Here is a 57,671-nt window from a genome sequence, read left to right as displayed (position 1 = left end):
GACAGCACGTGGCTGGATGACTGACGTCGGCGCGGGACAGCTGGTTCGCCGGGTGCGGTTCGCCCGCTCCGGCGAACCGCCGAGAGGACGGGAGTGGCTTCAGGTAGAGGTCCAGCGTCATGTTGTGCGCAGCCGGTCGACGAGTCGGGTTCCACCGATGACATTTGATTCACACTGAAGATGTAGTGACAATATGACAGACATCGCTGGTTCCGTGCCGCGGGATTGCGCGGACGTCGATTTGGGCAACACACAACCGTGACGATCAGTGAGCTGGACCGGCGGACGGTGGTGACCGCGGAGAAGTTCGCGGTGCGCAGCGCGGTGTCCTTGATCGCCGCGAGCGCGGCCGGGGCCGCGTTCTTCGTGGTGTTGGCCTTGGTGTGGGCGGACTGGGCTCCTGTGCGCGACGCCGACCAGGCGATCTCGGCGGCGTTGAACCGCTGGGTCGCGGGTTCGGACGCCGCGGTGGCCGTGTTGGGCGCGATCACGACCCTCGGTGACACCGCCGTGCTGACCGGGGTGGCGGCACTGGCCGCGGTGTGGTTGCTGGTGCGTCGCCGTCCCTGGGTGGCGGTGCACGTGGTCGTCACCGCGGCGGGCGGCGGTTTGCTCGGCGTGGTGGTCAAGGAGCTGGTCGGTCGGTTGCGGCCACTGGTGGAGGTCGAGGTCGCCGGCGCGACCGGGCCGAGCTTCCCCAGCGGGCACACGTTGGGCTCCACCGTCACCTACGGCGTGCTGTTCCTGGTCTTCGCCTCCGTGCCGCGCGCCCGCGCCGCGTTGACGTGGCTGGTGGTGGCGGTCGTCGTCGCGGTGGGGCTGACGCGGGTGGCGCTGGGCGTGCACTACGCGACCGACGTGCTCGGCGGCTGGTTGCTGGGCCTGCTGTGGCTGGCGCTGACCACCGAGGTGTTCCGCCAGTGGCGGCGCGACCGCGGGATGCCGGACGTGCCCGTGGCGCACGGCCTGGTGCCCGAGGCCGCGGACGACCTCGAACCCGCGCCGGAGCGGGCGCACGCGCCGGGCGGGGCCTGGCGCGCGGCGGCGCGGCTGATGGTGGTGTGGGGCCTGCTGCTGGGCGCGCTGTTCGGCCTGGGCTCGTGGCTCACCGCCGCCGGCCCGGACGTCCCGCCGGCGTGGGACCGCGCCGTGGTCGAGTGGTTCGCCGGCCTCCGGACCCCGGACCGGGACGCGCTCCTGGTGCCGCTGGGCGACGCCACCGGCACCGGGCCGGTGATCGCCGCCGCGGTCGTGGTGTGCGTGCTCGCCCTCGCCGGGACGCGCGACTGGCGACCCGTCCTGCTGGTCGTCCTCGGCCTCGTCGGCGAGGTGGGCCTGTTCCTGATCACCTCGTCGGTCGTCGACCGCGCCCGGCCCGCGTCCCGGATCCCCAGCGACGTGCCGCCCACCTCCGCGTTCCCCTCCGGGCACGTCGCGGCGTCGCTGGTGCTCTGCGCCGCCGTGGTGCTGCTGGTCCGGCGCGCCGAGCGGGGGTGGTGGCGCGCGCCGGTGGCGGTGTTCGCCGCGGTGGTGCCCGTGGTCGTCGCGGCGCAGCGCCTCTACACCGGTCTCCACCACCCGACCGACGTCCTCGGCAGCCTGCTGCTCGCGCTGGTGTGGATCACGGTCGTGCACGCCGCGATCTACGGCCCGAGCGCGCTCCGAACCGCAAAACCGCGGCCCCGGAGCTGACGCCGGCGCGTGACCCGAGTCTCGTGCGATGGCGGTCCCGGTCCCTGTATAGGGTCTCCGAGTTCTCACCACCGCGTCGAGAGGGGGCGATCGGTGCTCGGGCTGCCCGACGAGCGCGACGTGGAGGAGTGGCGGGCCTCGGACCCGACGACCCCGCGCGAAGACCTCGACCGCGCGCCGGGCGCCCGTCCGGGCGAGGGGCGGGCGCCCTCGGACGCCGAGCTGATCGAGGCGGTGCGCGGCGGCGCGGTGCGGTCCTACGGGCAGCTGTACGCGCGCCACGTGACCGCGGCGCGCAGGCTGGCCCGGCAGCTGTCGCGCTCGCCGGTGGAGGCGGACGACCTGGTGTCGGACGCCTTCGCGAAGGTCCTGCTGGCCCTGCGGGGCGGGCGCGGGCCGGCGGAGGCGTTCCGGCCGTACCTGCTCACGACGTTGCGGCACACCGCCTACGACCGGACCAGGCACGAGCGCAGGGTCGAGCTGGCGGGTGACCTGGAGGCCGTCTCCGGCGTCGAGCGCGTGGTCAGCCAGCCGTTCCACGACACGGCGGTGGCCCGGTTGGAGCGGTCGCTGGCGGCGCGGGCGTTCGCCAGCCTGCCGGAGCGGTGGCGGGTGGTGCTGTGGCACACCGAGGTCGAGGGGCAGTCGCACGCCGAGGTCGCGCCGCTGCTCGGGCTGACCACCAACGGCGTGTCCGCGATCGCCTACCGGGCCCGCGAGGGGCTGCGGAAGGCCTACGTGCAGGCGCACGTCGAGCAGAACCCCGGCGGGCGCTGCCGCGCGGCGGCGTCGCGGCTGGGCGCGTGGACGCGGCGCGGGCTCTCCACGCGGGAGACCGCGCAGGTCGAGTCGCACCTGGACGAGTGCGTGGCCTGCCGGGCGCTGGCCGCCGAGCTGACCGACGTCAGCGGCGCGCTTCGCGCGGTCGTCGCGCCCCTGGTGCTCGGGATCGGCGCGTCCGGCTACCTGGCCGCCGCCGGTGGCGAGCACGCTGCCGGTGCCGCGGCGGCGGTGGGCGGCGCTTCGGGCGGCGGCACGTCAGGCACCGGCACAGGGGCCGGCACCGGCGCGGCGGGCGGTGGCTCCGAGATGGCGGGCAGCGGCTCCGGCGCCGCGGGTGGCGGCGCGACGACACCCACCCAGTGGCTCGGAGCCGCCGCTTCGGCCGTGGCGGTGCTGGTCGCCGTGCTGACCGGGGCCGACGTCACCCGGCAGGCGATCGTGCCCGACCTCGACCCGACGTCAGCCCCCGGCGAGGTCGGCGTTTCCCCCACCTCGTCGGCGGAGCAGCCGCCCGCGCCCGGCGCCACGACGGCCCCCACCACGACCACCGGCGCCGCCGCGCCGCGGACCACCGGCTCCACGACGATCGCGCCGTCGACCACCATCGCCACGACCACCACTGCCAACGCGGTGACCCCGCCGGGCAGCGAGCTGACCCCGGACGTGCCGACCGCGTTCGCCACCGGCATCGGCGGACCGCCCACCGACCTGCCGGTGACCGTCCACAACACCGGCGTGCACCCGCTGCCGCCACCGGTGCTCACCCTGTCCCTGCCCGACGACCTGCGCGTGGTCGGCCAGGGCAACAACCTGCTGGGCAGGCGGCTGGTGGCGTTCGACGGCGCGACCGGCCGGCCCCGGGCGGGGTGCCCGGCGGGCCGCGGCGCGGTGACGTGCGTGGCGGGGCGCGAGCTGGCGCCCGGCGAGTCGGTGACGTTCGTGGTGCGGCTGCTGGCCGGACCCCGGGCGGTGAGCGGCACGATCACCGGCACGGTGTCGGCGGGTTCGCTGCCGGCCACGCCGGTGGTGGTGCCCGTCACCATCACGTCGGGGTAGCGGGCGCTAGCCGGCGTCCCGGTGGATGCGGTGGTGGAGCAGCGCCTCGCGGAACCCGCCCCGCTCGTGCGCGGCCACCAGGTCGGCGGCGATGTCGCGCAGCTTGCCGTTGGTGTGCTGGGAGGCCCGGCGCAGCAGGGTGAACCCGCCCTCGGTGTCGCAGGAGAAGTGGCGCATCAGCAGGCCCTGCGCGAGGCCGATGGTGTGCCGGGTGCCCAGGGCCGTGGTCAGGTTCTCCACCAGGCGGCGGCTGTCGTGGAAGAGCTGGGCGTTGTCGAACGCCACCCCGGCGTGCAGGGTGACCAGCAGGATGATGTCGTAGGCGTGGTCGTCGAACAGGTGCGGCTCGCGGCCGAGCAGCGTCACCGCGGCGTTGGGCGAGCGCTCCGCGGGCACGGGCAGGACCAGGCAGCTGCGGAAGCCGCGGAGCGCGAGGCGCGCCGAGAACAGCGGCCACCGGTCCTCGTCCCGGGCGTCCTCGACGCGCCGCGGCTCGCGGTACCGCAGCACGTCCAGGAGCGGACCGCCGTCGGTCGCGGGGTCGGACTGGCTCACCGGTGGTTCGCCGGTGGTCGCGACGACCTCGAACCCGCCGTCCTCGCGGCGGACCGAGATGAACGCGATGTCGCACCCCGGCACGGACGCGACCAGGTGGTCGACGAAGTGGCGGGCGGTCGCCTCGTAGGCCTCGTCCTCGTTGAGCCGGGACATCTCGGTCAGGGCGGCGGCGAGCGCCAGGTCGTCGCGTGTCATTCGGTGCATCCCTCGGAAGGCTGTCCACCGCCTCCCGGTCGCGGTGGACCGGGACGACGGGAGCGGTCGGGCGGGATGCTGCGCTGCTGAACACCCCCGTCGGGGGCTGGACAGTAGCGCATGGACCGGCCGGCCGGACCGGTAGGACCGGGAAGAGGACCGGGCGGCGCGGGCGCTGGTTGGTTCAACGGCTCCGCGCCGCCCGGCCCCGGTCCGCCGGAGCGGACCTGCCGTGCAGGAACGCGCGCGCACGGGTGAAGCTGAGTTACCCGACTCGCGCGGCGATAAACGGCCGCCTCGGCCGAAAGTACGAGACCGGTTCCCGCAGGGGTGCATGGGCCGACGGGCCGCCCTACGTTTCCGATCATGACTACGACACAGGGCACCACGGCACCCCCGGTCACGCTCGTCGCCGCGTTCTTCGGCTTCCTCGTCTCCGCGGTCTCGGCGTTGGCGGGCGGTCTGGTCGTGCTGGGCATGGAGGAGGAACTGGCCGACGCGGTGCGCCGGTCCAGCCCCGGTTCCACCGAGGAGCAGGTGGGCGCGGCGGTCACGCTGGGCCAGGCCACGGTGCTCGGCACGGCCGTGCTGATCGCGCTGGTCTACCTCTGGCTGTCGTTCAAGCTGAAGGCCGGGCGGAACTGGGCGCGGGTGACGTTGACCGTGTTCACGGTGCTCCAGGTGGCGTCGGTGGTCGCCACCGACGGCAACACCTGGGTGGGCTACGCGAGTGCCGCCGTCGCGGTGGCGGCGCTGGTGCTGTCCTACCTGCCGGCGTCCAACGCGCACTTCCGGCGGGCCCGCTAGCCGGCCGGGCGGGCCGGGTTGGATGATCCGGGCATGACCGCGACCGGACCGCAGGCCAGGCGCGGCGTGCTCGTCGCCGAGCTCGCCGTCCTGGTCGCGGCCGTCGCGGTGGACGTGGCGTGGCAGGTGCGGCAGCCCGGTTCGCCGGGCGCGCTCGCGACGGCGGTGGGCTCGTTCGCGTCGCCCTCCGGGTCGGCGGTGGCGGTCCTGGCGGTGCTGCGGCGGCGGTTCCCCCGGCACGTGCTGTGGCTGGGCCTCGCGGTCGTGGCGTTGTCGCTGGTGGACACGGCGGTGGTGGCGTTCAGCGACGGCGCGCTGGGCCGCCGGCCGCCGGTCGCGGAGGTGTGCGCGGCGGCGCTGCTGGTCGGCGCGGGCTGCCGCAGGCTGCCGCCGGTCCGGGCGGCGGCGCTGACGGCGGCGCTGGGCGCGGCGATGGTCGCCGCTCCCCTGGTCCGCTTCGGGCTCGGCTCGACCGAGGCGCTGCTGGGCGTGCCCGCCGCCGTGCTGTGGGGCGCGGCGCTGGCCGTGGGGCTGGTGCTGCGGGACGCCGACCGCCGCCACCGGGTCGCGCTGGACCGGGTGCGCACCGACGAGCGCCTGGAGCTGGCGCGCGAGCTGCACGACCTGGTCGCCCACCACGTCAGCGGCATCGTGGTGCGGGCCCAGGCGGCCCGGGTCGTGGCCGGGCGCGGGCGACCGGGCGAGCACGACCCGGACGAGGTGTACCGGGAGATCGAGGAGGCGGGCGTGGAGGCGCTGACCGCGACGCGGCGGCTGGTGGGGATGCTCCGCAGCCGCGAGCACGCGCCACCGCCGCGCGGGGCGGGTTTCGGCGAGGCCGTGCGCGACGCGGCCGACGGTAAGTCCACTGTGGACATAGCGGAGGAGCTGGAGGCGATGCCGGTGCCACCCGAGCTGGCCGGCACGGTGCACCGCGTGGTGCTGGAGGCGCTGACCAACGCGCGGCGGCACGCGCCCGACGCCACCGAGGTCCGGGTCAGCGCGTTCACCGACGGCGACGACCTGGTGCTGGAGGTCCGCAACGACCGCGTGCCCGCGCAGCCCGCCGACCGGTCCGGCAGCGGGTACGGCGTCATCGGCATGGCGGAGCGGGTCACCGCGCTCGGCGGCAGCCTGCACGCGGGCCCCGAGCCGGGCGGTCGCTGGCGCGTCACCGCCCGGCTGCCCCTCGGCCCCGAGGAAGCGCCGTTCGGCCACCTCCCGAGGGCCGTCTGATGGCCACGCGGGTGCTCATCGCCGACGACCAGGTGATGGTGCGCACCGGTTTCCGGCTCATCCTCGACGCCGACCCCGGCATCGAGGTGATCGCGGAGGCGGCCGACGGGGAGTCCGCGGTCCGGCTGGCCAGGAAGCTGCGGCCGGACGTGACCCTGATGGACGTGCGGATGCCCCGGCTGGACGGCATCCGCGCCACCGGGCTGCTGGCCGGGCCGGAGGTCGACGACCCGCTGCGGGTCGTGGTGGTCACCACCTACGACATCGACGAGAACGTCTACGCGGCCCTGCTCGCCGGCGCGTGCGGGTTCCTGGTCAAGGACGCCGGGCCGCGGCTGCTGGTGGAGGCGGTGCACGCGGCCGCCAAGGGCGAGGCGATGGTGTCCCCCTCGGTGACCGTGCGGCTGCTCGCCCACTTCACCAACGGCGCGCGGGCGCGGACCGGGCGGCGGCGCGACCCGGACCTGCCGCTGACGGCGCGGGAGCTGGACGTGGTGCTCGCCGCGGCGCGGGGCCGGACCAACGCGGAGATCGCGACCGAGCTGGGCGTCTCGCTGTCGACGGTCAAGACGCACCTGGCGAGCGCGCAGGGCAAGCTGGGCGCCCGCAACCGCACCGAGATCGCCATCTGGGCTTGGGAGCGACGGCTGGTCAGGTAGGCCGCTCCGCGAGGGGTTCCGCGGTGGGGGGTTTCGCGGTGCGGACCACCACCGTCCGGGCCACGAGGTCGCCCAACCGCTGGTGCCGCGGCGTGACCACGATGAGCACCGCGCCGACCAGGCCGAAGAACAGGGCGTCGACCTGGAGCAGCAGCCAGCGCAGCAGGTAGGCCCGCAGGGTGGGCGGCCCGCCGCGCAGGGTCGTGACGCGCAGCCCCAGCCACCGCATCGCGGGCGTCGTGCCGCCGAGCCGGTGCGGGCACCACACCTCGACCCACAGGCTGCCGGCCAGCGACGACACCACGAGCGCGACGAGCGGCAGGAACAGCACCTGCCACGGCGGGCGCGCCACCTGCACCAGCAGCACCACCACCGCGAGGCTGAAGATCGCCGCGGACAGTGCGCCGACCACGATCAGCAGGGTGTCCAGGCCGTACTGCGCCAGGCGCCGCAACGCCAGCCCGGCCCCCGCCCGAAACCTCGCCACGGTGGGTCATCATGCCAACACGGGTCGTCTCAACAGGCCCGGGGCGGTGGCCATGCCCGAGAACCGCCACGCCCGGCGGCCTGCCTCTTGCGGCCTACCTCTTTCGGCCTACCTCTCGCGGCGTCCACCCAGCGGCATTCACCCAGCGGCATTCACCCGAGGCCCCTCACACCCTGGCGGCCACCCGTGCTCGGCGGGCCGCGCCGCGCAGCAGCGCCGATCGGCCCCGGTTGGGGACGGTCCACAGGTCGTGGCCGCGCACGCCCCACCTCGCCAGCAGGGCGTTCGCGGCGAGGAAACCGGTGGTGGCGGCGCGTTCCATGAGCGCGACCGGGAGGTCGACCCGGGTCAGGTCGCCCGCCAGCACCAGCGCCGGGTCCGGGGTGGCGACGGTCGGGCGGGCGGTGAACGAGCCCGGCGCGAACAGCGGGCAGTCGTCGGACAGGACGTGCTCGGCCTGGAGCACCCGCGCCCCGGTCAGCTCCGGGTAGACGGTCTCCGCCTCCGCCACCAGCCCGGCGACCACCTCGTCCCGGTCCGCGCCCTCGGCCAGGGCGTAGGCGTGCAGCTCCACCACGGACCCGCCGGTGCGGTCGCGGTAGGCGCGGGCCTCGTCCTCGAAGTGGTCGAGCACGCTGATGTTGTCCAGCAGCCCGAACCCGCTGGTCCCCAGGAACGGCGGCCGGTCGCGCCGGGCCGGCCGGTCCAGCCACAACCTGCTCACCAGGAACGGCGGCGCGGTGCGCAGGTCCGCGACCCGCGCCCGCCACGCCGGGTCGCCGAGGTCGGGCGAGGCCGCCACGACGGCGCGCAGGCCGCGGACGTCGGTCGCCAGCACGACCCCGTCCACCTCCTCGCCGTCGACCCGGTGAATGCCGTCGTGGCGGGAGACCCGGTCGACCGCGCTGCCCGTGCGCACCTCCACGCCCAGCGACTCCAGGTAGCGGCGCAGCGGTCCCCAGATCGTCTTCGGGTAGGGGTCGCGCGGCACGTCGAACAGCAGTCCCTCGCTGGAGCCCAGGAAGTAGATGTGGAACATGGTCGCCAGCTCGGCCGCCGACAGCGCGGACGGGTGCGCGAAGAAGCTGCGGGAGAACACCTCGAACGCCAGGTGCCGCGCGGTGTCCGGGAAGCGGATCGCCCTCAGGAACGCGTCGGCGTCCGAGGTGTCCAGCTCGGCGTAGGTGCGCGGCAGCGACACGTCGAACAGGGCGGTGGCCGCGCGCGTGTCCATCCGGGTCAGGTCCCGCAGGGTGAAGGTGTCGCTGCGCAGCACGAAACCGGCCACGTTCCACGGCGGGGTCAGCGGCAGCCCGGCGAAGCTCTCCCGCGTGCCGTCCGCGTGGACCAGCGGGTAGTCGGCCACCGGCCGCAACAGCGCCAGGTCCGGGTCGACGCGGCGCAACAGCGCGCGCAGGTTGTAGTACTGGCGGAAGAACGCGTGGAAACCGCGGGTCATCGTCTCGCCCGTGCCGGTCTCCCAGCCGCGCACCCGCCCGCCCAACTGGTCCTCGCGCTCGTGCAGCACCACGCGCACGCCGCGCTCGGCCAGGCCGACCGCGGCGGCCACCCCGGCGATGCCGCCGCCGACCACCGCGACACGGGGCGGCGCGCCGCCGACGTCCGCGCGGCGCCGGCCGACCGGTCCGGGCAGCAGGCGGGCGTGCCTGTCGCGCCCCGGCGCGGAGCGGCTGTCACCCGCCGCCGACGACACGCCGCCACCCGCACGCGGCTCACCCAGCGACTCCGGCGCCGAACGACCGACACCGGCCACCGACGGCACCCCACCCCCACCCGGCTCACCGAGCGGTTCCGGCGCGGAACGGCCGGCGCCCGCCGGCGGTGTGGTGGTCATGCGGCCGATCCTGGCACCGCGACCGCGGTCCCGCTGGACGAGTCGCCAGGCGATCCGTGGCGCGCCTCCCCCGCTCATCAAGCCCGTCCGGGTGAGGGCCCTTACTGTCTTGGACATGTCGACCGGTGTGGCTTCCCGCGCCCCCGCACGCGTCCTCCCGGCCGTGGCGTGGGTCTGCGGCGCGGGCGTCGTCCTCGCCCAGATCGTGTACTCGATGGCCGACCCCGCCGACCGCCTGCCGACCACGGTGCTGTCCGTGGTGCTGTTCTGCGTGGCCTCCACCCTGGACGCGGCGGCGCGGCGCGGGTGGCGGGCGGCGGGTGCGCTGGTGGCCGTCGCGGGTGGTGGCGGTTTGCTGGCCGAGGCGGTCGGGGTGCGCACCGGCTTCCCGTTCGGGGACTACGACTACACCGGCACCCTCGGCGCGGAGGTGCTGGGCGTGCCGGTGCTGGTGCCGATGGCCTGGGTCATGATGGCGTGGCCGGCGGTGCTGGTCGGCCGGGCGCTCGGCAGGGGCTGGGCGGTGGTGCCGCTGGCGGCGTGGGCGTTGGCGTCGTGGGACGTCTTCCTGGACCCGCAGATGGTCGACGCCGGCCACTGGGCGTGGGCGCACCCGGCGCCGGGGCTGCCCGGTGTGGACGGCATCCCGCTGACGAACTTCGCGGGCTGGCTGCTGGTCGCGGTGCTGATCACCGGCGCCCTGCACGCGCGGCTCGGGCCGCGCGCCGACCGCGAGACCGACCTGCGCGCCGGTCCCGCGCCGGTGCTGTACCTGTGGACCTACGGGTCGTCGGTGTGGGCGCACGCGGCGTTCTTCGGCAGGCCCTGGGTGTCGCTGGTCGCCGGTCTGCTGATGGGCGCGGTCGCCGTGCCGTTCGCGGTCGCGCTGTGGCGGGCCCACCGGTGAGGCGGGCCGGCCGCCTGCTGCGCGGGGTGGTGGCGGGCGGTTCGGCGGTGGCCGCGCTCGGCGCCGCGCACGCCCTGGTCAACTCGCGCCTGGTGCGCACGCCGGCCGCGGACCCGCCGCCGTGCCGGGAACCGGTGTCGCTGCTGGTGCCCGCCCGGGACGAGGCGCACCGGATCACGCCCACCCTCCGGTCGCTGCTGGCGCAGCGCGGTGTGCCCGACCTGGAGGTGCTGGTGCTGGACGACGGGTCCACCGACGGCACCGCCGACGTGGTCCGGGCCGTCGGCGGCGACCGGGTGCGGGTGATCACCGGCGACCCGCCGCCGCCCGGCCTGCCCGGCAAACCGCACGCCTGCGCCCGCCTGGCCGCCGAGGCCCGCGGCCGGGTGCTGGTGTTCGTGGACGCGGACGTGGTGCTGGCGCCGCACGCGGTGGCCGCCGCCGCGCACCTGCTGCGGTCGGCCGGCCTGGACGCGGTGTCGCCGTTCCCCCGGCAGCTGGCCGACGACGCCGCGACGCGCCTGGTGCAGCCGCTGCTGCCGTGGTCGTGGCTGGTGTTCCTGCCGCTGCGCCTGGCCGAGCGGTCGCCGCGGGAGTCGCTGTGCGCGGCCAACGGCCAGTTCTTCGTCATCGACGCGGCGGCGCTGGAGCGCTGCGGCGGGTTCGGGGCCGTCGCGGACGCCGTGCTGGACGACATCGCGCTGATGCGGGCGGTCAAGCGCGCGGGCGGGCGCGGCGCGGTGGCGGACGGCAGCGGGGTCGCGGAGTGCCGGATGTACCGGGGGTGGCCGGAGGTCGCGGCGGGCTACGAGAAGTCGCTGTGGGCGGCCACGGGCGGCCCGGTCGCGGCCACGGCGCTCGCGGCCGGGCTGGCGTCGGTGTTCGTGCTGCCGCCGCTGGCCGCCCTGGCGGGGTCGCGCGCCGGGCTGCTGGGGTACGCCGCGGCGGTCGCGGGCCGGGTGGTCACCGCGCGCCGCACGGGCGGGCGGGCGTGGCCGGACGCGTTGGCGCACCCGGTCTCCGTCGGCGCGCTGCTGACCCTGCTGGCCCGCTCGTGGCGGGCGCGCCGCTCGGGGTCGCTCACCTGGAAGCACCGACCGCTGCACGGGAGCCGCTGATGGCGCGGGTCGTCGTCGTGGGCGCGGGCATGGGCGGGTTGTCCGCCGCCGCCCGGCTCGCCGCGGGCGGGCACCGGGTGACCGTGCTGGAGCAGTCCGGCGGCCACGGCGGGAAGCTGGGCGAGCTGCGGCGCGACGGGTTCTCCTTCGACACCGGGCCTTCCCTGCTGACGCTGCCGCAGGTCTACCGCGACCTGTTCACCGACACCGGCGGGCCGCTGGACGACGAGGTCGACCTCGTGCCGGTCGACCCCACCTGCCACTACCGCTTCGCCGACGGGTCCGAAGTGGACCTGCCGCACGACGCGGCCGCCGTGCCCGCCGCGCTGGAGGCGTGGAGCCCCGGCACGGGCGGGCAGTGGGCGGCGCTGATGGCGGACGCGGCCCGCCTGTGGGACCTGGTGGGCGAACCGGTGCTGCAACGGCCGCTGGGCGGGGTGGCCGACCTGGTGCGGCGGTCCGCGAGCGTGCGGGACCTGCTGGCCCTGTCGCCGTGGCGGACGCTGCGCGACGTGGGCCGGCGGCGGCTGTCCGACCCCCGGGCGCGCGTGCTGCTCGACCGGTACGCCACCTACAGCGGCTCGGACCCGCGCCGGCTGCCGGGGCTGATGACCGTGGTGCCGTACGTCGAGCAGCGCTACGGCGGCTGGTACGTGCGCGGCGGTCTGCGCCGGCTCGGCGACGCGCTGTTCGAGCGCTGTGAAAAGCTCGGGGTGCGGTTCGAGTTCGACGCGCGCGTGACGGCGGTGGAGACCTCCGGTGACGGGGTGTCCGGGGTGCGGTTGGCCGGCGGCGCGACCGCGCCCGCCGACGTCGTGGTGTCCAACGCGGACGCCACGCGCCTCTACGAGGACCTGGTGACCGACCGGCGCGCCCGCCGGCCGCGCCGGTCCCTGGGCCGCGCCGTGCCGTCGCTGTCGGGTTTCGTGCTGCTGCTGGCGCTGCGCGGCCGGTCACCGCGCCCGTACCACCACCGCGTGCTGTTCCCGGCCGACTACGACGCCGAGTTCGACGCCCTGTTCGGCCGCGCGCCGCGACCGGTGGCCGACCCGGCGGTGTACGTGTGCTCCCCCGACGACCCGGCGGTCCGGCCGGACGGCCACGAGGCGTGGTTCGTGCTGGTGAACGCGCCGCGCCAGGGCCCGGTCGACTGGACCGCGCCGGGTGTGGCGGAGCGGTGCGCCGATCGCGTGCTGGACGTGCTCGCCGAGCGGGGCCACGACGTGCGCGACCGGCTGCTGTGGCGCGAGGTCCGCACGCCCGCCGACTGGGAGCGCGACACCGGCTCCGCGGGCGGCGCGCTGTACGGCTCGTCGTCCAACGGCCCGCGCGCCGCGCTGCTGCGCCCGGCCAACCGCAGTCCCGTGCCGGGCCTCTACCTGGTCGGCGGGTCCGCCCACCCGGGCGGCGGGCTGCCGCTGGTCGCGATGTCGGCGCGCATCGCGACCGACCTCATCGGACCGGCGTGAGCCCGTTCAGCTCGCGCCGGACCGCCACCGCGAGCTGGACGCCGCCGACCACGGCCGCGGCCGCCCACAGGGCGAGGCACACCGCGCCCCAGGACCAGCCCAGCCACGGCGCGCCGGCGGGCCACGCGCCCGCGCCCAGGCACGCCACCGCGGCGATGACCACGCGGGTGGGCCGTTCGGCGACGGTCACCGCGCCCGCGCCGCTCATCCCGACGCCCTGAGCGCGGGCGCGGGCGTACTCGTGCAGGAACAGCGCCGCGCCCACCGCCGCGCCGAGCCACCCCGGGCCGCCCAGCACGACCAGCAGGACCACCAGGGCCAGGTCGCCGAGGCGGTCGGCGACCGCGTCCACCACCGCGCCCAGCGGGCGCGCCCGCCCGGTGCGCAGGGCCACCGCGCCGTCCAGTCCGTCGAGGACACCGGAGACCACGACCAGCAGCGCGGCGAGCAGCACCCACCGGCCGCCCGCCGAGGCCACCCCGACCGCGCCGAGGGCCACCACCACGCCGCACGCCGACAGCGCGTCCGGGGACGCGCCGGGCAGCCGCCGCGCGATCGCGTGCACGAACCGGATCCAGCCGACCGCCAGGCGGCTGCCGGACACGTCCTGGCCGTGCAGCCTCGACCAGCCCTCGACCGGCTCCAGGTTGTCCACCGGCTCACGGTACGCGGACGGCCGGGCCGGGTACGTATGCGGCCATGGGACTCATCCGCGCGACGATCCGCCACGCGCTGTCCGCGTTGCGCGGGCGCGACCTCGCGCTGTGGGCGGCGGGGATCACGTTCTTCGCCGCCTTGGCCGTCGTGCCCGTGCTGCTGCTGGCGCTGCGCGGCGCGGCCGAGCTGTTCGGCGCGGACCTGGTCCTCGGCGGCGCGCGCCTGCTCGCCGGCGCGCTGCCCGACGCGCAGCGGCCCGGCCCGGCGCTGGAGCTGCTGGCGACCTCGGCCCTGGACGCGTCGTGGTGGGTGCTGGCCTCCGCCCTCCTGCCCGCCAGCCTCTACGGCGAAGGGCTGCGCCGGGGCCTGGCGCAGCTCGCGGGTGAGCCGGCCGGCGCGAAGACGGGGTGGCTCGGCCGCCTCGGCTTCCTGCCCGTCATCGTGGTCTCGCCGCTGCTGCTCGCCGCGCCCCTGGCGGCGGCGCCGCTGGTGGCGCCGCAGTACCGGGCGGGCGGCTGGTCGGCGGTGTGGGGCGTGGTGGTGTCCTTCCACGTCGACTGGGTCGCGCTGTCGGTGGCGATCTGCCTGGTGTTCCTGGCCACCGGCCCGTCCGCGCTGACGCGGGCGCACGCGGTGGCGGGCGGTTTCGCGGTGGGCGCCGTGCTCACCGGTTTCCTGCACGGCTTCCTGCTGTTCCTGGCCATCCCGGTGGACTGGGCGTTCCCGTTCGCCGGGCTGCGGGTGGTGGGCGCGGTGGCGGCGCTGGGGCTGTGGGCGTACCTGCTGCACGTGGTCCTGCTCCTCGGCTACCGGGTGCTGCTGAGCTTCCGCGCTGTACGGGACCGGGGCGGCGTGGTCTCCTGATGGCGTGCCAGGTGACGACCCGCACGCCGGACCGCCGACCGGACCACCCACGGGACCATCCACCGGACCACCCACCGGACCGCGCAACGAGATCACCGGCGCGTCGGCCGACGCGATCGTCCAGGCGGGGAACATCCACGGCGACGTCCACCTGCACCCGCGCGGGCCGCTGGTCCGGTCCGCCTACCTGGAGCAGGTCGCCCGGATCGCGCCGGTGGAGCTGCGGGACCGCGACGCCGAGCTGACCGGGCTGGCCGAGTGGGCCGCCCGGGGCGACGAGCCGTACCGGTGGCTGCGGGCGCCGGCGTGGGCGGGCAAGTCGGCGTTGATGTCGTGGTTCGCCCTGCACCCGCCGGCCGGGGTCCGCGTGGTGTCGTTCTTCGTCACCGCGCGCCTGTCCGGCCAGGGCGACAAGACCGCCTTCGCCGAGGTCGTCATCGAGCAGCTGGCGGAACTGCTGCGGGAGCCGCTGCCCCAGCTCCTGACCGACGCCACCCGCGACGCCCACCTCCTGGGCCTGCTGAACCGGGCCGCGGCCGCGTGCCGGGACCGGGGCGAGCGGCTCGTGCTCGTGGTCGACGGCCTGGACGAGGACGTCGGGGTGACCGGCGGCCCGGACGGGCACAGCATCGCCGCGCTGCTGCCCGCCGCACCGGCGGCCGGGCTGGGGGTGGTCGTGTCCGGGCGGCCGGACCCGCCGATCCCCGTCGACGTGCCGGCGCACCACCCGCTGCGCGACCCCCGGGTGGTGCGGGAGCTGTCGCGGTCGGCGCACGCGGAGGTCGTGCGGGCGGACGCCCAGCGCGAGCTGGTGCGCCTGGTGCGCGGCAACGACACCGCGCGGGACCTGCTGGGCCTGCTCGCCGCCGCCGGCGGCGGCCTGACCGCCGCCGACCTCGTCGAGCTGACCGGCCGACCGGCGTGGGAGGTCGAGGAGCAGCTGCACGCGGTGTCCGGGCGCGCGTTCAACCGCCGCGCGGGCCACTGGGGCGTGTCCGCGGACCACGTCTACCTGATGGCGCACGAGCAGCTGCACCGGGACGCGCTGCGGATGCTCGGCGAGGAGCGGCTGGCGGGGTTGCGGCAGCGGCTGCACGACTGGGCCGACGACCACCGCGCCGCCGGGTGGCCCAGCGGCACGCCGGAGTACCTGCTGCTCGGGTACTTCCGCCTGCTGCGGGAGACCGGCGAGGTGGCCCGGCTGACCCGCTGCGCGCTCGACCGGGCCCGGCACGCCCGGATGTCCGACCTGACCGGCGGTGACAGCGCGGCGCTGACCGAGGTGGCCACGGCGCAGGAGGTCCTGTGCTCCGGGGCCGAGCCGGACCCGCTGACCGCGGTCCGGTTGGGGATCTACCGGGGCGAGCTGGTCAACCGGAACTTCCTGGTGCCCGCCGAGCTGCCCGTGGCCTGGGTCCACCTCGGGCACTGGGCGCGGGCCGAGGCGCTGGCCTGGGCCCTGCCCGACGCGGCGCAGCGGACGCGCGTCCTGCTCGCGGTGTCGCGCGCGGTGGCCGCGACCGGCGACCTGGCGCGGGCCGAGGCGATCGCCGGGTCGGCCCACCCGGCCGGGCCCCGGACGAGCCTGACGAGGCGGCGGCTGTCCCGGTCCGGCGACCACCCCGCCGCCCTGGACGCCCCGCCGGGGGCCAAGAGGTCGCGGCGTTCCCGGGGCGGCAACCGCAAGACCCGCTTCGACAAGGTCCTGGCGGCGATCGAGCACGGCGACCTGGCGCTGTCGGAGCGCCTGGCCCGCCGCCTGCGCCGCGGTTCCCACCAGGCCAAGGCGCTGATCGCCCTGGTGCGGGCCCTGGCGCGGGACGGCCGGGTCGCGCAGGCCGAGGCGATCGCCCGCGAGATCACCTACCCGATCCTGCGGGCCGAGGCGCTCACCGCCCTGGTCCTGCCCGTCGCCGACGCGGGCGACCCGGCTCGCGCGGAGGCGCTGGCGTCCGAGGCGGAGCGCACCGCGCGCCTGGTGGACGTGCTCCCCCGGCCCGAGGTGGTGATCACCGTGCTCGGCGCGGCGGCGGCGGCGGGCGACGTGGGCGCGGCCGAGGCGCTGGCGCGCTCGCTGGACGACCCGCGGCTGCGCGCGCGGGCGCTGACCGGCCTGGTCGCCGCCGTCGCGGACACCGGGGACACCGGTCGGGCGGAAGCGCTGGCCTCGACCGTCGACGACCCGCACTGGCGGGCGCGGGCGCTGATCCGCGCGGGCGGCGACGTGGAACGGCGCCTCGACGAGGTGCGCCCGCTGTTCGGCGCGGTGCGGCACGCGCACGAACGGGCCGAGGTGCTGGCCGCCTGGTCCACCGCGCTGGCCGACCGGGGCGAGTCCGACCGCGCCGAGCGGGTGGCGCGGTCGGTCCGGAACGCGGCGTCACGAGGGCGCGCCCTGGCGCACCTGGCCCGCGTGGTCGCCGAGCGGGGCGACCCGGAGCGGGCCGACGCGCTGGCGGGGACGATCGACGACCCCGATCACCGGGCACGGGCCCTGGCCGTGGTCGCGCGGGTGGCGGGGGACCCCGCGCGGGCGCGGCGCGTGCCCGACGCCCGGTGGCGGGTGCACGCGCTGGCCGGGCTGGTCACGGTCGGTGGGGTGGTCACGGCCGAAGGGGTGGCCACGCCCGGCGGGCCGGCCGCCACCGACCGGCAGGTGACCGGTGAGCCGGCTACCACCAGAGGGCCGGCGGCCACCGACACACCGACCACCACCTGCGAGCCGACCACCGGTGCTCCGACCACCACCGGTGAGCCGGTCAGCGCCAGTGAGCCCGTCACCACCGACGAGCTGGTCGAAGCGGTCCGGCAGGTCGACCGCACGTCGCAGCGCGCGCAGGCGTGGTGCGACGTCGTGACGGCGGCGGCGCGGTGCGGCGAACTGGCCCGCGCCGAGCGGCTGGCCGGTGCCATCGCCCTGCCGGCGTGGCGGGCGGAGGCGTTGGCCGCCCTGGTGCCGCTGGTGGCCGAGATCGCCGGCGCCGAGCGGGCGCGGGCGGTCGCCGACCGGGTCGAGGACCCCGACGCGCGGGCGCGGGCGCTGGCGGCGCTCGTGCCGCACGTGCCGGAAGCCGAGGCGGACCGACTGGTCGTCGCCGTCGTCGCGCTGCACCGGTGGGAGCTGGCCCTGCCCGCGCTCGCCCGGTTCAGGCCGGACCTGGTGTCCGCGATCGCCCGCGACTTCCTCGCCGCCATCCGGGTGTGAACGAGACCACACGGCCGACCGCACAGCGCCGGGAACAACAAAGTTGAGTCGACCGTTGTCAGGTTCGAAGGCGGTGAGACCGCCGAGAAGCACTGATGAAGGAGGCGAGCGCCGTGTTGATGCGCACCGACCCGTTCCGGCAAGTGGAGCGGCTCACCCAGCAGGTGTTCGGTTCCGAGGGCACCCGGTTCCGCCCCTCGGCCGTGCCGATGGACGCCTATCGCAGGGGTGACGAGTTCTTCGTCCAGTTCGACCTGCCGGGCGTCTCCCCCGAGACGATCGACCTCAAGGTCGAGCGCAACGTGCTCACCGTCAGGGCCGAGCGCGCCACCGAGTCCGGCGACGAGCGCCAGTGGCAGGTCACCGAGCGCCCGCGGGGCGTGTTCTCCCGCCAGGTGTTCCTGGGCGACGCCCTGGACAGCGAGCGGATCGAGGCGGACTACGAGGCCGGCGTGCTGACCGTCCGCATCCCGGTGGCCGAGCGCGCGCAGCCGCGCAAGATCGCGGTCGTCGAGCGGCGGCCCTCGGTCGAGGCCTGATCGAGGCCTGATCCAAGCCCGGCGGCCCGGTCGACTCCCCCCTCGACCGGGCCGCCCACGTGCCCGTGTCCGTTTCAGGGGTGAACCCCTGAAACGGACACGTCACCCCTCCAGGGGGTGACACGACCAGGTGATCCCTAGTGGAATGGTGTGTCCTCTACCCCGATCAGGGCGGATACACGGCCGGATGAGCACCGCGTTCAAGACCCACGTCCGCCGTGCCCTGAGGGCGACCTGGCAGGGCGTGCTGCTGATGGGGCTCTCCGCGCTGTCACTGGCCTCGTTCATCTTCAGCGTGGTCTCGATGGCCTTCCTCCCGCTGGGCGTCGGCCTGGTCCTGGTGCCGGTCGCGATCGGGGTGCTGCGCTGGACCGCGAACCAGGGCCGCCAGCTGGCCGGCGCCGCGGGCGTCGAGGTGCCCGAGCCCTACCTGTCCCGGCCCCAGCCCGCGAGCGGGCTCGCCGGACTCGCCCAGCGCGTGCAGTGGTTGTTGGTCGAAGCGGCCACGTGGCGCGACCTGCTGTGGTCGTTGACGAACTCGCTCGTCGGCTTCCTCTCGGGCCTGCTGCCGGTCACCATGCTGGGCTACGCCATCCAGGGCGTGGTGCTGCCACCCGTCCTGTTGTTGCTGCGCGGCCCGGATGAGGCCCCGCTGAAGTTCTGGAGCGGCCTCTTCCACCTCAAGGAGAACGCCGGCGCCACGGCGGCGCTGTCCGCGGTCGTCGGCCTGGTGGTGGCCTCGTTGTGGTTGTGGGCCGCGTCGCACCTGGTGCAGGGCCAGGCGGTGTTCACCCGCTCGCTGCTGTCGCCGACGAGGGGTGCGCTCCTGTCGGCCCGGGTCAACCACCTCAACCACCTGCGCTCCGAGATCATCGACATCCAGGAGGCCGAGCTGCGCCGCATCGAGCGCGACCTCCACGACGGCGCGCAGGCCCGGCTGGTCGCGATCGGCATGAAGCTCGGCGCGGTGGACCGGTACCTGGAAACCGACGTGCACAGCGCCCGCACGTTGCTCACCGAGGCGCGCGAGGCGTCGGTGAAGGCGTTGCAGGAGCTGCGGGACCTGGTGCGCGGCATCCACCCGCCCGTGCTGGCCGAGCGCGGCCTCGGCCCGGCCATCGAGGCGCTGGCCCTGGAGAGCCCGCTGGACGTCGAGCTGACCGTGGACCTGCCGCGCAGGCTCTACCCGCCGCTGGAGTCGGCCGCCTACTTCGCGGTGACGGAGCTGCTGACGAACGCGGCCAAGCACGCCGACCCGCGCCAGGTGGAGATCACCGCCACGCTGTCGCACGAGCTGCTGCGCATCACCGTCGCCGACGACGGCCGCGGCGGCGCGGACCTCGACCACGGCACGGGGTTGCGGGGCATCGCCCGCAGGTGCGAGACGTTCGACGGTAGGCTGACCGTACGCAGTCCAGTCGGGGGTCCGACTGCCATCACCCTGGAGTTGCCGTGCGCGTCGTCCTCGCCGAGGACCTCTACCTCCTGAGGCAAGGTCTCGTCCAGCTGCTGGAGTCACACGGCTTCGAGATCGTGGCCGCGGTGGACAACGGGCCGCAGCTGCTGTCCGTGCTGCTCTCCGAGCGACCGGACGTGGCCGTGGTGGACGTGCGGCTGCCGCCGACGTTCACCGACGAGGGCATCCAGGCCGCGCTGGAGGCGCGGCGACAGGTCAAGGGCCTGCCGATCCTGGTGCTGTCCCAGCACGTCGAGAGCCTGTACGCCCGGGAGCTGCTGGCCGACGGCGTGGGCGGCATCGGTTACCTGCTCAAGGACCGGGTGTTCAACAGCGACCAGTTCATCGACGCGGTCCGCCGGGTCGCGGACGGCGGCACCTCGATGGACCCGCAGGTCATCTCCCGCCTGCTGGCGGGCAACGCGCGCCGCGAGCCGCTGGCGACGCTGACCCAGCGGGAGCGCGAGGTCCTGTCGCTGATGGCGGAGGGCTGCTCCAACGCCGCGGTCGCCCAGCGCCTGGTGATCAGCCAGGGCGCGGTCGCGAAGTACACCACGAGCATCTTCACGAAGCTGGACATCATCCAGTCCGACGACCACAACCGGCGCGTGCTGGCCGTCCTGACGTACCTGAACTCCCCCGCCGGCCGCGACGGGCACGCCGCCGAGTAGGCGCGGCGCCCGGTGCGCGGGGTGCCCCTCTGTGGTTGTCAAGCTGCGACCCGGGGCGGGATCGGATTCAGGGCGGCGGTAGCGGGTCTTGGTGCGGAGCATCGGGTCTTGGTGCGGAGCACGGCGAACAGGACGTTGTAGCGGCATCGGGCCAGGTGCCTGGAGGACTTGACCGCCGGGTGGGCGATGCGGGGCCGTTGGCGCGGGATCCGCCGACCACCCGCACAACAGATCGCGCCGCGACCGCCAGGAGGACCCGGCGATCGCGGCGCGCCCCTCGTACGGGGGGTGGGCCCCGGAGCCAGGGGGGGAGGAGGCTCCGGGGCCCGATTGGGGGGTGGTACGAGGGGGGTCAGTCGGCCGCCCTTGCGGCTTCCGCCGAGGGCACCGCGAGGATCTTGCGGGCCGGCAGCAGCGTCGCCGCCAGGGTCAGCGCGAACGCTCCGACCACCACCGCCAGGAAGATCCACACCGGTCCCGCCGGCAGTGGTCGGTCCAGCACCACGATGCTGAAGGGCATCAGCGTGGCTATCGAGGCGAAGGTGCCGAGGACGATGCCGATCGCCGCGACCACCGACGCCTCCAGCGCGAGCATCTGCATCACCTGCCGCGGCGTGGTGCCGATCAGCCGCTGCACGCCCAGTTCCCGCTTGCGCGAGGCGGTCGCCATGACCAGCGTGTTCGCCACCGAGATCAGCGTGTACCCGGTGATCAGGCCGACCAGGAGGTAGTTCACCCAGGTCTGCGTCTCCGTGCCCTTGGCGAAGGTGACGATCGACGAGTTGTCGCCGACGATCGCGCCGGGCACCGAGGCCACCCGTTCGCCCACCGCCGCCATCACCGCCTCGGACGAGGCGCCGGGCGCGCCCTTGACCAGGATCTGCTGCGCCAGGCCCGTGGTGGTGTGCTCGGCCAGCAGGTCCGCGGACACCAGGAGCGTCTCGTAGCCCTCCTTGGCCTCGTACAGCGCCACGACCGTCACCTCGGCCTGCTCCCGGTCGCCCAGGCGCAGCGTCACCTTGTCACCGACGCCCACGCCGATCTCGGTGGCCTGCGCCACCGGCAGCCCGGCGGTCGAGCCGGTCAGGCCGGCGAGGTCGCCCTCGACCGGCGTGATGCCGGTGATCTGCGCCGCGCTCTCGCCGTCCACGCCCTGCATCGGCCACGGGCTGGAGACGTGCGAACCGTCGTAGGGCTTGTCGATCCACCCCGCGCTGGTCACGTACCGGGTGGCGGCTTCGACGCCCTCGACCGACCGCACCTGGTCCACGACCTCCGGCGTGAAACCGCCGGTGGACGAGGACACCACCGCGTCGGTCCGCAGGTCCTCGGCGAACCAGCGGAACGCCGCGGCCTCCTGCGTGGTCGAGATGTAGAAGTTCGACAGCGCGATGCCGACCGCGAGCATGATCGGCGTGACCGCCGCGGCCATGCGCACCGAGCGCAGCCGCATGTTGTTGTTGGCCAGGTACCCGACCACCCCGCCGGCGGCGCGCACCGGTGCGGCGAACAGGCGGCCGATCACCTTGGTCAGGCCGGGGCTGATCAGCGCCAGGCCGATCGCCCACGCCATCACCGCCGGGCCGGCCGTGGCCGAGGCCACCGGGCCCGTCATGAACGCGCCGGTCACGATGAACAGGCCGATGCCGATCAGGAAGAACAGCACCGCGAACAGCACGCGCGGGAACGTGACCCACTTGCGCTGCACCGACGCCTCGGCCATCGCCTCGACCGGGTTCACCTTGGCGGCGCGGGAGCTGGTGATGCGGGCGGCGAGCAGCGCGCTCAGCAGCGCCACCACCGGGCCGATCAGGTAGGCGAAGAAGCCCTGGCGGTACTCCACGACCGGCGAGATGACCCCGGCCTCGGAGATGAGCTCGAACATCAGCGGCCCGATCACGATGCCGGGCAGGCAGCCGAGCACCGCGGCGATGACGCCGACGAAGAACGCCTCGCCGATGATCATCCGGCGCACCTGCGCCGGCGTGCCGCCGATGGCCCGCAGCGACGCGATCTCCTTCTGGCGCTGCTGGATCGACAGGCCGAGCGTGCTGGAGACGACGAACATCGCGATGAACACCGCCATGCCGCCGAACACCGCGGCGAGCGGGATGAGCTGCGCCCGGCCGCCGACGGCCTCCGGGTGCTCCGCGAGACCGCGGTCGTCCTCGATCAGCACCGAGTAGGGCTGCCCGGCGAACCTGTCCTCCAGGGACTCCTGGAACGCCTCGACGTCCACGCCGGGGCGCAGGAACAGGCCGAAGGAGCTGACCTGGCCGCCGTGCTCGCCGAGGTCGGAGATCGCCGAGTCGGCGAAGAACAGCAGCGACTGCGGGTCCTGCTCCGCCGCGGGCACCAGGCCCGTGACGCGGAAGGAGTCCGCGGCGCCGTTGGTCACCACGTCGACCTGGTCGCCGACCTTCACGCCGGCCAGGTTCGCGGTGGCCGCGTCGAGCACCACGTCGCGGTCACGGGTCGGCTCGTCGCCCTCGACCAGGGCGAACGGCCCGAGCTGCGCCGATTCCCAGGCGTGGCCCAGGGATTGCGGCCCGGCCTGCACCGGGCGTCCCTCCCGCAGGACGGTCGCGGCCACGTTGGTCTCGGCGACCACCCGCTCCACACCGTCGACCGAGGCCAGCTCGTCGGCCATCTCCGGGTCGAGCCACTGGCGCTCGGCGAGCGCCACGGTCTTCATGTCCTTGAGGTCGTTGGGGTCCTCTTTGGGCACCAGGTACGACTGCTGCCCGCTGACCACGACGGGGGCCGCGGCCAGCCGTTGCGGCGGCACCGCGACGGTGATGCCGGTTTCCATGAGGCCGGCGCACGCGATCACCAGGCCCGATCCGAGGAACACCGCGATGAACGTCGCGATGAACCCCGCCTTGCGGTACCGGAGCGTGCGGAGAGCGAGCTGCCACATCAGTAGTTGCCCCCTCGATCACGCCGGCCCTGGCCCTGGGCCTGGCTCAGGCTGAACGAGCGCTGCGGGCGCTCGACCATCGCGGTCAGGTGGGTCATCCGCTCGGCGACGGCCTCGGCGGTCGGGTGCTTGAGCTGCCCGATGATCTGGCCGTCGATGAGGAAGATGACGCTGTCCGCGTGCGAGGCGGCCACCGGGTCGTGCGTGACCATCACGATGGTCTGACCGCTGACCAGGACCGACTCTCGCATCAGGTCCAGCACCTCCAGCGCGGTGCGGGTGTCGAGCGCGCCGGTCGGCTCGTCGGCGAACACGACGGCGGGCTCGGACACGAGCGCGCGGGCGATCGCCACGCGCTGCTGCTGACCACCCGAGAGCTCACCGGGCAGGTGCGAGCGGCGCTGGTCGAGGCCGACCCGGCGGATGACGTCCGCGACGCGGTTGCGGTCGATCTTGCGACCGGCCAGCTTCATCGGCAGCGTGACGTTCTGCTCGACGGTCAGCGCGGGCAGCAGGTTGAAGCTCTGGAAGATGAAGCCGACCCGCTCCCGGCGCAGCTCGGTCAGCTGGACCTCGCTCATGCCGGTCAGGTCGATGCCGTCGAGGATGACCGCGCCGGTCGTCGGCTGGTCGAGTCCTGCCGCGCACTGGAGGAACGTGCTCTTGCCCGAACCGGACGGGCCCATGACCGCGGTGAAGCTGCCGTAGTCCAGCGCGATGTCGACGCCGCGCAGCGCCTCCACCGCGCTGTCACCCTTGCCGTAGGTCTTGCGGACAGAGTCCAGGCGCACGGCCGCGGGTGCGCTGCCGTTCCCGCCGTGCTGGTCCCTCCGCCTACCGCCAAACATCGCCACTCACCCGCATTCCTGTTGGTACTCGTCCTCGTGCCTTGCCGCTAACGCTAGGGGGAACGCCGTTCACGTTCCATGGACCTAGGAGCACACCTGAGGTGGGCCCAGGCCCACCCCGGCGGTGGGCCGGGGCGCGAACCGCCCGCGCCTCCTGATCACACCACGGACCCCCGACAAGACCGAGCCGCATCGACACCCGATCGGGTGTCGATGCGGCTCGGCTGGGTGAAACTGGGCGCGGTGCGCGGCGCGGTCAGCGCCGGATCACGCCACCGGACGTCGAGCGTGCGCCCTGGCGCGGGTCTCGCGCCGAGCGCTGCACCGGTGTGTGCCCTGTCGCGTGCCCTGTCGGGTGCCCCGGTGTCGGCTGGGGCGCGGTGACCGTCGGGGCCTCCGCGGCCCACATGTCCAGCGCGCCCATCGGGAGCCCCGTCGGCAGGTCGGTGCGGCGTCGCACCTTCAGCTTCCGGTAGACCCGGGTCAGGTGCTGCTCCACGGTGCTCACCGTGATGTAGAGCTTGCGGCTGATCTCCCGGTTGGTGTGGCCCAGCGCGGCCAGCGCCGCGACCCGCCGCTCGGCGGTGCTCAGCGTGGCCAGGTCGTCGGGCTCGTGCGCCGCGCCGCGGCTGTCGACCTCCGCCGCTTCCTCCTCCTCGCCCTCGGCCTCGTCCAGGACCAGGCCGCGGGGCAGGAACTGGCGGCACAGCGACTCGGCCTGGCAGCCCTCGGCCATCCGCAGCGCGCGCTTGGCCACGACCTTGGCCGCGCCGAACTCGCCCAGCGCGTGGTGGGTGCTGCTGAGCAGGGCCAGCGCGACGGACAGCTCGACCTGGTCGCCGCAGCCCTGGAACAGCGCCGCGGCCTCGCGCAGCATGGGCAGCCGCTGCTTGAGCTCGATCGACGACGACAGCACCCGCAGCGACACGCCGCGAACCCGCGGGTTGTCCGCCGTCGGCCGCTCCAGCTGCGCCAGCACCAGCTCGCCGGCGCGGTCGATCCGGTTCAGCCGCAGGTACGCCTGCGCCAGGTCGGAGCGCCACGGCAGCAGCGCGGGCAGGTCGAGGTCCCAGTGCACGGCAAGCTCGCCGCACGCCTCGAAGTCGGCCAGGGCGGCGTGCGCCCTGCCCGCGGCCAGGTTCGCCTGTCCCCTGGCCCGCAGGTACACCGCCCAGTGCCAGGTGTTCTGCGCGGCCACCGGGACGGCGCGCTTGAGCTGCGCCTCGGCCTCGTCGTGCTTGCCGGTCGCCGAGGTGGCCAGCACCAGCGCCGCGAGCGGCGAGGCGATGGCCGGACCCCAGTTGTGCGAGGACAGCGCGGTGAGCGCGAGGCGGGCCTGGCGCTCGGCGGTGGCCAGGTCGCCCTCCATCAGCGCGATGTGCGCCCGCACGTCGGCCAGCACCGCCTTCCACGTGGCGGCGTTGCCGGTGCCGACGTCGCCGCGCAGCGTGTCGCACCAGTGCTTGGCCCGGCCGACCTCGCCGCACGCCGCCAGCGTCAGCAACGCGTACGAGGCGCCCTCCGGCGCGCTGTCGGGCGCCCAGCAGTTGCGCAGCAGGCGCTCCGCCGTGGCCACCAGGTCCTCCTGGTGGTCGCGGACCAGCGCCGAGCGCCGGTCGCCGGCGCCGACGGGCACGGCGTCGGCCACGGTCGGGTGCAGCCAGCGCACCCAGTCCCGCAGCACCCGGTGCTCGCTGGCGGCCGGCGAGTGGGGGCTCTCCGCGGCGGTCTCCTCCAACCGCCGCAGGGTGTCCCTGGCCTCGGCGGTCCGGCCGAACCACAGCTGGTAGCGCAGCAGCGCCCGGGTCTCGCGCACGCCGAGCAGCCCGCGCTCGGCGGCCTCGCGCAGCTCGGGCAGGTGCCGGGACACCACCGACGGGGTGGCCCGCCACTGCACGGCGGCCAGCGCGGCGGCGAGCGCGGCGCGCCCGGCCGCGTCGTCCTCCGGGCAGCTGGCGCGCGCCAGCTTCAGGAACTCCACCGCCCGCTCCGGCCGGTGCTCGGCCAGCGCGGTGTCGGCGGCGTCCCGCAGCACGGCGACCGCCCACGGCGCGGTGGCGGCGCCGGCGGCGCTCAGGTGCGCGGCGATGTCCGCGCTGGGCAGGCCCTCGGCGTAGAGCAGGCCGGCCGCGCGCTGGTGCGCCGCGGCCAGCTCGTCGACGCCCAGGTCGGCCAGCACCGCCGCCCGGACGGCCGGGTGGCGGAAACGACCGTCGTCGAGCAACCCGGTGTGGTTGAGCGCGGTGAGCACCTCGACGACCGAGGCGGTCTTGCGGCCGAGCAGGCGGCCGAGCAGCTCGGGCGTCGCGTTCTCGCCCAGCACGGCCACCGCGCGCACCACGTCGAGCATCCCCGGCTCCCACCGGTGCAGGCAGGCGAGCACTGCCTGGCGGAACGCCTCCCCGGCGGTCACGCCGTCACCGGGGTCGCCGTCCTCGGTGAACACGGCGGTGCGGTGGTCCTGCACCAGCGCCTTGACCAGTAACGGGTTGCCGCCGGTCATGGCGTGGTAGGCCGGCGCCAGCGCGGTGGCGGTGCGCTGGTCCAGCTCCTCGGCGACGATGCGCGCCACGCCACGCGGCGACAACGGGGACAGGCGGACCGGGGTGAACCACGGCGTCCTGGTCAGCTCGGCCCGGAACAGGGCGTTGACGTGCCGCGAGTGGTCGGACTCGGTCAGCACCAGCATGATCCGCGCACCGCTGAGCCTGCGCTGGAGGTGCAGCAGCGCCTGCAAGGTGCACGAGTCGGCGTACTCCACGTCGTCGGCCACCAGCACGAGGGGCTGGGCCTTCGCCGCGTCGAACAGCACTTCGCGGACCGCTCGGACGGTCTGCGAGTGCTGTTGCGCCCCGGTGTCGGGGGTCGTGCTCTCCTGGGCCGCGGTCGTCGGCGCGCCCACGCGCTCGACGTCCAGCAGCCTCCCCAGTCGTTCGGTGACCTCCACGGGCAGCCCCGCGGCGAACTGCGCCAGCACGCCGCCGTTGACCCCGCGCTCCGCACGGGAGCAGGTCGCGGTCAGCACGAGCGCGCCGCCGGCCGCGGCGCGCTCGCCGAAGGCACGCACGAGAGCGGTCTTGCCGCTCGCGCCGGGGCCGCCGACGTGCACCACGTGGCCGTTGCCCGCCACGCTCCCGGTGAATATCGCGTCTAATTGGTCTAGCAGGTGCTCGCGCTCGACGAGACTCAAAGTTGACTCCCCCAGTTCAGCTGTTGCGGCGTCGGTACAGACACAACGCTGTGCAGTCAAATGATGACTGGATGGGACCCTAACCGCCGGTATACAAACGTACAAGACGAATGTGTACCACAAATAGGTGTAAAAAACGAAAGTTCATCACGTTTGCCCGAACGGTCATTTAACTCGCCGGTAGATACTGGGCCGTGCGGAGCGTTGGGACACTTTTTTCCCTGATGCGTTCCCTCCTGGACACTTCCTCGCAACAGGAGCGCCACGAAGCGCCGGGGACACCCGGCCACGACGACGCCGCCCCGGTCAACCGTTAACTTCGGCTTCCCGGGGCGGCGCGTGTTTCGGGCGGGACTCGGTCAGTCCGAGGCCTCCAGCTCCTCGTCCAGCAGGTCGAACAGCTCGTCGGCGGTCACGGAGTCCAACTCGGCGTCCTGCCCGGACGCCGCGTCGCCCGCCGCGCCGGGCGCCGCCCAGCGGGCCAGCAGGGCGCGGAGCCTGGACTCGACCCGGGCACGCTCCTCCTCGTCGGGCGACGCGGAATCCACGAGCAATTCGAGCCTTGCCAGTTCCGATTCAACGGAGGGTGTGACTTCCACCTCTCCGACCAGCTCGGCGTGGAGCAGCTCCGCGACGGCGGCCGGGGTCGGGTGGTCGTAAACCAACGTCGCCGACAACCGCACCCCGGCGGTTTCACCGACCCGGTTGCGCAGCTCCACGGCGGCCAGCGAGTCGAAGCCCAGCTCCAGGAAGCCGCGGTCCGGGTCCACCGCGTGCGGCCCGTCGTGGCCGAGCACGCCCGCCACCAGGCCGCGGACCAGGTCGAGCAGGTGCTTGCGCCGTTCGGTCGCCGGCAGCGCCGCGAGGCGGTCGGCCAGCGACGCGGCCGGTTGCGCCACGCCCACCTGGGCGGCCCGCCGGGTGGCGCCGCGCACCAGCGCGCGGAACACCGGCGGCACGACCTCGCCCGCCGACCGCACCGCGGCCAGGTCCAGCCGCGCGGGCACGAGGTCCGCCCGGTCCGCCGCCACCGCCGCGTCGAACAGCGCCAGCCCGTCCTCCGGGCTCAGCGGCAGCACGCCGGAGTCGGCCATGCGCTTGAGGTCGCGCTCGTCCAGGTTTCCGGTCATCGCGCTGCCCACGCCGGTCCACAGGCCCCAGGCCAGCGACGTGCCCGGCAGCCCGAGCGACCGGCGGTGCCGGGCCAGGGCGTCGAGGAAGCCGTTGGCCGCGGCGTAGGCCGACTGCCCCGCGCCGCCCGTGACCGAGGCCAGCGAGGAGAACAGCACGAACGCGGTCAGGTCGGCGTCGCGGGTCAGCTCGTGCAGGTGCCACGCCGCCGCGGCCTTGGGCCGCCACGCCGCGTCCACCTGCCCGCGGGTGAGGTTGGCCAGCAGCGCGTCGTCGACCGCGCCCGCCGCGTGCACCACGGCGGACAGCTCGACCCCGTCGAGCAGCCCGGCCACCGCCTCGCGGTCGGCCACGTCGCACGCCGCCACGTCCACCCGCGCGCCGTGCCGGGTCAGCTCGGCCACCAGCTCCGGCACGCCCGGCGCCGCCGCGCCGCGCCTGCTGGTCAGCAGCAGCCGCCGCACGCCGTGGTCGGTGACCAGGTGCCGAGCCACCGCCGCGCCGACGCCGCTCGTGCCGCCGGTCACCAGGACCGTGCCGCGGTCGGTGAACGCGGGCTCGCCCGCGGACCCGCCCGCCCGGACCAGCCTCGGCACGAACACCCGGCCCCGGCGCACCGCCAGCTGCGGCTCGCCCGCGGTCAGCGCCGCGGCCAGCGCCAGGTCGGAGGCCGGCTCGCCGTCGGTGTCCACGATCGTCACCACGCCCGGGTGCTCCACCTGAGCGGAGCGCAGCAGGCCCCACAGCGGCGACTGCGCCAGCCCCGGCACGGTGTCGTCGTCGTCCACCGCGACCGCGCCGGTCGTGACGACCACCAGCCGCGTCCGGCCCAACCGCTCGTCGAGCGCCCAGTGCCGCACGGCCGTCATCACCCGGTCGAGGACCTCGCGGCCCGCGACCACCGGGTCGCCGGCCGGCGACTCCACCGGCAGCAGCACCGCGTCGGGCCCCTGCGGGCCGGTCGCGGCCGACATCGCGGCCAGGTCGGGGTAGGAGGCCTCGGCGGCGAAGCGGGTCGCCGAGCCGATCACCGCCAGCCGCGCCGGGGTGTCCGCCGCGCCGAGCACCGGGGTCCAGTCGAGCTGGAACAGCGCGTCGTGCCGCACGGCCGCGGCGGGCCGCGCGGTCGGCAGCGGCCGCACGGTCAGCGAGCCGACCGTGGCGACCGGGCTGCCGACCGCGTCGGCCAGCGCGAACGCGTAGTCCTCGGGGCCGGTCCGGGTCAGCCGCACGCGGAGCACGGACGCGCCGGTCGCGTGCAGCGCCACGTCCCGCCACGCGAACGGCACGCTCACGCCGTCCTCGGCCTCGTCCAGCAGGATCGCGGTGTGCAGGGCCGCGTCGAGCAGCGCCGGGTGCAGGCCGAACCGGCCCGCGTCCACCGCCGCCTCGTCGGGCAGCACGACCTCGCCGAACACCTCGTCCGCACCTCGCCGCCAGGCCGCGCGCAGGCCCTGGAACACCGGGCCGTAGCGGTAGCCCTGGTCGGCCAAGGTCTCGTAGCGGCCCGCCAGGTCCACCTCGACGGCGTCCGCGGGCGGCCACTCGTCCAGGTCGGGCGCGACGACCGGCGCGCCCGCCGCGAGCACGCCGGAGGCGTGCCGGGTCCACGGCGCGTCCTCCGCGCCGGTCGACGAGTAGTCCGACCGCGAGTGCACGGTCAGCGTGCGGCGACCGCTGTCGTCGGCGTTGCCGACCACCACCTGGAGCACCACGCCGCCGCGCTCGGGCAGCGCCAGCGGCGCCTCCAGGGTCAGCTCCTCGACCCGGTCGCACCCGACCTGGTCGCCCGCGCGCACCGCCAGCTCCACGAACGCCGTGCCCGGGAGGATCACCTCGCCGGAGATGGCGTGGTCGGCCAGCCACGGGTGGGTGCGCAGCGACAGCCTGCCGGTGAACACCGCGCCGTCGCCGTCGGCCAGCCCGACCACCGCGCCCAGCAGCGGGTGCCCGGCGTCGACCTGGCCGAGGCCGGTGACGTCGCCCGCGCCGACGGGCGCGTCGAGCCAGAACCTGCGGCGCTGGAACGGGTAGGTGGGCAGGTCGACGCGGCGAGCGCCGGAACCCGCGAACACCGCGCCCCAGTCGGGGGACGCGCCGCGGGCGAACAGCGCGCCCAGCGCGGCGGCCACCGCCCCGGCCTCCGGGCGGTCGGCCCTCAGGGTGGGCACCAGCAGCGCCTCGGCCGGGTCGAGCAGGCAGTCGCGGCCCATCGCGGTCAGCACCGCGTCCGGCCCGACCTCCAGGAACGTGGTGGCGCCGCGCGCCTCCAGCTCCCGCACGCCGTCGTGGAAGCGCACCGCGCCCCGCACGTGCCGCACCCAGTACCCCGGGTCGGTCAGCTCGCCCGCGCCGGCCACGCTGCCGGTCACGTTGGACACCACCGGCACCCGCGGCTCGGCGTAGGACACCGCCGCGGCGACCGCGCGGAACTCGTCGAGCACCGCCTCGGTGTGCGGCGAGTGGAACGCGTGCGAGACGCGCAGCCGCTTCGTCTTGCGGCCCTCGGCCCGCCAGCGGCTCTCCAGCTCGTCGAGCACCGCCTCGTCGCCGGAGACGACGACCGACGCCGGGCCGTTGACCGCGGCCACGTCGACGCGGTCCTCGCGGCCCGCGATCCACTGGCGCACCTGGTCCTCGGTGGCGATCACCGAGACCATCGCGCCGTCCGGCCTCATCGACTGCATGAGCCGGCCGCGGGCGGCGACCAGCCGGCAGGCGTCGGCCAGGGAGAACACGCCGGCCACGTGGGCGGCGGCCAGCTCGCCGATGGAGTGGCCGGCGACGAGGTCGGGCCGGATTCCCCAGGACTCCAGGAGCCGGAACAGCGCCACCTCGAAGGCGAACAGCGCGGGCTGGCTGAACCGGGTCTGGTCCAGCGCCTCCCGGTCCTCGCCGAAGACCACGTCGGCCAGGGACACGCCCAGCTCGGCGTCCATCAGCGCGCAGGCCTCGTCGAACGCCGCGGCGAACACCGGCGACGCGGCGCGCAGCTCGCGGCCCATGCCGAGGCGCTGCGAGCCCTGGCCGGTGAACAGCAGGGCGAGCTTGCCGCCCGCCCGCTTGCCCCGGACCACGCCCGGCCCCTCGCCGTCGCGCGCCAGCGCCTCCAGCGCCGCGAGCACGTCCTCCCGGTCGCCGGGCACGACGGCCGCGCGGTGCTCCAGCGCCGCCCGCGTGGTCGCCGCGGAGTAGACCACGTCGGCCAGGTTCGCGGAGCCGGCGAGCGCCTCGTGGAGCCCCGCCGCGCGGTCGCGCAGCGCGGACTCGCTGTGCGCCGACAGCACCAGCGGGACCAGCGGCGACGCCTCCGCGGGCGCTTCCGCGACCTCGGTGGCGGGCGCCTGCTCCAGCACGATGTGCGCGTTGGTGCCGCTGATGCCGAACGACGACACGCCGGCCCGGCGCGGGCGGCCGGTCGCCGGCCACTCGCGCGGCTCGGTGAGCAGCTCGACGTTGCCCTCGGACCAGTCGACCTGCGGCGTCCGCTCCCCCACGTGCAGGGTTCGCGGCAGCACGCCCTGGCTCATCGCCATGACCATCTTCATCACGCCCGCCACGCCGGCCGCGGCCTGCGTGTGGCCGATGTTGGACTTGATCGAGCCCAGCCACAGCGGCTCGTCCCGGTCCTGGCCGTACGTGACCATGAGCGCCTGCGCCTCGATCGGGTCACCCAGGCGGGTGCCCGTGCCGTGCGCCTCGACCGCGTCGACCTCGGTGTGCGACAGGCCTGCCGCCGACAGCGCGGCGCGGATCACCCGCTGCTGCGACGGGCCGTTGGGCGCGGTCAGACCGTTGGACGCGCCGTCCTGGTTCACCGCGCTGCCGCGGACGACGGCCAGCACCTTGTGGCCGTTGCGCTGGGCGTCGGACAGGCGCTCCAGCACCAGGATGCCCACGCCCTCGGACATCGCCGTGCCGTCCGCGTCCGCCGAGAAGGACTTGGCCCGGCCGTCCAGCGCCAGGCCGCGCTGGAGGCTGAAGTCCAGGAACGTCTCGGGCGTGGCCATCACGCTCACGCCGCCGGCCAGGGCGAGCGTGCACTCGCCCGACCGCAGCGCCTGCGCCGCGAGGTGGATCGACACCAGCGACGACGAGCACGCCGTGTCCACCGACACCGCCGGGCCCTCCAGGCCCAGCACGTAGGACACGCGGCCGGACGCCACCGACGCCAGCGAACCGTTGCCGACGTAGCCGGCCAGCTCGTCGGGCACCGAGGTCAGGCGGGTCGCGTAGTCGTTGTACATGATGCCCGCGAACACGCCCGTGCGGCTGCCGCGCAGCGAGCTCGGGTCGATGCCCGCCCGCTCCAGCGCCTCCCACGACGTCTCCAGCAGCAACCGCTGCTGCGGGTCCATCGCCTGCGCCTCGCGCGGGCTGATCCCGAAGAACTCGGCGTCGAAGTCCGCCGCGTCGTGCAGGAAGCCGCCCTCCAGCGAGCAGGTCTTGCCGACCTTGCCCGGCTCCGGGTCGAACAGGGCCTCGTGGTCCCAGCCGCGGTCGGAGGGGAACGCGGTGATCCCGTGCTCGCCCTCGGCCAGCAGCCGCCACAGCTGCTCGGGCGTGCGGACCTCGCCGGGGAAGCGGCAGCTCATCGCGACGATCGCGATCGGGTCGTCCCCGGCGGGGCCGCCGGTCGCGACCGCGGCCGTGCCGGCGTCCGCCGCCTCGTCGTCGCCCAGCAGCTCGGACTTCAGCAGCTCGGCCAGCACCTGCGGGTTCGGGTGGTCGAACACCAGCGTCGCGGGCAGCCGCAGGCCGGTGGCCGCGTTGAGCCGGTTGCGCAGCTCGACCGAGGCCAGCGAGTCGAAGCCCAGGTCGCGGAACGCCCGGCGCGGCTCGACGCCGTCGGCGCTGTCGTGGCCCAGCACCGCGGCCACGTGCGAGCGCACCAGGTCCAGCAGCACGCGCTCGCGGTCGGCCTCGGGCAGGGCCGCCAGCTCGCCCGCCAGGCCGGTGCCGCCCTGGTCCTCGACCGGGCCGGACACCCGGCGCACCGGCTGCCGGACCAGGCCGCGCAGCAGCGCCGGCACCGCGCCGCGCTCGCGCAGCGCGGCCGTGTCCAGGTGCATCGGCGCCAGCAGCGGCTCGTCCAGGGAGAGGGCGGCGTCGAACAGCGCCAGGCCCTCCTCGCTGGTGAGGCCCTTGACGCCGGACCGCGCCATCCGCGCGATGTCCACATCGGACAGGTGGCCGGTCATGCCGCTGCGCTCCGCCCAGAAGCCCCACGCGAGCGAGACGCCCGGCAGGCCTTCCGCGCGCCGCGCCCGCACCAGGGCGTCCACGTAGACGTTGGCCGCCGCGTAGTTGCCCTGGCCGCCGCCGTCCACGAGCCCGGCCGCCGAGGAGAAGACCACGAACGCCTTGAGGTCGCGGTCGCGGGTCAACTCGTCCAGGTGACGGGCGCCGTCGGCCTTGGGCCGCCACACCGCGTCCACCTGCTCGACCGACATCGACGACACCAGACCGTCGTCGAGCACACCCGCGGTGTGCACCACGCCGCCGAGGCGCTGGATGCCGCCCAGCACCTCGGCCAGCGAGTCGCGGTCGGCCACGTCGCACGCCACCACGTCCACCGTCGCGCCCAGCCCGGCCAGCTCGTCGCGCAGCTCCACCGCGCCCGGCGCGTCCAGACCGCGGCGCGAGGTCAGCACCAAGCCCCGCACACCGTGCTCCACCACCAGGTGCCGGGCCACCAGCGCGCCCAGACCACCCGTGCCACCGGTGACCAGCACCGCGTCCTCGGCGTCCCAGGTGAACGCCTCCGAACCGGCGGTCGCCCGCGCGAGCCTCGGCGCGAACAGCTCCTCGCCGCGGATCGCCACCTCGGGCTCACCCGAGCCGAGGGCGATCAGCAGCTCCTCCCACGACACCGGCCAGGAGTCGGTGTCGACCAGCACGAACCGGTCCGGGTTCTCGGACTCCGCCGCCCGCACCAGGCCGTGGACCGCGGCCACCGCCTGGTCAACCGGCACGTCGCCGACCGCCGCGCCGCCGCGGGTCAGCACCACCAGGCGCGACGCCGCGAACCGGTCGTCGGCCAGCCACTCGCGGGCCACCGCCAGCACCTCGTCCACCGCCGCGCGCGGCGTCGCCGAGGACTTCACCGGCAGCACGACCCACTCGGGCACGTCGTCGGTGAACGAGCCCAGCCCGTCGACCTTCGGCACGTACTTGCCCAGCGCGTTGCCCAGCACGACCACGCGCCCGGTGGTCGGGTCGGCGGTCACGCCGGTCCAGTCGAGCCTGAACAGCGCGTCCGGCACGCCCGGCGCGACCACCACGACCTCGCGGGACAGCAGGTCGTCGACCGACGCGACGGGCGCGCCCGCCTGGTCGGCGACCCTGATCGCCAGGCCGCCCGCGCCGACCGGGGTCAGCTTGACCCGCAGCGCGGCGGCGCCGGTGGCGAACAGCGAGACGCCGGTCCAGGAGAACGGCAGCTGCGGCGGCCGGTCGCCGTCGGACTCCTGCTCCAGCACCAGCACCGAGTGCAGCGCGGAGTCGAGCAGCGCCGGGTGCAGGCCGTAGCCCGCCGCGTCCTGGCGCAGCTCCTCGGGCAGCGCCACGTCGGCGTAGACGTCGTCGCCGAGCCGCCACGCCGCGCGCAGGCCCCGGAACGCCGGGCCGTACTCGTAGCCGCGACCGGCCAGCGCCTCGTACGCGCCGGCGAGGTCGATCGGCTGCGCGCCGGGCGGCGGCCACGCCACCAGGCTGAAGTCGGGCCGGACGGTCCCCTCGGCGAGGAAGCCGGCGGCGTGCCGGGTCCACGGCGCGTCGGCCGCGGCGCCCTCCGGGCGGGAGTGCACGGTCACCGGCCTGCGACCCGCGTGGTCGGGCGCCCCGACGTGCACCTGCACGCGGACGCCGCCCCGCTCGGGCAGCAGCAGCGGCGCCTCCAGGGTCAGCTCCTCGACCCGGTCGCAGCCGACCTGGTCGCCCGCCCGCACGGCCAGCTCCACCAGCGCGGTGCCGGGCAGCAGCGGCGTGCCGGACAGCGCGTGGTGGGCCAGCCACGGGTGGGTGTCCAGGGCGAGGCGGCCGGTGAGCAGCGCCTCGTCCGAGCCGGCCACCGCGATGGCCGCGCCCAGCAGCGGGTGGTCGGCCGAGCCGAGACCCGCCGAGGACACGTCGCCGGCCGGGCCGGTGGCGTCGAGCCAGAAGCGGCGGCGCTGGAACGCGTAGGTCGGCAGCGGCACGCGGCGCGGCGCGGCGGGCGCGAGCATCCCCGCCCAGTCCACCGCGACGCCGCGCGCCCACGCCTCGCCCAGGGACAGCAGCACCCGCGGCAGGCCGCCGTCGTCGCGGCGCAGCGAGCCCACGGCCGCCACGTCGTGCCCGGCCTCCTCGGCGGTCTCCTGGATGCCCATGGTCAGCACCGGGTGCGGGCTGCACTCCACGAACACCGCGTGCCCGGCGCCGAGCAGGTTGCGCGTGGCGCCGACGAAGTCGACGGTCTCGCGCAGGTTGGTGTACCAGTACTCGGCGCCCAGCCCGGCGGTGTCGACGAAGTCGCCGGTGACGGTGGAGCAGAACGGCACGTCCGAGGTGCGCGGCTCGATGTCGGCCAACACCTCCAGCAGCCGTTCGCGGATCGACTCCACGTGCGCGGAGTGCGAGGCGTAGTCCACGGCGATGCGCTTGACCCGCACGCCCTCCGCGGCCAGCTCCGCGCCGAAGGCGTCCAGGGCGCCCGGGTCGCCGGACACCACCACGGAGCGCGTGCCGTTGACCGTGGCCACGGACACGCCCTCGGGCAGCCGGCCGCGCACGTCGTCGGCGGGCAGCAGGACCGACATCATGCCGCCCTTGCCCGCCAGGTCCTCGGCGATGGCCAGGCTGCGCAGGGCCACCACCGCCGCGCCGTCGCGCAGCGACAGGGCGCCCGCGACGCACGCCGCGGCGATCTCGCCCTGGGAGTGGCCGATGACCGCGTCCGGCCGCACGCCCGAGGCGCGCCACACCTCCGCGAGCGACACCATGACCGCCCACAGCACCGGCTGCACCACGTCCACGCGGTCCAGCGACGGCGCGCCCTCCGCGCCCCGGACCACGTCCAGCAGCCGCCAGTCCACGAAGGGCTCCAGCGCCACCGCGCACTCGCGCATCCGCTCGGCGAACACCGGCGAGGACTCCAGCAGCTCCACGGCCATGCCCGCCCACTGCGAACCCTGGCCGGGGAACACGAACGCCACCCGCGGCTCGCCCAGGACGACGCCCTCGACCGCGCCGGCCGGGGACTCGCCCGCGCCGAGCGCCGCCACGCCGGCGCGCAGCCGGTCGACGTCCTCGCCGACCACGACCGCGCGGTGCTCCAGCGCGGCGCGCGTGCCGACCAGCGAGTCCGCCACGTCCACCGGGCGCAGGCCCGGGTGGAGGTCCAGGTGCGCGGCGAGCTGGGCCGCCTGGTCGCGGACCGCCTGGCGGGTGCGGCCGGACAGCACCCACGCCACCGCCGACGGCTCGACCTCGGGCCCCGCGCCCGGCTCGTCCCCGGTCTCCGCGGGAGGGGCCTGCTCCAGCACGATGTGCGCGTTGGTGCCGCTGATGCCGAACGACGACACGCCGGCCCGGCGCGGGCGGCCGGTCGCCGGCCACGGCGTCGTGTCGACCGACAGCTCGACCTCGCCCTCGGTCCAGTCGACCTGCGGGGTCGGCTCGGCCACGTGCAGGGTCTTCGGGACCTGGCCCTCGCGCATCGCCATGACCATCTTGATGATGCCCGCGACGCCCGCGGCGGCCTGGGTGTGGCCGATGTTGGACTTGATCGACCCGAGCAGCAGCGGCTGCTCGCGGTCCTGCCCGTAGGTGGCCAGCACGGCCTGCGCCTCGATCGGGTCGCCCAGCGGGGTGCCGGTGCCGTGCGCCTCGACCGCGTCCACCTCGGCCGGGGTCAGGCCCGCGTTGGCCAGGGCCGCGCGGATGACCCGCTGCTGCGACGGGCCGTTGGGGGCGGTCAGGCCGTTGGACGCGCCGTCCTGGTTGACCGCCGAGCCCTTGACCAGCGCCAGCACCTGGTGGCCGTTGCGGCGCGCGTCGGACAGCCGCTCCAGCAGCAGCAGGCCGACGCCCTCGCCCCAGGCGGTGCCGTCGGCGTCCGCGGAGAACGACTTGGACCGGCCGTTGCCGGCCAGGCCGCGCTGGAGGCTGAAGTCGACGAACGTGTCGGGCTGCGCCATCACCGTGACGCCGCCCGCCAGGGCGAGCGTGCACTCGCCCGACCGCAGCGCCTGCGCGGCCAGGTGGATCGACACCAGCGACGACGAGCACGCGGTGTCCACCGACATGGCGGGCCCCTCCAGGCCCAGCACGTAGGACACGCGGCCGGACAGGACGCTGGCGATGCTGCCGTTGCCCAGGTACCCGGCGAGGTCGTCCGGGACCTCCTTCAACCGGCTGGCGTAGTCGTGGTACATGACGCCCGCGAACATGCCGGTCGGGCTGCCCTTGAGCGAGGTCGGGTCGATGCCCGCCCGCTCCAGGACCTCCCACGCGGTCTCCAGCAGCAGCCGCTGCTGGGGGTCCATCGCCACGGCCTCGCGCGGGCTGATGCCGAAGAACTCGGCGTCGAAGTCCAGCGCGTCGTAGAGGAAGCCGCCCTCGCGGACGTAGGACTTGCCCGGCTTGCCCGGCTCGGGGTCGTAGATCGACTCCACGTCCCAGCCGCGGTCGCCCGGGAACTCGCCGATGGCGTCCACGCCGTCGGCCACCAGCCGCCACAGCTGCTCCGGCGTGCTGACGCCGCCCGGGTAGCGGCAGCCCATGGCGATGATCGCGATGGGGTCGTCGTCGGCGGGCCGGACCACCGGCGCGGTGGTCGCCACCGCGGGCGCGGAGCCGGTCAGCGTGTTCGCGATGTGGCCGACCAGCGCGGCCGGGTTCGGGTAGTCGAACACCAGCGTCGCGGGCAGCCGCAGGCCGGTGGCCGCGTTGAGCCGGTTGCGCAGCTCCACCGCCGCCAGCGAGTCGAAGCCCAGCTCGTTGAACGCGCGCTTCGGCTCGATCTCGTTGCCGCTCTCGTGGCCGAGCACGGCCGCGACGTGCGAGCGCACCAGGTCCAGCAGCACGCGGTCGCGGTCGGCCTCGGCGAGACCGGCCAGCCTGCGCTGGAGCGAGGACTGGTCGGACTGCTCGACCGCGCCGCCGGCGGTCCGGCGGGCGGGTCGCACCAGGCCGCGGAACAGCGCCGGCAGCTGGTCGCCGCGCGAGCGCAGCGCGACCAGGTCGAGCCGCATCGGCACGAGCAGCGGCTCGTCCAGGGAGAGGGAGGCGTCGAACAGCGCCAGGCCCTCGTCACCGGGCAGGGCGAGGATGCCGGAGCGGGCCATCCGGGCGAGGTCCGCCTCGGTCAGGTGGCCCGCCATGCCGCTGCGCTGCTCCCACAGGCCCCACGCGAGCGAGACGCCCGGCAGGCCTTCCGCGCGCCGCGCCTGCACCAGGGCGTCCAGGTAGACGTTGGCGGCGGCGTAGTTGCCCTGCGCGGTGCTGTCGACCACGCCCGCGGCGGAGGAGAACACCACGAACGCCTTGAGGTCGCGGTCGCGGGTCAACTCGTCCAGGTGACGGGCGCCGTCGGCCTTGGGCCGCCACACCGCGTCCACCTGCTCGACCGACATCGACGACACCAGACCGTCGTCGAGCACACCCGCGGTGTGCACCACGCCCGCCAGGTTCGCGATGTCCGCGATGGTGGCCGGCCAACGAGTCGCGGTCGGACACGTCGCACGCCACCACGTCCACCGTCGCGCCCAGCCCGGCCAGCTCGTCGCGCAGCTCCACCGCGCCCGGCGCGTCCAGACCGCGGCGCGAGGTCAGCACGAGGTGGCGCACGCCGTGCTCCACCACCAGGTGCCGGGCCACCAGCGCGCCCAGGCCACCCGTGCCACCGGTGACCAGCACCGCGTCGTCGGCGTCCCAGGTGGGGGTGTTCCCGTCGGGGTCGGCCTGCGCGGTCACCCGGGCGAGCCTGGGCACCAGCAGCGCGCCGGCGCGCACCGCGACCTCCGGCTCGCCGAGGCCGAGCGCCGGCAGCACGTCCGCCGTGCTCGTCCTGTCCGGGGCGCCGTCGAGGTCCAGCAGCACGAACCGGTCCGGGTTCTCCGCCTGCGCGGCCCGCACCAGGCCCCACACCGGGGCCACGGCCGGGTCGACCGGGCGCCCGGCGGCGGGCACCGCGCCCGTTGTCGTGAGCACCAGGCGCGAGTCGGCGAACCGCTCGTCCGCCAGCCACTCCTGGAGGACCGCCAGCACGTCGTCCACGGTGGACCGGGGGTCGTCGCCGGACACCACCGGCAGCACGACCCACTCGGGGACCTCCGACAGGGACGCCAGGTCGGCGGCCCGGACCACGGCGCCCGTCGCGGCGGGCGCGGTGGCGGGCGTCCAGTCCACGCGGTAGAGCGAGTCGGGCCCGCTGCCCGCGGCCAGCGCCTTGGCCGAGATCGGCCGGGTGACCAGCGCGTCGACCGCGGCGATCGGCGCGCCGGACGGGTCGGCCAGCAGGATCGAGACCGCGTCGCCGCCCGCCGGGGACAGCCGGACGCGGGCCGTGGTGGCGCCGGAGGCGTGCAGGGTCACGCCCGTCCACGCGAACGGCAGGTCGATCAGGCCGTCCTCGGCGCCGTTGTCGCGGCTGCCCGAGGCGTGCAGCGAGGCGTCCAGCAGCGCCGGGTGCAGGCCGAAGCCCTCGGCGTCCGCGTCCTCCGGCAGCGCCACCTCGGCGAAGACCACGTCGCCCGAGCGCCACGCGGCGCGCACGCCCCGGAACACCGGGCCGTAGGCGTACCCGGCCGCGGCCAGGTCGTCGTACAGCGCGTCCACGTCGACCGGGGTCGCGCCGGTGGGCGGCCACTCGGCCAGGTCGGGCACCCGCGCGGCGGGCGCGTGGTCGAGGAAACCGGTGGCGTGCCGGGTCCAGGCGACGTCCGCGTCCTCCGGGCGGGAGTAGACGCCCACGGGGCGTCGTCCGGCGTCGTCCGGCGCGCCCACCGCGACCTGGAGCACCACGGCCGTGCGCTCCGGCAGCACCAGCGGCGCCTCCAGGGTCAGCTCCTCGACCCGGTCGCAGCCGACGTGGTCACCGGCCCGGATGGCCAGTTCGACGAACGCCGTGCCGGGCAGCAGGACCGTGCCGGAGGCGGCGTGGTCGGCCAGCCAGCGGTGGGTGTCCAGCGCGATCCGGCCGGTGAACAGCACGCCGTCCGCCTCGGCCGTGGTCAGGGCCGCGCCCAGCAGCGGGTGCCGGGCCGCGCCGAGGCCGGCCGCGGTGACGTCGCCCGCGCCGGCGGTGGTGGCGTCGAGCCAGAAGCGGCGGCGCTGGAACGCGTAGGTGGGCAGGTCGACCCGGCGCGGCGCGGCCGGGGCCAGCGAGCCGGCCCAGTCCACCGGCACGCCGCGCGCCCACACCTCGCCCAGGGACAGCAGCACCCGGGACATGCCGCCGTCGTCGCGGCGCATCGAGCCCGTGGTGGTCACCTCGCGGCCCGCCACCTCGGCGGTCTCCTGGATGCCCATGGTCAGCACCGGGTGCGGGCTGATCTCCACGAACACCGCGTGCCCGCTGTCCAGCAGCGCCCGGGTCGCGCCGGCGAAGTCGACGGTCTCGCGCAGGTTGGTGTACCAGTACCGCGCGTCCAGCCCGGAGGTGTCGAGCATCCCGCCGGTGACGGTGGAGAAGAACTGCACGTCCGAGCCGCGCGGCGCGATGTCCGCGAGGTCCTCCAGCATCTGGTCGCGGATCCACTCCACGTGCGCGGAGTGCGCCGCGTAGTCCATCGCGATCCGCTTGACCCGCACGCCGTCCGCGGCCAGTTCCGCGCCGAAGGCGTCCAGGGCGTCGGGGTCGCCGGCCACGACGACCGACCGCGCGCCGTTGATGGTGCCGATCGACAGGCCCTCGGGCAGCCGGCCGCGCACGTCGTCGGCGGGCAGCAGGACCGACAGCATCCCGCCCTTGCCGGACATGTGCTCGGCGATGGCGCGGCTGCGCTTGGCCATCATCATGGCGGCGTCCTGGACGGACAGGCCGCCCGCGACGCAGGCCGCGGCGACCTCGCCCTGGGAGTGGCCGACCACCGCGTCCGGGCGGACGCCGTGCGCCCGCCACACCTCGGCCAGCGACACCATGATCGCCCACAGCACCGGCTGGACCACGTCCACGCGCCGCAGCGACGGCGCGCCCTCCGCGCCGCGGACCACGTCCAGCAGCCGCCAGTCCACGTGGGGGTCCAGGGCGGTGGCGCACTCGTTCATGCGCTCGGCGAACACCGGCGAGGACTCCAGCAGCTCCGCCGCCATGCCCGCCCACTGCGAGCCCTGGCCGGGGAACACGAAGACGACGCGCGGCGTGCCCGCGGCCGTGCCGTGGACGGCGGTCGCGGGCGTCTCGCCGGCGGCCAGCGCCTCCAGGTCCGCGCGCAGCCGGTCGGTGGTCCCGCCGACCACGACCGCGCGGTGCTCCAGCAGCGCGCGGGTGGTCACGAGGGAGTGCGCCACGTCCGCCGGGCGCAGGTCGGGCTCGGCGGCCAGGCGCGCGGCGAGCAGGCCCGCCTGGGCGCGGACCGCCTGCTCGGTGCGGCCGGACAGCGCGAGCGGCACGACGGCCGGCTCGTCGGCCGCCGGCTCCTCGGCGCTCGCCGCGCCGGGACCCTGCTCGATGATGACGTGCGCGTTGGTGCCGCTGATGCCGAACGACGACACGCCGGCCCGGCGCGGGCGGCCGGTCGCCGGCCACTCGCGCGGCTCGGTGAGCAGCTCGACGTTGCCCTCGGACCAGTCGACCTGCGGGGTGCGCTCGGCGACGTGCAGCGTCCGCGGCAGCACGCCCTCGTGCATCGCCATGACCATCTTGATCACACCGGCGACGCCCGCGGCGGCCTGGGTGTGACCGATGTTGGACTTGATGGAGCCCAGCCACAGGGGCTCGTCGCGGTCCTGGCCGTAGGTGGCCAGCAGCGCCTGGGCCTCGATCGGGTCGCCCAGTCGGGTGCCCGTGCCGTGCGCCTCGACCGCGTCGACCTCGGTGTGCGACAGGCCGGCCATCGACAGGGCGGAGCGGATGACCCGCTGCTGCGACGGGCCGTTGGGGGCGGTCAGGCCGTTGGACGCGCCGTCCTGGTTCACCGCGCTGCCGCGGACGACGGCCAGCACCTTGTGGCCGTTGCGCTGGGCGTCGGACAGGCGCTCCAGCACCAGGATGCCCACGCCCTCGGACCACGCGGTGCCGTCGGCGTCGGCGGAGAACGACTTCGACCTGCTGTCCATGGCCAGGCCGCGCTGGAGGCTGAAGTCCAGGAACGTGTCGGGCGTGGCCATCACGGTCACGCCGCCCGCCAGCGCCAACCCGCACTCGCCGCCGCGCAGCGCCTGCGCGGCCAGGTGGATCGACACCAGGGAGGAGGAGCACGCCGTGTCGATCGACATCGCCGGGCCCTCCAGGCCCAGCACGTAGGACACGCGGCCGGACGCCACCGACGCCAGCGAACCGTTGCCCAGGTAGCCGGCCAGGTCCTCGGGGATCTCCCTCAGCCGCAACGCGTAGTCGTGGTACATGATGCCCGCGAACACGCCCGTGCGGCTGCCCTTCAGCGACGTCGGGTCGATGCCCGCGCGCTCCAGCGCCTCCCACGAGGTCTCCAGCAGCAGGCGCTGCTGCGGGTCCATCGCCTGGGCCTCGCGCGGGCTGATGCCGAAGAACTCGGCGTCGAAGTCCAGCGCGTCGTGCAGGAAGCCGCCCTCGACCGAGTAGGTCTTGCCCGGCTTGCCGGGCTCCGGGTCGTAGAGGCTGTCGACGTCCCAGCCGCGGTCGTCGGGGAAGCGCGAGATGCCGTCCACCGCGCCGTCCACCAGGCGCCACAGGTCCTCGGGCGTGCTCACGCCGCCCGGGTAGCGGCAGGCCATGCCGACGATCGCGATGGGCTCGTTGTCGGCCACCGCCACCGTGGCCCGGCGGGCGGGCGCGGCCTGCGCGGACGCGTCGCCGAGCGCCTTCTCCCGGATGTGCCCGACCAGCGCGGCCGGGTTCGGGTAGTCGAACACCAGCGTCGCGGGCAGCCGCAGGCCGGTGGCGGAGTTGAGCCGGTTGCGCAGCTCCACCGCGGCCAGCGAGTCGAAGCCGATCTCGCTGAACGCCCGCTTCGGCTCGATCGCCTCGGGGCTGTCGTGGCCCAGCACCGCGGCCACGTGCGTGCGCACCAGGTCCAGCAGCAGCGCGTCGCGGTCGGCCTCGGACAGCTCGGCCAGCCGCGAGGCGAGGGTGGCGCCGCCGGACGCGGCGTTGGCCGTGCCCGCGGCGCGCCTGCCCGCGACCGGCACCAGGCCGCGCAGGAGCGCGGGCACGCCGTCCACGCGGGTGCGCAGCGCGCCCAGGTCCACCCGCACCGGGGCCACCACGGGCTCGTCGGTGGTCAGGGCGGCGTCGAACAGCGCCAGGTTCTCCGCCGGCGTGAGGCCGGGCATCCCGGAGCGCTCGATGCGCTGGAGCGCCGCCGCGTCGAGCACCGAGCCCATGCCGCCGTCGCCGAGCCACAGGCCCCAGGTCAGCGCGGTCGCGGGCAGGCCCTCGGCGCGCCGCCGCTCGGCCAGCGCGTTGAGGAACAGGTTGGCCGCGGCGTAGTTGCCCTGGCCGGGGTTGTCCAGCAGCGCGGCCAGCGACGAGTACAGGACGAAGGCCTTGAGGTCGCGGTCGCGGGTCAGCTCGTGCAGGTGCCAGGCGGCGTCGGTCTTGGGCCGCAGCACCGAGTCCAGGTGCTCGTCGGTGAGCGTGCCCACGGTGCCGTCGGCGACGACGCCCGCCGTGTGCACGACGCCGGTGAGGTCGTCGACGTCGGCCAGCACGGCGGCGAGCGCGTCCCGGTCGGACACGTCGCAGGCCACCACGTCCACCGTCGCGCCCAGCCCGGCCAGCTCGTCGCGCAACTCCACCGCGCCCGGCGCGTCCAGACCGCGGCGCGAGGTCAGCACCAAGCCCCGCACACCGTGCTCCACCACCAGGTGCCGGGCCACCAGCGCGCCCAGACCACCCGTGCCACCGGTGACCAGCACCGTGCCGCCCCAGGGCGACTCGCCGCCCTCGGTCACCGGGACGCGCGCCAGCCTCGGCACGGTCACCTGCCCGCCGCGCACGGCCAGCTCCGGTTCGCCGGAGGCCACGGCGTCGAGCAGCCGCGCCGCCGACCCGGGCGCGTCGTCGAGGTCGACCAGGGTGAAGCGGTCGGGGTTCTCCGCCTGCGCGGCCCGCACCAGGCCCCACACCGGGGTCTGCGCCAGGTCCGCGTCGACCACGTCGCGGGTGATCACGGCCAGCCGCGAGGAGGCGAACCGCTCGTCGGCCAGCCACGCCCGCACCAGCTCCAGCACCGCGCCCAGCGCGACGCGGACGGCCGAGGGCACGTCGCCGTCGACCGCCGGGACGCGGAACAGCACGATCTCGGGCACGGTCGCGCCGCGGGCCAGGGTGTCGCCGAGCCCGGACAGGTCGTCGAACGCGGCCACGCCGGGCAGGTCGAGACCGGCGCCGAGCACCGCCGCGCGGCCGATCCTGGCCGGCGCGACCGACCGGGAGGTCCACTCCAGCCGGAACAGCGACTCGTGGTGCTCGCGCCGGGCCGCCTCCAGCTGCTCGGCGGTGACCGCGCGGGACACGAACGACCCGATCGTGGCGACCGGCGCGCCCAGCGGGTCGGTGACGGTCAGCGACACGGCGTCGGAGCCCGCCGGGGTGATCCGCACCCGGACCGCCGAGGCGCCCGAGGCGTGCAGCGCCACGTCGTTCCAGGCGAACGGGATGCGCACCTCGCCCTCGGGGCCGGGCGCGGCGCCCGCGGCGTCGATGGCGTGCAGCGACGCGTCCAGGATCGCCGGGTGCAGGCCGAAGGACGCGGCGGCGGCCGTGCTGCCCTCGGGCAGCGCGACCTCGGCGTACACCTCGGCGGACGGGCCGGAGCCGCGCCGCCACACCTTGCGCAGGCCCTGGAAGACGGGGCCGTAGCCGTAGCCCTGGGCCGCCAGCTCCTCGTACACGTTCGTCACGTCGACCGCGGTCGCGTCGCGCGGCGGCCACGTCTCCAGCGAGTCGCCCGCGGGCGCGGGCCCGGCGGACAGCACACCGCCCGCGTGCCGCGTCCACACCGCGTCGCCGGCCGCGTTCTCCGGCCGGGTGTAGATGGCGATCGTCCGGCGACCGCCCTCGTCCGGGGCCTCCACGACGACCTGGAGCACCACGCCGCCGCGCTCGGGCAGCACCAGCGGCGCCTCCAGCGCCAGCTCCTCCAGCAGGCCGCAGCCGACCTGGTCGCCCGCGCGCACGGCCAGCTCGACGAACGCGGTGCCGGGCAGCAGGACCGTGCCGGAGATGGTGTGGTCGGCCAGCCACGAGTGGGTGCGCAGCGACACCCGGCCGGTGAGCACGACGCCCTCGCCGCCCGCGAGGCCGACGACCGCGCCGACGAGCGGGTGGTCGGCGGCCAGCTGGCCCAGGTCGGCGGCGTCGGCGGAGCCCGCGTCGCCCTCCAGCCAGTAGCGCTTGCGCTGGAACGCGTACGGCGGCAGGTCGACGCGCTTGCCGCTGCCCGCCGGCAGCAGCGAGGTCCACCGGACCGTGCCACCGCGCACGTGGGCCAGGGCCACGGCCGAGCGGATCTCGGCCACCTCGTCGCGGTCGCGGCGCAGCAGCGCGGCGAACGCCACGTCCTCGGCGTCGCCCTCTTCCGCGCCGACGCAGTCCTGGGCCATGGCGGTGAGCACCGCGTCCGGCCCGATCTCCAGGAACGTGGTGACGCCGCGCGCCGCCAGCTCGCGCACGCCGTCGCGGAACCGCACGGCCTCGCGGACGTGCCGCACCCAGTACTCCGGGGAGCACAGCTGCTCCGCGCCGGCCAGCCGGCCGGTCACGTTCGACACCACCGGCACCCGCGGCGGCGAGTAGGTCATGACCTCGGCGACCCGGCGGAACTCCGCCAGCATCGGCTCCATCAGCGGCGAGTGGAACGCGTGCGACACGCGCAGCCGCTTGGTCTTGAAACCCCGGTCCGCCAACGCGCCGGCGACCTCAAGCACGGCGTCCTCGACACCGGAGATCACCACCGAGGTCGGCCCGTTGACCGCCGCGAGGCCGACCTCGTGCTCCCGGCCGGCCAGCAGCGGCAGCACGTCGTCCTCGCCCGCGCGCACGGACACCATCGCGCCGCCGGTCGGCAGCGCCTGCATCAGCCGGCCCCTGGCGCCGACCAGCAGGGCCGCGTCCTCCAGGGACAGCACGCCGGCGACGTGCGCGGCGGTCAGCTCGCCCAGCGAGTGCCCGGCCAGGTGGTCGGGGCGCAGGCCCCAGGACTCGACCAGCCGGAACAGGGCGGTCTCGACGGCGAACAGCGCGCTCTGCGCGTAGGCGGTCTGGTCGAGCAGCGCCGCGAGCTCGGAGCCCTCCTCGGCGAACAGCACGTCGCCGAGCGGGTGCGGCAGCTGGAGGTCGAGGTAGCCGCACGCGGCGTCGAGCGCACGCGCGAACACCGGGTAGGCGAGGTACAGGTCGCGGCCCATGGCGAGCCGTTGCGAGCCCTGGCCGGTGAACAGGAACGCCAGCTCGCCCGAGCCGGCCGCGCCGCGCACCAGCCCGGTGGCGTCCTGCCCCTCGGCCAGCGCGGTCAAGCCGCGCAGCGCCTCGGCGCGGTCCGGCGCGAACACCACCGCGCGGTGCTCCAGCGCGGCCCGGCGGCCGGCGAGCTCGTGCGCGGTGTCGACGAGGTCCACGCCGGGGGAATCCGCGCCGGGGTCCAGGAACCCGGCGAGGCGGGCGGCCTGGTCGCGCAGCGCCGCCTCGGAGCGCGCGGACACGACCAGCGGCAGCGCGCCCGGCACGGGCGTCTCGTCCGTGCCGCCGCCGAGCAGGGACGGCGAGGGCTCCTCGATGATCACGTGCGCGTTGGTGCCGCTCACGCCGAACGACGACACCGCGCCGCGGCGGGGGCGGTCGAACGCCTCCCACGGGCGCGGTTCGGTCAGCAGCTCGACGCGGCCGGACGACCAGTTGACGTGCGGGGTGGGCGCGTCCACGTGCAGCGTCTTGGGCAGCACGCGGTCGCGCATGGCGTACATGAGCTTGATGACGCCGGCGACGCCGGCGGCGGCCTGCGAGTGGCCGATGTTGGACTTGATCGAGCCGAGCCACAGCGGCCGGTCCTCGGGGCGGTCCTGGCCGTAGGTGGCGAGGATGGCCTGGGCCTCGATCGGGTCGCCCAGGCGGGTGCCGGTGCCGTGCGCCTCGACCGTGTCGACCTCGTGCGGCTCCAGCCCGGCGTTGGCCAGGGCCTGCCGGATGACGCGCTGCTGCGACGGGCCGCTGGGCGCGGTGAGGCCGTTGGACGCGCCGTCCTGGTTGATCGCGGTGCCCTTGACCACGCCGAGCACGCGGTGGCCGTTGCGGATCGCGTCGGACAGCCGCTCCACGACCAGCACGCCGACGCCCTCGGCCCAGCCGGTGCCGTCGGCGGCCGCGGCGAACGGCTTGCACACGCCGTCGGGCGCGAGGCCGCGCTGGGTGCTGAACGCGGTGAACGCGCCGGGGTGCACCATGACCGCGACACCGCCGGCCAGGGCCATCGAGCACTCGCCGTCGCGCAGCGCCTGGGCGGCCAGGTGCAGCGCCACCAGCGAGCCCGAGCACGCCGTGTCGACCGAGAGCGTGGGGCCCTCGAAGCCGAACGAGTAGGCGAGCCGGCCGGACACCACGCTGGGGGCGTTGCCGGTCAGCAGGTAGCCGTCGAGGCCCTCCGGCGCCTGGTGCAGCCGCGGGCCGTACTCCTGGGGCTCGACGCCGATGTAGACGCCGGTCTGGCTGCCGCGCAGCGCCAGCGGGTCGACGCCCGCGTGCTCCAGCGCCTCCCACGCGGTCTCCAGGACGAGCCGCTGCTGCGGGTCCATGGCCAGCGCCTCGCGCGGGCTGATGCCGAAGAAGTCGGCGTCGAACTCGGCGGCCTCGGTGAGGAAGCCGCCCTTGCGGACGTAGGACTTGCCGGGCTTGCCGGGGTCCGGGTCGAACAGCGCCTCCAGGTCCCAGCCGCGGTCGTCGGGGAAGTCGGCGATGACGTGGCGGTTGTCCGCGACGACGCCCCACAGCTTCTCCGGGGTGTCGCTGCCACCGGGGTAGCGGCAGCCGACGCCCACGACGGCGATCGGCTCGTCGTGCCGGCGGGTCGCGGGCTTGACCACCGCGACGGCCCTGGTGGCCCGCTCGCCGAGCAGCACGCCGCGCACGAACCTGGCCGCGGCCAGCGGCGTGGGGTGGTCGTAGACCAGCGTCACCGGCAGGTCGAGCCCGGTGGCGGCGGTCAGCCTGCGGTGCAGGTCGACCGACGCCAGGGAGTCGAAGCCCACCTCGCGGAAGGGCCGGGTGGGCTCCACCTGGTCGGGCGCGTCCGGCAGGACCGCCTTGAGCGCGGCGACGGCCTGCTCGTGCACCACGCCGAGCAGCACGCGCTCCTGCTCGGCCACCGGCAGGTCGACCAGCCGCGCGCGCAGCGCGGTGGTGTCGGCGGGCTGGGGCGTGACGTTCTCGGACTCGCTCATCCGCGCTCCACTGGTCTGGCTGGTCGATCGCCGGCGGCGCTGGTCGAACACCCGCCGATCGCTGGTCGAACTTCGGACACGGCACGCCCCGCGACCGGTTCGGTCGCGGGACGGCGTGGTCGTGCGTGGGGCGGGAGCGACCGGGGTCGCTCCCGCGATGTCACTCCTCGGGGGCGAGCACCCGACCGGTCGCCGCCTCGGTGACCGTGATGGCCGCCATGGGGCACATCTCGGCGGCGTCGATCAGGGCGTCGCTCGGGCCCACCTCCGGGTTCGGCGCGTGCGCCTTGCCCTCGCGGATCTCGATCTCGTGCGGCGCGGTGCCGGCGCACACGCCGGTGCCGATGCACGCCTGCCGGTCGACCGCGACCTTCCAGATCGCCTCGGTGGTGCTCACCACTTGACCCGGAGCATCTTGGGACCGCGCACCAGCAGGCCCTTCTTCCACTCGACGCCCTCGTCGCCCTCGGCGAGGTCGAGGTCGGGGAAGCGGCTGGTGATGACCTCCAGGGCGACCTGGAGCTCCATGCGGGCGAGCTGCGCGCCCAGGCAGTGGTGCGGGCCGTGGCCGAACGCGACGTGCGGGTTGTTCGCCCGGCGGAAGTCGACGTCCTCCGGGTTGGTGAAGATCTCCGCGTCGCGGTTGGCGCCGGGCAGCGAGACCAGGATCGGCTCGCCCGCCTTGACCACCACGCCGCCGAGCGACACGTCCTCGGTGGCGTAGCGCGGGAACATCGCGGCCGGGTTGAGCGGGATGAGCCGCAGCAGCTCCTCGACGGCGTTCGGGATCAGCCCCGGCTCCGCCTTGAGCAGCTCGAAGTGCTCACGGCTCTTGAGCAGCGCGTAGACGAAGTTCGGGATGTGCGTGGACACCGTCTCCGAACCGGTCAGCAGCAGGCCGACGCCGGTGATCGACAGCAGCTCCTGCTCGGTGAGCACGTCGTCGTTGTCGCGGGCCTTGACCAGCGCGCCGAGCAGGTCGTCGGTGGGCTCCGCGCGGCGCTGGGCGATGAGCGCGCCCATGTAGCCGAACAGCTCCTCGACCAGCGACATGATCGGCTGGGCGGTGCTGGTCAGGCCCTCGGTCCACACGCGGAACTTGGCGCGGTCCTCGAACGGCACGCCCAGCAGCTCGCAGATCACGATGATCGGGAACGGCAGCGCGAAGTGCTCGACCAGGTCCGCGGGCGAGCCCTTGGTCTCCATGTCGTCGAGGAACTCGTTGGCGATGCGCACCGCGCCCTCGCGCATCTCGTTCACGCGGCGGGCGGTCAGGGCCTTGCCCGCGAGCTTGCGCAGCCGGGTGTGGTCCGGCGGGTCGAGGCCGATGATGCCCTCGTAGGTCATCTCCTCGCGGGTGCGGGGCTGGTCCTGGCCCTGCGCGGCCGCGCGGCTGAAGCGCGGGTCGGTCAGGACCGTCTTGACGTCCTCGTACCGGGTCGCCAGCCAGGAGACCTCCCCGAACGGGAGCTGGACGCGGCTGACCGGCTCGTCGCGGCGCAGTGCCCCGTACAGGGGGTCGATGTCGATACCCGGTTCCTCGCTGAACGGGTACGCGCGCACCTGCTGGGTTGCTGTCATTCTTTGTCTCCTCCGGGTGCGCCGGTCTGCCGACCGGCGCGCTCCACACGCCCAAATGAGGTTTGCCCGGAGGCTGGTCCGCGACCGCTCGCCGCGATGAAAGGCCTGCCCCGGCACGATGGGGAAAGCCTAATCACGCGCGGGAACGTCCTCACACCCCCGGAACGCCCCTACGTTCCCCCTATCGGCCGCAACCACGCCGCCACCACGTCGTCACCTCGCGCCGAAGGGCCGTGACCAGCGCCGGTGACCCGCGACACGCCGGTCCGGGCCTGCGCCCCGGGGGTGGTGAGGGGTGGTGCAGGGGCCGGACTAGGGGTTCCGGCGGCCACTTTCGGACTAGGGTCGGACCGCAGGGCCACCGCTGACCTTCCAGCCATTCGACGCGTTCTCCGGCGCACCGCGACCACCTGGTCGCGGTGGTCGTCGAGTCCGCATTCCCGCCCTGCGAATCGAAACCCGAAACCCGGGAAGCCCGAAACGGAAGGTGTTTGCGCATGTCCCTGTTGGCCGCGGAGTCCTCCCGCTTCCGCTCGTTCGGCCCCCACCACGTGGACGAGGTCGCCGCGCGTTACGCGCTGCCCGCGCACCTGCTGGACAGCGTCCGGGTGATCGCCCAGGTGCTGCCGTTCCGCGTCAACGAGTACGTGCTGTCGCACCTGGTCGACTGGAGCCGCATCCCGGACGACCCGATCTTCCAGCTGGTGTTCCCCCAGCGCGGGATGCTCGACGAGGCCGACGAGCGCGAGCTGTCCGGCCTGCTGCGCGACGGCCGCAAGAAGGAGCTGCGCGAGGCGGTGGCCCGCATCCGCGCCGGGCTCAACCCGCACCCGTCCGGCCAGATGCAGCTCAACGTGCCGAACCTGGAGGGCACGCAGCTGCCCGGGATGCAGCACAAGTACCGCGAGACGGTGCTGTACTTCCCGCAGCAGGGCCAGACGTGCCACGCCTACTGCACCTACTGCTTCCGCTGGGCGCAGTTCGTCGGCGACGCGGACCTGCGGTTCGCCGCGCCGGGCCCCGAGCAGCTGGTGCGCTACCTGCGCAACCACCCGGCCGCGACCGACGTGCTGGTGACCGGCGGCGACCCGATGATCATGAGCACCGAGCGGCTGCGCGCGCACATCGAGCCGATCCTGGCGGTCGACACCGTGCGCACGATCCGCATCGGCACGAAGTCCGTGGCCTACTGGCCCTACCGGTTCACCACCGACACCGACGCCGACGACGTGCTGCGGCTGTTCGAGCAGGTCGTGGCGTCCGGCCGGGCGCTCGCGGTGATGGCGCACTTCAGCCACCCGCGCGAGCTGGAGACGGCGCAGGCCAGGCTGGCGCTGTCCCGGATCCGCTCCACCGGCGCGATCGTGTACTGCCAGGCGCCGCTGATCCGGAAGGTGAACGACGACTCGCGCACCTGGGCGGAGATGTGGCGCGGCCAGCTCGCCGCCGGCCTGGTGCCCTACTACATGTTCGTCGAGCGCGACACGGGCCCCAAGGAGTACTTCAAGGTGCCCCTGGCGCGCGCGGTCGAGATCTTCCAGGCGGCCTACCGCACCCTGCCGGGCCTGGCCCGCACGGTCCGCGGCCCGTCCATGTCGGCCACCCCGGGCAAGGTCCTGGTGGACGGGGTCGAGGAGGACGCGGACGGCAAGCACTTCCGGCTGCGCATGGTCCAGGCCCGCGACCCCGAGCTGGTCGGCCGCCCGTTCCGGGCCCGGTACTCGGAGGACGCGGCCTGGCTGGGCGACCTGGAGATCGACCCGGCGACGCCGGCCGACATCCTGGCCGCGGTCACCGGCACCAAGACGCCGGTCCACTGACCCGGTCCGCCGACGACGAGAGGTTCGCTGTGGTCATCCGGAAGATCTCGCCCAACCTGGCGCTGGACCACCAGGTGTCGCTCCGCCGGGCCGCCGGCGAGCCGATCGTGCACCTGGGGTTCGGCGAAGCCCGACTGCCCGTGTTCCCCGGCCTGGTGGAGCGGCTGACCGCGGGCGCGGGCCGCAACTCCTACGGCCCCGTTCCCGGCTACCCCGGCGTGCTGCGCGCCGTGGCGGGCTACTTCGCCCGCCGCGCCATGCCCACGACCGAGGAGCAGGTGATCGTGGCGCCGGGCAGCAAGGCGCTGCTCATGGCGCTCCAGCTCGTCGTGCCCGGCGACGTGCTGCTGACCGAGCCCTGCTGGGTCACCTACGCGCCCCAGGCGCTGGAGGCGGGCAAGCGCGTGATCGGCGTGCCGATCCCGGCCGAGTGCGGCGGCGTGCCGGACCCGGACGCGCTGCGCGAGGCCGTCCGCGCCGCCCGCGCCGAGGGCGCGAACCCGAAGATCGTGGTGCTCACCGCGCCGGACAACCCCACCGGCACCACGGCGACCCCGGACCTGATCCGCCGCATCTGCGCGGTGGCCGAGGACGAGGACCTGCTGCTGGTCTCCGACGAGATCTACCGCGACCTCGTGCACGACCCGGGCTTCGAGTACCTCAGCCCCGCCGAGGTCGCGCCGTCCCGGACGGTCGTGGTCACCGGCCTGAGCAAGAGCCTCGCCCTGGGCGGCTGGCGCATCGGCGCGGCCCGCTTCCCCGCCGACGAGGCGGGCCTGCGGATGCGCGCGGACGTGGCCTCGGTGGCCAGCGAGATCTGGTCCACCCTGGCGGGGCCCATGCAGGAGGTCGCCGAGTACGCGTTCGACGAGCCCGCCGAGCTGGTGGCCCGCCGCGACGCCGACTCCCGCCTGCACGGCGCGCTCGCGCGGGCGGTGCAGGACATCGTGGTCAAGTCCGGCGCGCTGTCCCGCCCGCCGACCGGCGGCTTCTACGTCTACCCGGACTTCGAGCCGCTGCGCGAGCGGCTGGCCCACGAGGGCGTCGTCGACGGCGAGTCCCTCCAGGAGCACCTGGTCAGCCGCTACGGCGTGGCGGTGCTGGCCGGCGTCCACTTCGGCGACGACCCCCGGGCGCTGCGCTTCCGCGCCGCGACCAGCGTGCTCTACGGCGACACGCCCGAGCTCCAGCGCGCGGCCATGGAGGCGGCGGACCCGACCACCGTGCCGCACGTGGCAGAGGCGCTGGCCGCGATCGAGCTGGCCTTCACGTTCTCGAAGGCGGCCGTGCGTTGACCGCCATCGCGTTTCCCGGGATGGGGCCCGTCAAGTTCGCCGACGTGGCCAAGTTCATGCTGATCAACCCGTTCGCCCGCGAACTGCTGGGCACCGCCGACGAGGTGCTGGGCCGCGACCTGTTCGCCGCCCTGCGCGACAGCACGTCCGACTACGCCGAGGCCGCCCAGGTGGCGTTCCTGGTCAACAGCCTCGCCCTGGCCCGCTGGGCCGAGGACCGCTTCGGGTTCGAGCCGAGCTTCTGCGCCGGGGCCAGCTTCGGCGGCAAGGCGGCGGCGGTCCACTCCGGGGCGCTCAGCGCGGAGGAGGGCATCTGGCTCACCGCCGAGCTGGTCCGCGTCGAGACGGAGTACTTCGCCGAGCAGCACGGCGACGTGGTGACGCTGTCGTTCGCCCGCACCCCGCGGGCCGAGCTGGACCTGGTCCTCACCGAGCTGGACGACTGGCACGAGATCTCCTGCTACGTCGACGAGGACTTCTACATGGTCTCGCTCAAGCGGGACCGGCTGGCCTGGTTCCAGCAGCGCCTGAAGTCGGCGGGCGGCCTGCCCCTGTACGAGATGGACCCGCCGATGCACGTCAGCGCCTTCGCCGGCCTGCGCGACCGCGTCGAGCGGGAGCTGTTCCCCCGGCTGTCCTTCCGGGACCCGGCCACCCCGGTGGTCGCCGACCAGGACGGGTCGGTGCGCACCACCGCCGACGGCGTGCGGGCGACCCTGCTCGACGGCGTGGTCCGGCCGGTGCGCTGGCCCGAGGTCGTGCGGTCGCTGCGGATCGAGGGCGTCACCACGCTCTGCGTGGCCGGGCAGGACTCGCTGTTCGGCCGGGTGGCCTGCACCACCAACAACTTCAAGGTGATCGCGGCGAACCCGCGCCTGGCGATGCAGCCGCACAAGCGCCCGGCCCTCAGGAGGGCCGCATGACCGAGAACGACGCCGTGCTGCACGCCCGCTTCCTGCGCGGCCTGCGCCTCGCGCCCGGCAACACCGCCCTCCACCTGGAGGACGGCCGCAAGGTGACCTACGAGGAGCTGCACGAGCTGGCCCTGTCCTGGGCCGGCGCGCTGCTCGCCGGCTCCGACGCGCCGCCCCGGGCGATCGGCATTCTCGCCGACAAGACCCTGGAGTCCTACGCGGGCCTGCTCGCCGTGCTCTACACGGGCGCGATCGCGGTGCCCCTGCACCCGGACTTCCCGGCCCAGCGCACGCGCCACATGCTGGAGGCGGCGAAGGTGTCCGCGGTGGTGGCCGACGCGCCCGGCCTGGCCGCCCTGGGCAAGCTGGGCGTCGACCTGCCCGTGCTGGCGCCCTCCGCGGGTCCCGTCGCGGGCCGGCCCCTGGACGAGCCGGTCGCCGTCTCGTCGAAGGACCTGGCGTACGTCCTGTTCACCTCGGGCTCGACCGGCCGCCCCAAGGGCGTGCCCATCACGCACGCCAACGCGGACCACTACTTCTCGGTCCTGGAACAGCACTACGACTTCACCGCCGAGGACCGCTTCTCGCAGTCGTTCGACCTGAACTTCGACTGCGCGATGTTCGACCTGTTCTGCGCGTGGGGCGCGGGCGCGCAGGCGCACCCGGTGCCGGGCGCCGCCTACCGCGACCTGCCCGGCTTCCTCGCCGACCGGGACCTGACGGTCTGGTTCTCCACCCCGTCGGCCATCACCCTGGTGCGCCGCATGGGCGGCCTGTCGCCCGACTCGATGCCGGGCCTGCGCTGGAGCTTCTTCGCGGGCGAGGCGCTGCGCGCGGCGGACGCCGAGGACTGGCTGCGGGCCGCGCCCGCGTCCACCCTGGAGAACATCTACGGACCGACGGAGCTGACCGTCACCATCACGGGCCACCGCTGGACCCCCGGCACACCGGACCTGTGCCTCAACGGCCTGGTCCCGATCGGTGAGGTCCACGAGGGTCACGACCACCTCCTGCTCGCCGAGGACGGCGGTGAGTCGGACACCGAGGGCGAGCTGTGCATCACCGGCCCGCAGATGACACCCGGCTACCTCGACCCGTCCGACGACGAGGGCCGCTTCCTGCTCCACGACGACCGCCGCTGGTACCGCACGGGCGACCGGGTGCGCCGGCACCCCGACGGCACCCTGGTGTACCTGGGCCGGCTCGACTCCCAGGTGCAGCTGGCGGGCTGGCGCGTCGAACTGGCCGAGGTGGAGCACGCCCTGCGCGCGTGCGAGGGCGTCCTGGACGCGGTGGCGGTGACCCGCCCCACCGACACGGGCCTGGATCTGGTCGTCTACTACACCGGCACGCCCACCCCGCCCCGGCTGCTGTCGAAGGAGCTGCGGGACGTGCTGCCGAAGGGCATGCTCCCGCGCGAGTACCGCCACGTCGACGAGTTCCCGCTCAACTCCAACCGCAAGGTGGACCGGGGCGCGTTGACCAGGCTCGCGGCCGAGGGCTGATCGTCACGGGCGCGCCCACCGGTCCACGTGACCGGTGGGCGCGTTCGCGTTGTCCCGGTGTCCTGGTTCCGGCTCGTCGCGCCCACGCGGTTAGCATCCCGGCGACGAACCGGCGGACCGAGGACCGTGATGAGACCACTGACCTTCAGCGACGGCGGGGACCACCGACAGGAGTGGCTCCCGGGTGGTCCCCACTCCGCGGAGGACGCGTTCCAGGAGTTCGTCGACCGGCACCGCGGTGACGGCACCACGTCGTTCTCCGTCGAGGACGAGGAGAACGACGAGGGGCTGCTGCTCCTGTTCGGCGACCGGGCCACCCGCCGGGTCAAGGGGTCGCGGATCGAGTACCGCCTCGTCACCGGCAGCAGCGGCTACCGGAACCAGGTGGCCGACTTCGTCCGCGGCGGTTTCGCCGCCCTCGACCTCCGCGGCCCCTGGCTGCCGGACCTCGACGCCCTCGAACGCGCCCGCCTCCGGTTCGAGTTCGACGGTTCCGCGCTGCGGCGGACCCACCCGCGCGAGCTGCGCCGCCGGCTGGAGGTCCTGACCCGCGTCGACGGGCGCGAGCCGACGACGGTCGCCGGGGTCACGCGCTACGGCTACGCCAACGGGGACGGCGACACCGTCGACGCCTGGTTCACCGACGCCGGCCGCGGCCTGGTGACCACGTTCGACCACGCGAGCCCGCTCGCCTCCCCCGACGCCCGTGCGGCGCTGTACGACGGCGTGCCGACGGACCTGCTCGCCCTGTCCGGGGACGGTGTCCCCCACCCCGCCACCGGCGTCTTCACCTTCTCGGGTCCCTGCGCCCTGTCCGACGGCCTGGTGGCCCGCTTGCAGGAGGCGCGGCTGGGGGTCGAGGCCACGGGGGTCGGTCGGCTGCTGGAGGTCTTCCTCGTGGACGACTTCACCCCCGACGCGGTCGCGGGAGCCGGGCCGTGGTGGGGCGTCGAGGACGTCGCGCGGGGCTTCGCCGCGGTCGGACCGGAACGGCCCGCGACCGCGCCGCTCGACCGGGGGGCCGTGGACCGCTTCTGCGCCATCTGGGCCGACTCCGGCTACAACGACCGCTGGGACGTGCACTACGTCCTCTTCGACAACTGCACGGTCGAGGAGGCCGGCGAGACCCGGGACGAGCTGCTGGAGTTGGTCCGGGTGCTCGGGCTGGAGCGCGTGGACACCCCGCCGGGAGCCGCGGACGGCGAGGTGTGGGTCCGCACGGACCCCCGCGTCGACGCCGAGCTGGGGAACTGGGCGTGAGCGAGGTCGTGTTCACCCGGGAGAACGGCTGGATCCCGCGGGTGGTCCGGGCGGACGGCGAGCTGAGGCTCCAACTCGGCGCCGGGGCCGACGCCAACCACGACCCCCGCACGTTCACCGTCCCGGTCGCCGAGGCCCACCTCCGGGTGATCCGGGACGACCTGACCCGGCACCTGCTGTGTGGAGCGCGCTCCTGCCCCTGTGCACGGCGGCCGGGACCCGGGGCCCGCTCGACGAACGCGCGGCGGTCGCGCTGCTGGACCCGATCCTCCTCGGCGCGCCCGAGGACGTGGAATCGCTGTTCCGGGACATCGCCTGGAACCGACGCCAACTCGTCGCCCAGGGCGCGGACGTCGAACTGCTCAAACGGGGCGAGGTCTTCGCCGCACTGCGCCCCGCGACCGCGGAGTCCGACTGGCGTCGCGTCCAGGAGC

At 75.2% G+C, this 57,671-nt stretch carries 30 protein-coding genes and 1 pseudogene (2 of these 31 only partly in view); 20 read left to right on the top strand and 11 right to left on the bottom strand.

The features are described 5' to 3' along the window. The 3 genes from ABD223_RS27630 to ABD223_RS27620 form a co-directional block, all read left to right on the top strand. On the top strand, positions 1-24 hold the 3' portion of the coding sequence (locus ABD223_RS27630) for a hypothetical protein (protein WP_344039475.1). The gene continues 777 nt to the left of window position 1, outside the view; 24 of the gene's 801 nt are visible here — the last part of the coding sequence; its start codon lies off the left edge, out of view; its stop codon occupies positions 22-24. A 234-nt stretch (positions 25-258) separates the two neighbouring features. Continuing rightward, positions 259-1,692: a phosphatase PAP2 family protein gene (locus ABD223_RS27625; protein WP_344039473.1), complete on the top strand. Its 1,434-nt coding sequence runs from the start codon at positions 259-261 to the stop codon at positions 1,690-1,692. A gap of 93 nt (positions 1,693-1,785) precedes the next feature. Further along, positions 1,786-3,531, top strand: a complete 1,746-nt coding sequence (locus tag ABD223_RS27620; RefSeq protein WP_344039472.1) for a sigma-70 family RNA polymerase sigma factor — start codon at positions 1,786-1,788, stop codon at positions 3,529-3,531. 6 nt (positions 3,532-3,537) lie between these two features. On the opposite strand, the gene ABD223_RS27615 is transcribed toward ABD223_RS27620, so the two are convergent. After that, positions 3,538-4,284, bottom strand: a complete 747-nt coding sequence (locus ABD223_RS27615) for an ANTAR domain-containing protein (RefSeq protein ID WP_344039471.1) — start codon at positions 4,282-4,284, stop codon at positions 3,538-3,540. Between the two features lie 366 nt (positions 4,285-4,650). On the opposite strand from ABD223_RS27615, the gene ABD223_RS27610 reads away from it, so the two are divergent. Genes ABD223_RS27610 through ABD223_RS27600 form a run of 3 tightly spaced genes read left to right on the top strand, consistent with a single transcriptional unit; the run spans position 4,651 to position 6,986 of the window. After that, a complete protein-coding gene (locus tag ABD223_RS27610; protein ID WP_344039470.1) occupies positions 4,651-5,091 on the top strand; it encodes a hypothetical protein in 441 nt (146 codons plus the stop codon). A gap of 33 nt (positions 5,092-5,124) precedes the next feature. After that, the gene (locus ABD223_RS27605; protein WP_344039469.1) at positions 5,125-6,327 is read left to right on the top strand and encodes a sensor histidine kinase; all 1,203 of its coding nucleotides are present in this window, start codon (positions 5,125-5,127) and stop codon (positions 6,325-6,327) included. Beyond that, positions 6,327-6,986, top strand: coding sequence for a response regulator (locus ABD223_RS27600; RefSeq protein WP_344039467.1), 660 nt, complete (start codon positions 6,327-6,329; stop codon positions 6,984-6,986). The genes ABD223_RS27605 and ABD223_RS27600 overlap by 1 nt, the downstream gene beginning before the upstream one ends. Here ABD223_RS27600 and ABD223_RS27595 read toward each other — a convergent pair. Together ABD223_RS27595 and ABD223_RS27590 are read right to left on the bottom strand one after the other, a co-directional pair. After that, entirely contained in the window at positions 6,979-7,473 is a 495-nt protein-coding gene (locus ABD223_RS27595; protein WP_344039466.1) for an RDD family protein, read from the bottom strand. The two genes, ABD223_RS27600 and ABD223_RS27595, sit on opposite strands and share 8 nt — an antisense overlap. A 166-nt stretch (positions 7,474-7,639) precedes the next feature. Beyond that, the gene (locus tag ABD223_RS27590; protein WP_344039465.1) at positions 7,640-9,328 is read right to left on the bottom strand and encodes an FAD-dependent oxidoreductase; all 1,689 of its coding nucleotides are present in this window, start codon (positions 9,326-9,328) and stop codon (positions 7,640-7,642) included. Positions 9,329-9,443: 115 nt separating this feature from the next. On the opposite strand from ABD223_RS27590, the gene ABD223_RS27585 reads away from it, so the two are divergent. From ABD223_RS27585 to ABD223_RS27575, 3 genes are read left to right on the top strand one after another with little or no spacing between them, the layout of a single operon-like run. Continuing rightward, a complete protein-coding gene (locus tag ABD223_RS27585; protein WP_344039464.1) occupies positions 9,444-10,235 on the top strand; it encodes a carotenoid biosynthesis protein in 792 nt (263 codons plus the stop codon). Next, complete coding sequence (locus ABD223_RS27580) at positions 10,232-11,353, top strand: glycosyltransferase family 2 protein (RefSeq protein ID WP_344039463.1); 1,122 nt, start codon at positions 10,232-10,234, stop codon at positions 11,351-11,353. The genes ABD223_RS27585 and ABD223_RS27580 overlap by 4 nt, the downstream gene beginning before the upstream one ends. Continuing rightward, positions 11,353-12,822, top strand: coding sequence for a phytoene desaturase family protein (locus tag ABD223_RS27575; protein WP_344039462.1), 1,470 nt, complete (start codon positions 11,353-11,355; stop codon positions 12,820-12,822). Before ABD223_RS27580 ends, ABD223_RS27575 begins: the two co-directional genes overlap by 1 nt. Here ABD223_RS27575 and ABD223_RS27570 read toward each other — a convergent pair. Then, on the bottom strand, positions 12,806-13,477 hold the full coding sequence (locus ABD223_RS27570; RefSeq protein WP_344039460.1) for a CDP-alcohol phosphatidyltransferase family protein: 672 nt from the start codon (positions 13,475-13,477) through the stop codon (positions 12,806-12,808). The two genes, ABD223_RS27575 and ABD223_RS27570, sit on opposite strands and share 17 nt — an antisense overlap. Positions 13,478-13,521: 44 nt before the next feature. Between ABD223_RS27570 and ABD223_RS27565 the strand changes: the two genes are divergently transcribed. The 5 genes from ABD223_RS27565 to ABD223_RS27545 all read left to right on the top strand — a co-directional run bounded on the left by ABD223_RS27565 (position 13,522) and on the right by ABD223_RS27545 (position 20,214). After that, a complete protein-coding gene (locus ABD223_RS27565; protein WP_344039459.1) occupies positions 13,522-14,343 on the top strand; it encodes a YhjD/YihY/BrkB family envelope integrity protein in 822 nt (273 codons plus the stop codon). Between the two features lie 4 nt (positions 14,344-14,347). Beyond that, positions 14,348-17,548, top strand: a complete 3,201-nt coding sequence (locus tag ABD223_RS27560; protein WP_344039458.1) for a hypothetical protein — start codon at positions 14,348-14,350, stop codon at positions 17,546-17,548. A 113-nt stretch (positions 17,549-17,661) separates the two neighbouring features. Next, positions 17,662-18,087: an Hsp20/alpha crystallin family protein gene (locus tag ABD223_RS27555; protein ID WP_344039522.1), complete on the top strand. Its 426-nt coding sequence runs from the start codon at positions 17,662-17,664 to the stop codon at positions 18,085-18,087. 187 nt (positions 18,088-18,274) lie between these two features. Further along, on the top strand, positions 18,275-19,576 hold the full coding sequence (locus ABD223_RS27550; RefSeq protein WP_344039457.1) for a sensor histidine kinase: 1,302 nt from the start codon (positions 18,275-18,277) through the stop codon (positions 19,574-19,576). Next, the gene (locus ABD223_RS27545) at positions 19,540-20,214 is read left to right on the top strand and encodes a response regulator transcription factor (RefSeq protein WP_344039455.1); all 675 of its coding nucleotides are present in this window, start codon (positions 19,540-19,542) and stop codon (positions 20,212-20,214) included. Before ABD223_RS27550 ends, ABD223_RS27545 begins: the two co-directional genes overlap by 37 nt. 352 nt (positions 20,215-20,566) lie before the next feature. Here the strand turns inward: ABD223_RS27545 and ABD223_RS27540 are convergent, their stop codons facing one another. The 7 genes from ABD223_RS27540 to ABD223_RS27510 all read right to left on the bottom strand — a co-directional run bounded on the left by ABD223_RS27540 (position 20,567) and on the right by ABD223_RS27510 (position 50,443). Further along, positions 20,567-23,134 (bottom strand): FtsX-like permease family protein, encoded by a 2,568-nt coding sequence (locus ABD223_RS27540; protein ID WP_344039454.1) that lies wholly within the window; start codon positions 23,132-23,134, stop codon positions 20,567-20,569. Then, positions 23,134-23,982, bottom strand: a complete 849-nt coding sequence (locus tag ABD223_RS27535) for an ABC transporter ATP-binding protein (RefSeq protein WP_344039453.1) — start codon at positions 23,980-23,982, stop codon at positions 23,134-23,136. The genes ABD223_RS27540 and ABD223_RS27535 overlap by 1 nt, the downstream gene beginning before the upstream one ends. A gap of 256 nt (positions 23,983-24,238) precedes the next feature. Next, on the bottom strand, positions 24,239-27,172 hold the full coding sequence (locus ABD223_RS27530) for a helix-turn-helix transcriptional regulator (protein ID WP_344039452.1): 2,934 nt from the start codon (positions 27,170-27,172) through the stop codon (positions 24,239-24,241). 359 nt (positions 27,173-27,531) lie between these two features. Continuing rightward, the gene (locus ABD223_RS27525) at positions 27,532-38,538 is read right to left on the bottom strand and encodes an SDR family NAD(P)-dependent oxidoreductase (protein ID WP_425564024.1); all 11,007 of its coding nucleotides are present in this window, start codon (positions 38,536-38,538) and stop codon (positions 27,532-27,534) included. Between the two features lie 58 nt (positions 38,539-38,596). Beyond that, on the bottom strand, positions 38,597-48,862 hold the full coding sequence (locus tag ABD223_RS27520; protein ID WP_425564023.1) for an SDR family NAD(P)-dependent oxidoreductase: 10,266 nt from the start codon (positions 48,860-48,862) through the stop codon (positions 38,597-38,599). Between the two features lie 160 nt (positions 48,863-49,022). Continuing rightward, a complete protein-coding gene (locus ABD223_RS27515; protein ID WP_344039450.1) occupies positions 49,023-49,259 on the bottom strand; it encodes a ferredoxin in 237 nt (78 codons plus the stop codon). Then, the gene (locus ABD223_RS27510; protein ID WP_344039449.1) at positions 49,256-50,443 is read right to left on the bottom strand and encodes a cytochrome P450; all 1,188 of its coding nucleotides are present in this window, start codon (positions 50,441-50,443) and stop codon (positions 49,256-49,258) included. The genes ABD223_RS27515 and ABD223_RS27510 overlap by 4 nt, the downstream gene beginning before the upstream one ends. Positions 50,444-50,940: 497 nt before the next feature. Here ABD223_RS27510 and ABD223_RS27505 point away from each other — a divergent pair, with 497 nt between their 5' ends. The 6 genes and pseudogenes from ABD223_RS27505 to ABD223_RS27480 form a co-directional block, all read left to right on the top strand. Then, positions 50,941-52,263: a KamA family radical SAM protein gene (locus ABD223_RS27505; protein WP_344039448.1), complete on the top strand. Its 1,323-nt coding sequence runs from the start codon at positions 50,941-50,943 to the stop codon at positions 52,261-52,263. Between the two features lie 29 nt (positions 52,264-52,292). After that, complete coding sequence (locus ABD223_RS27500) at positions 52,293-53,558, top strand: pyridoxal phosphate-dependent aminotransferase (RefSeq protein WP_344039447.1); 1,266 nt, start codon at positions 52,293-52,295, stop codon at positions 53,556-53,558. A 20-nt stretch (positions 53,559-53,578) separates the two neighbouring features. Then, on the top strand, positions 53,579-54,481 hold the full coding sequence (locus ABD223_RS27495; RefSeq protein ID WP_344039445.1) for an ACP S-malonyltransferase: 903 nt from the start codon (positions 53,579-53,581) through the stop codon (positions 54,479-54,481). Next, the gene (locus ABD223_RS27490; RefSeq protein ID WP_344039444.1) at positions 54,478-55,977 is read left to right on the top strand and encodes an AMP-binding protein; all 1,500 of its coding nucleotides are present in this window, start codon (positions 54,478-54,480) and stop codon (positions 55,975-55,977) included. The genes ABD223_RS27495 and ABD223_RS27490 overlap by 4 nt, the downstream gene beginning before the upstream one ends. A gap of 27 nt (positions 55,978-56,004) precedes the next feature. Next, positions 56,005-57,237 carry a DUF6357 family protein gene (locus tag ABD223_RS27485; RefSeq protein ID WP_380645863.1) on the top strand — a complete coding sequence of 411 codons (1,233 nt, stop codon included), beginning with the start codon at positions 56,005-56,007 and terminating at the stop codon, positions 57,235-57,237. Next, positions 57,186-57,671: pseudogene (locus tag ABD223_RS27480) on the top strand (DUF6357 family protein) (it continues 404 nt past the right edge of the window). The gene ABD223_RS27485 and the pseudogene ABD223_RS27480 overlap by 52 nt, the downstream one beginning before the upstream one ends.

It is taken from the genome of Saccharothrix xinjiangensis, from assembly GCF_039527585.1.
GTDB classification, from domain to species: domain Bacteria; phylum Actinomycetota; class Actinomycetes; order Mycobacteriales; family Pseudonocardiaceae; genus Actinosynnema; species Actinosynnema xinjiangensis.
This window is presented reverse-complemented; position numbering and strand designations above follow the sequence as displayed.

Coding starts and splice junctions, on each gene's coding strand:
- ABD223_RS27615 (WP_344039471.1), bottom strand. CDS start 4,284: ATGACACGCGACGACCTGGCGCTCGCCGCCGCCCTGACCGAGATGTCC.
- ABD223_RS27610 (WP_344039470.1), top strand. CDS start 4,651: ATGACTACGACACAGGGCACCACGGCACCCCCGGTCACGCTCGTCGCC.
- ABD223_RS27605 (WP_344039469.1), top strand. CDS start 5,125: ATGACCGCGACCGGACCGCAGGCCAGGCGCGGCGTGCTCGTCGCCGAG.
- ABD223_RS27600 (WP_344039467.1), top strand. CDS start 6,327: ATGGCCACGCGGGTGCTCATCGCCGACGACCAGGTGATGGTGCGCACC.
- ABD223_RS27590 (WP_344039465.1), bottom strand. CDS start 9,328: ATGACCACCACACCGCCGGCGGGCGCCGGCCGTTCCGCGCCGGAACCG.
- ABD223_RS27585 (WP_344039464.1), top strand. CDS start 9,444: ATGTCGACCGGTGTGGCTTCCCGCGCCCCCGCACGCGTCCTCCCGGCC.
- ABD223_RS27575 (WP_344039462.1), top strand. CDS start 11,353: ATGGCGCGGGTCGTCGTCGTGGGCGCGGGCATGGGCGGGTTGTCCGCC.
- ABD223_RS27565 (WP_344039459.1), top strand. CDS start 13,522: ATGGGACTCATCCGCGCGACGATCCGCCACGCGCTGTCCGCGTTGCGC.
- ABD223_RS27550 (WP_344039457.1), top strand. CDS start 18,275: ATGAGCACCGCGTTCAAGACCCACGTCCGCCGTGCCCTGAGGGCGACC.
- ABD223_RS27540 (WP_344039454.1), bottom strand. CDS start 23,134: ATGTGGCAGCTCGCTCTCCGCACGCTCCGGTACCGCAAGGCGGGGTTC.
- ABD223_RS27535 (WP_344039453.1), bottom strand. CDS start 23,982: ATGTTTGGCGGTAGGCGGAGGGACCAGCACGGCGGGAACGGCAGCGCA.
- ABD223_RS27525 (WP_425564024.1), bottom strand. CDS start 38,538: ATGCGGCTCGACCTGGTCGCGCTGCGCTCGCGCGGCGACCAGCTGCCG.
- ABD223_RS27520 (WP_425564023.1), bottom strand. CDS start 48,862: ATGAGCGAGTCCGAGAACGTCACGCCCCAGCCCGCCGACACCACCGCG.
- ABD223_RS27510 (WP_344039449.1), bottom strand. CDS start 50,443: ATGACAGCAACCCAGCAGGTGCGCGCGTACCCGTTCAGCGAGGAACCG.
- ABD223_RS27505 (WP_344039448.1), top strand. CDS start 50,941: ATGTCCCTGTTGGCCGCGGAGTCCTCCCGCTTCCGCTCGTTCGGCCCC.
- ABD223_RS27495 (WP_344039445.1), top strand. CDS start 53,579: ATGGGGCCCGTCAAGTTCGCCGACGTGGCCAAGTTCATGCTGATCAAC.
- ABD223_RS27490 (WP_344039444.1), top strand. CDS start 54,478: ATGACCGAGAACGACGCCGTGCTGCACGCCCGCTTCCTGCGCGGCCTG.